Origin of the sequence: Pseudomonas sp. TH49 (assembly GCF_016650625.1) — a bacterium.
GTDB lineage: Bacteria > Pseudomonadota > Gammaproteobacteria > Pseudomonadales > Pseudomonadaceae > Aquipseudomonas > Aquipseudomonas fluorescens_H.
Genome location: NZ_JAEKFL010000001.1, coordinates 3,138,949 through 3,193,646 on the forward strand (window position 1 = coordinate 3,138,949; position 54,698 = coordinate 3,193,646).

The following is a 54,698-nucleotide window of genomic DNA, read 5'->3' on the forward strand; positions in this document are numbered from 1 at the left end:
AAACACGTCAATGCCCGGTTGATCTGCCAAGTGTCAGCTGCGGCGGCATTGGTGCTGGCCGGCAATGCAATGGCTGACGATGCATTCAGCTCCGATTCGAAATGGATGACCGGCGACTGGGGTGGCGAGCGTACCAAGCTGATCGAGCAGGGTATCGACATCAAGATGGACTATGTCGGTGAAGTTGGCGGCAACCTGCACGGAGGCTACAACGACGACAAGACTGCACGCTACAGCGATCAGTTTGGTCTCGGCGCGGCGCTGGATCTGCAGAAACTGCTCGGCTGGGACAACACCCAGGCCAAGATCCAGCTGACCAATCGTAATGGCGAAAACATCTCCAACGACCGTGTTGGCGATCCGCGTGCCGGCACCTTGTCGTCCTCGCAGGAAGTCTACGGTCGTGGCCACATGGTGCGTCTGACCCAGTTGTGGATTCAGCACCAGTTCTTCGACAACAAGCTCGACGTCAAGGCCGGTTACTTCGGCGAAGGCGAAGACTTCAACACCTTCCCGTGCGACTTCCAGAACCTGGCGTTCTGCGGTTCGCAAGTGGGTAACTGGGCGACCAACATCTGGTACAACTGGCCAGTCAGCCAGGCCGCGATCCGCGTCAAGTACAACATCAACGACGAGCTCTACGCGCAGATCGGTGCGTACAACCAGAACCCGTCGCAGCTGGAACACGGCAACGGTTTCAAACTCAGCGGCAGTGGCACCAAGGGCACCGTTCTGCCAGTCGAACTGGTCTGGTCGCCGAAGGTCAACAGCCTGCCCGGCGAATACCGCGTCGGTTACTACAAGAGCACGGCTGACGCCAATGACGTCCGTGAAGACGTCAACGGCTTCGACGCTGCAACCACTGGCGACGCGTACAAGACCCACAGCAGCAAACACGGCTACTGGTTCGTCGCGCAACAGCAACTCACCAGCCATAACGGTGATGCCTCGCGCGGTCTGAACATTGCGGCCAACGCCACGTTCCACGACAAGGACACCAACTTCATCGACAACTACCAGTCGGTGATGTTTGTCTACAAAGGCCCGTTCGACGCGCGTCCGAAGGATGACGTCGGCATCGGCGCGGCACGTATCCACGTCAACGATGACGTGAAGAAAAACGCCGAACTGCTGAACGCTTCCAACGGTGTTTCGGACTACGACAATCCGGTGTTCTCGCCGATTCGTGATACCGAATACAACTACGAGATCAACTACGGCTTCCACGTCACCAACTGGCTGACTGTACGTCCTAACCTGCAGTACATCACTCACCCGGGTGGTGTCGATGCAGTGGACAACGCTTTGGTCGCTGGCCTGAAAATTCAGTCTACGTTCTGACGCGTCTGCGATAAGCTCCTCTCTATGTGCGCATATTTGCGGACAGCCAAGGCTGTCCGCTTTTTTTTGCGACACTCGTATACAAGGTTTGTGGCGTACCCATTTGTGGCGAGGGAGCTTGCTCCCGCTCGGCTGCGCAGCAGTCGTAAATCCTGATGATGAGGTTTAAATGACACACCGCAGTGAAAGGTTTCGGGGCCGCTTCGCAGCCCAGCGGGAGCAAGCTCCCTCGCCACAAGAGCAATGTGGATTGTTGAGTACCCCCATGATTTTCAGGACCGTGGCCAATGCATGAGCATCCGCTGCAACGCTTCTTCAAATCCCTGCGCGAACGACCGGTGTTTGCCTGGGAGCGCTATCAGATGCGCGATGTGCTGGTGATCGACCATCCGCTGTGTCAGGCGGTGTTCAGTCGGCAGGGCGCGCAGTTGCTGCACTTTCAGCCACGCGGGCAGAAACCGTGGTTGTGGTGTGCGGCGAAGTGGCCGCACGTTGGCGCCATTCGTGGCGGCGTGCCGGTGTGCTGGCCGTGGTATGGCCGCCATCCGAGCGAAAACGCCTGGCCATCCCATGGCTGGGCACGACTGCTCGACTGGAAGCTGCTCGACAGCAGCAGCGCCGAAGATGGCGTGCGCCTGCACTGGCAATTGCAGTTGTGCGACTGGCAGGTCGACCTGCACGCGCACCTCGGTGAACGCATGGAATTACGCCTGAGCACCGAGCATCAGGACGACATGCCGTGCCAGTTGAGCCAGGCTTTGCACGCTTACTGGCGTATTGGCGATGTCGGTGAGATAGCGCTGTCTGGCCTCGAAGGCGCGCAAGGTTACGACCAGTTGAGCCGCCAGTCCTGCCAGCAGGAAGGCGAGTTGCGCGTCGATGGTGGTTGTCAGCGGGTGTTCCAGCACGACGGCGAATTACAGCTCAAGGATCACGCCTGGCAGCGCGAGTTGTGCATCGATACCGGTGACAGCGGCGACACCGTGGTCTGGCATCCGGGCTCGCGACCGCTGTTGGGCGTGAGTTGGGATGAAGTGACGGAGTTTGTCTGTGTCGAAGCGGCGGCGGGGGGTACCGACAGCCTGCATCTGGCGCCGGGAGAGAAGGCGCATTTGAGTTTGCAGGCGTGGGCTGCGGCCTAGATTTTTGGTGTGTCTGCTGGCCTCATCGCGAGCAGGCTCACTCCTACAGGGGAACGCATTTCAAATGTAGGAGTGAGCCTGCTCGCGATGACGGTTGATCATTCAGCCGAAATTCTGGATCAGTTGAACTCGTCACCCACCGGATACCGGCTCGCATTCAAGCTCTCTTTGATCTTGCGCAGATGCGGCTGGAAATCCACCCCACGGCGCAAGGTCATGCCGGTCGCCAGCACATCCAGCACGGTCAGCTGAATGATCCGCGAGGTCATCGGCATATAGATGTCGGTGTCTTCCGGCAGCGGAATGTTCAGACTCAGGGTGCTGGCCTTGGCCAGCGGCGAATTCTCGGCGGTCAGGCCCAACACCGAAGCGCCGTTCTCCCGGGCGATGCGCGCCACTTCCACCAGCTCGCGGGTGCGGCCGGTGTAGGAAATGATCACGAACAGTTCACCGGTGTGCGCCACCGAAGCAATCATCCGCTGCATCAGCACATCCGCATGGGCGGTGACGGCGAGGTTGAAACGGAAGAACTTGTGCTGCGCATCCAGCGCCACCGGCGCCGAAGCGCCGAGGCCGAAGAAGTGGATCTGCCGGGCCTGAATCAACAGGTCGACGGCGCGGCTGATCAGGTTCGGATCGAGCGCCTGACAAGCACTGTCCAGCGAAGCGATGGCGCTGCCGAAAATCTTCTGCGTGTAGGCCTCGGGATTGTCATCGGCCTCCACCGCACGGCTGACATACGCCGCGCCGCTGGCCAGGCTCTGCGCCAGTTGCAGCTTGAGTTCGGGGTAGCCGCTGACACCGAACGAACGGCAGAAACGGTTGACCGTCGGCTCGCTCACCTTTGCTGCCTGGGCGAGGGCGGCGATGCTGAAGCGGGTGGCCTGCTGCGGGTTGAGCAGGATCACCTCGGCGACTTTGCGTTCGGCCTTGTTCAGCTCTTCAAGGCGACTCTGGATCTGTTCCAGTAAATTTCGCACGCGGTCCATATGGAATTCCTAATTCACCTGCGCAAAGGTGCGCCGGGCTATGCAAATTGGGCCTTTGATATGGCCCGTAACGGTGGCCTATCCTACTGATGGCTCCGACCGACCACCACTCGGAATCTGTATTTTGCGAAAATGTTGTGGTTATTACTACATTTTCCCTTGAGTGATGCCTTGAAAAAAGGTATTTGTAGCTTAACTTGATAAAAGAACAAACATCATGCCTTCGATTACGGTTGAACCGTGCACCTTTGCCTTGTTCGGCGCTCTGGGCGATCTGGCCCTGCGCAAGCTGTTTCCTGCCCTTTATCACCTCGATGGCGCCGACCTGTTGCACGAAGACACGCGCATCATCGCGCTGGCCCGTGAACCCGGTTCCGAGCAGCAGCACATGGCGTTCATCGCCGCCGAATTGCGCCGTTACGTCGGCAAAGAGCTGGACGAGGCCGTGGCCGAGCGCTTTCTGGCGCGCCTGAGCTACCTGCACGTCGACTTCCTCAAGGCTGAAGACTATGTGGCGCTGGCCGAAGCCGCCGGCACCACGCAACGCATGATTGCCTACTTCGCCACACCGGCAGCGGTGTACGGCGCGATCTGCGAGAACCTGGCGAAAGTCGGTCTGGCAGAAAACACCCGTGTGGTGCTGGAAAAACCAATCGGCTCCGATCTGGAATCCTCGCGCAAAGTGAACGACGCCGTGGCGCAGTTCTTCCCGGAGAACCGCACTTACCGCATCGACCACTACCTGGGCAAAGAGACCGTCCAGAACCTGATCGCCCTGCGTTTCGCCAACAGCCTGTTCGAAACCCAGTGGAACCAGAATTACATCTCCCACGTGGAAATCACCGTGGCCGAGAAGGTCGGCATCGAAGGCCGTTGGGGCTATTTCGACAAGGCCGGCCAACTGCGCGACATGATCCAGAATCACCTGTTGCAGCTGCTGTGCCTGATCGCCATGGACCCGCCGGCCGACCTGTCCGCCGACAGCATCCGTGACGAAAAGGTCAAAGTGCTCAAGGCGCTGGCACCGATCAGCCCGGAGGGCCTGACCACTCAGGTGGTGCGCGGCCAGTACATCGCCGGCCACAGCGAAGGCCAGTCCGTTCCGGGTTACCTCGAAGAACCGAATTCCAACACCCAGAGCGACACCGAAACCTTCGTCGCCCTGCGTGCCGACATCCGCAACTGGCGCTGGGCCGGCGTGCCGTTCTACCTGCGTACCGGCAAGCGCATGCCTCAGAAACTGTCGCAGATCGTCATCCACTTCAAGGAACCGTCGCACTACATCTTTGCGCCGGAACAGCGCCTGCAGATCAGCAACAAACTGATCATCCGTCTGCAACCGGACGAAGGCATTTCCCTGCGTGTGATGACCAAAGAGCAGGGCCTGGACAAGGGCATGCAACTGCGCAGCGGGCCGCTGCAACTGAATTTCTCCGACACCTGGCGCAGCGCACGGATCCCCGATGCCTACGAGCGGTTGTTGCTGGAAGTGATGAACGGCAATCAGAACCTGTTTGTCCGTAAAGATGAAATCGAAGCCGCGTGGAAGTGGTGTGACCAGTTGATCGCCGGCTGGAAAAAATCCGGTGACGCGCCCAAGCCGTATGCGGCCGGGTCGTGGGGGCCGATGAGCTCGATTGCACTGATCACGCGGGACGGGAGGTCGTGGTATGGCGATATCTGATGTGAAACTGCCTGCGGGCGTGCACGCTCACCCATTCAAGAGCCCGGTGCTGTTGGCTGAAGGTCTGGCGCTGAATGTCGCCAAGCAGCTGAGCGATGCCATCGCTGCACGCGGCAACGCGGTGCTGGTGGTCTCTGGCGGTCGCAGTCCGGTGGCGTTTTTCCAGCACCTGGCCAAGCAGGAGCTGGACTGGTCGAAGGTCGTCGTGACCCTTGCCGACGAGCGCTGGGTGCCGGTGGAGCATGCCGACAGCAATGCCGGCCTGCTCAAGCAGTATCTGCTCAAAGGGCCGGCGGCCAAGGCAACGTTCTTAAGCCTTTATAGCGCGGCGGCCAACGTCGAGCAGGCTGCGGAGCACGCCGATCGTCTGCTGGCCGAGTTGCCGCCGATCGACGTGCTGGTGCTGGGCATGGGTGATGACGGTCACACCGCGTCGCTGTTCCCCGACAGCCCGAACCTGACCGAAGCCTTGCAGATCGACGGCACTCGTCGCTGCTGGCCGATGCTGGCGCCGAGCGTGCCGCGTCAACGCCTGACCATGAGCCGCGCGCTGCTGGCTTCGGCAAAGCACAAGATTCTGTCGATTTCCGGTCAGTCGAAACTGACCACCCTGAATGCCGCGCTGGCATCCGACGACGTCGCGGCCATGCCGGTACGCGCGTTTCTGCAACCTACGTTAGAGATTTACTGGTGCCCATGAGCCAAGGATCAGCCGCTATGAAAAATCCATCCCCGACCGTTTCCATGGCGGACAAAGTTGCCCTGATCGACAGCCTCTGCGCCAAGGCGCGGATCCTGCCAGTGATCACCATCGCCCGTGAACAGGACGTGCTGCCATTGGCCGACGCGCTGGCCGCCGGTGGCCTGACCGCGCTGGAAGTGACCCTGCGTTCGCAGTTCGGGCTCAAGGCGATTCAGATCCTGCGTGAACAGCGTCCGGAGCTGGTGACCGGTGCCGGCACCGTACTGGATCGCAACATGCTCGCGGCGGCAGAAGCGGCGGGTTCGCAGTTCATCGTCACCCCGGGCATCACCCGTGACCTGCTCGAAGCCAGCGTCGACAGCCCGATTCCGCTGTTGCCCGGCATCAGCAACGCCTCCGGCATCATGGAAGGCTATGGCCTGGGTTATCGCCGCTTCAAGCTGTTCCCGGCGGAAGTCAGCGGCGGCGTGGCAGCCATCAAGGCCCTCGGCGGCCCGTTCGGCGAAGTGAAATTCTGCCCGACCGGTGGCGTCGGCCCGGCCAACATCAAGAGTTACATGGCGCTGAAAAACGTCATGTGCGTGGGCGGCAGCTGGATGCTCGATCCCGAGTGGATCAAGAACGGCGATTGGGCGCGCATTCAGGAATGCACCGCCGAGGCCCTGGCGCTGCTGGACTAAACGTTTTACCTGACACTTCGTTGTGTGTTCTACGGCTTTACGGTGCGCTTGGTCGGTGCACCGTTTTTTTTTGCCCCGAGAAATGGCGCGATACATAGTTACCGCACTGCGGCGCTCGTGCGCCGTTAATCTGCGTTCTCTTATGGAAGAGAGAACGCGTCATGGAACGAGATACTTCAACCGCACCGTCATCATCGATCTATCAGTTGGCCCCCGAACAGATCGCCGGGCCGTATTTCCGCAATCCAGAACTGCTGCGTCGCAACATCAGCGAAGGCGCTGAAGGGCTGCCCTTGCTGTTGCGCCTGAGCATCGTCGACGCGATGACCGGCGAGCCGGTGAGCGGGGCGCTGGTGGACATCTGGCACTGCAATGCACGGGGCGCCTATTCGGGTTGGAGCCGGATCAATCCGGATCAGGAGGTCGATTCCGATGCCATCGGCTCAGTGCCGCGTACCGACAATGACACCTACCTGCGCGGCAGCCAGTTCTGCGATCAACAGGGACGGGCACGATTCACCACGATCTATCCGGGGTTCTATGCCGGGCGAGCGCTGCACATTCATGTGGCAGTGCGCATTGTCGCCGGCACTGAATATCTGGCGGAGCGCAACGTGGCCTGGGTCGGCCAGCTGTATTTCCCCGAAGTGGTGTCACGCGCGGTGCTCAATGCCCGGGACTATCGCGGGCGTGCCTCGGCACCCTTGAACAACGCCGATGACAGCTACTACAGCAACATGGGCGGCGAAGATTCGACCCTGACCGTGTGGCCGATCGGCCGTGACTCTCACGAGGACGGTTTCTTCGGCCATCTGACTATCGGCATCGACACCTTTGCCGCCTCGTCGCAGATCAAACCCGAGGACTTCGACAAGTACACCGTGTGAGCGATCAGCGCAGTTCGTTGAGCGCGCGGGTCAGCAACTGCATGTCATCGGCGGTGGTGGTCAGCCCCGGGGTGATACGGATGCTCGGCCCGCTCGCTGCGCCGTTGCGTACCACGGTGAACAGGTTGTACTCGTCGAGCAGGCGCTCGACCATTGCCTGTTGATCGGCGTGGCGAGTGAAACGCATCGAGGTGATCCCGCAATACAGGCGCGGATCGTCCGGGGTCATGACCTCGATCCCTGGCAAGTGCCGCACCGCGCTGACCCACAGGTTGCGCAGGTAATTGAGGCGTGCGCCTTTGGCTGCGGCGCCCCCGAGTGAACGGTGCTCCTCGAATACCAGCGGCAGGGTCATCAGTGCCGGAATGTTCGGCGTGCTGTAAGGCGTGCGCGCGCGGATATCGCTGGCGGGGAAGTGCATTTCGCCCATGTCCGGGTCGATGTCGGCCAGCCGCTGTGGCGCGATATACAGAAAGCCCAGGGTCAGCGGTGCGCCGATCCACTTGTGCAGGTTGAAGCCGGCGAAGGCGATGCCCATTGCTTCGAGATTGAAGTCGATCTGGCCGAGGGCGTGAGCGCCGTCGAGGATGATGTCCACGCCATGTTGTTTCGCCAGCGCGGCGATGGCCTGCACCGGCATCACCAGCCCGGTGCGGTGGGTGACATGGGTCAGGGCCATCAGTTTGAGTTTCGGATAGCGGATGAAGGCTTCGCGGTAACTGTCCAGCAGGCTGTCGAAACTGGCCGGATGCGCATGGTTGATCTCGATCACATCGACGCCGCGATGCCGCGCCAGCCAGCGCATGGCGCCTTTGACGGTGTCGTATTCCAGGTCGCTGATCAGCACCTGATCGCCGGGTATCAGGCGATTGTAATTACGGATCAGCGACTGCAGCGCATCGCTGGCGTTGCGGGTGAAGGCCACGCTCTGCGCGCGCACGCCGATCAACTCGGCCAGTTGCGCACGGATGTCGAGGCTGTCGTACTGTTCAAAACGTTGGCGCACATACACCGAGTTGCTGGTGTTGATCATTTCGATGTTGCGCTGGTAGTCCTCGATCACCGTGCGCGACATGCGTCCGAAGTAACCGTTCTCCAGGTTCAGCGGGCCGGTTTGCGCTTCGTAGCGATCGGCGAAGGTTTGCCAGAAAGCTTCGTCACGGGCGCGGCGGGTGTTGTCAGGCATGGTCGAGGCTCTAGGGGAGGAGGGCGCTTCAGTGGCGCGGGGCAGGTTTGCCGTGTTTGGCGCGTAGCGGTTCGAGCAGGTCCGACAGGCCGTTATGGTCGATTTCCTGCATCAGCGCCAGCAGTCCGCCGAGTTCGCCGTGAGGAAAGCCTTCGCGGGCAAACCAGTTCAGGTAAGGCCCTGGCAGGTCGGCAATGATCCGGCCCTTGTACTTGCCGAAGGGCATTTCACGGGTGATCAGTAGTTCAAGCTTTTCAGGATTCATCAGTGGCAATCATCTGGGGTCGAAACAGTCTGGAAAATACAGGCATTCTGCATGCAGGCCAAATGACAGTTCATGCAAATAACCGTGATACAGATAGTTCAACTATCTTTAAGTTATTGATTTTTAAGTGATATTTATTTTTGAAAAAGCTGGCACGCACACTGCAATAACCCTTGCATCTTCAACCAACCGCAAGGAATTGAAAAATGACTGACATGAATAAAGAAGCCATCTCTGTACTGAACGACCTGATCGAAACCTGCAAAGACGGTCAGGAAGGGTTCAAGACTTGCGCTGAAGACATCAAGTATCCAGAACTGAAAACCCTGTTCGTGACCCGTTCTGCCGATTGCGCGACTGCCGCCGCTGAACTGCAGGCTGAAGTACGTAAACTGGGCGGTGATCCGGAAACTTCCACCAGCGTCAGCGGTGACCTGCACCGTCGCTGGGTCGACGTAAAAGCCATGTTCACCGGCAAAGACGAAGAAGCGGTGCTCAACGAAGCCGAGCGCGGTGAAGACCATGCGCTGAAGGCTTATCGTGAAGCCATCGAGAAAATCAACAAGCACAGCCTCGTGGGTATTCGTGACCTGGTCGAGCGTCAGTACCACGGCGTACAACGCAATCACGACCAAGTGAAAGCCCTGCGTAACCAGGCTCGCGCTCGTTCGTAAGCCACGCTGGGAAAACTGTGGGAGCGGGCTTGCTCGCGAAAGCGCTGTGTCATGCAACGATGATGTTGCTGACATAACCGCTTCGCGAGCAAGCCCGCTCCCACTTTTGTTTTTTGTGTACCTGATGATCAGCCGATGCTGATCGCCGGCAAAGTCGGCAGGGTCACGGTCTGTTGTTTACGCGGCGCCAGAATTTCGGCCTCGCCATCCACTACCAGTTCATCACGCTGGTTGAACACGCGAGTGGCGATGCGTACGCGAAACTTCGGCAGCTTCTCGAGGATTTCCAGGCGCACGGTCAGGGTGTCGCCAATTTTCACTGGCTTCTGAAAGCTCATCTGCTGACCGATGTAGATGGTGCCCGGCCCAGGCAGTTCGCACGCCACTGCCGCGCTGATCAACGCACCGCTGAACATACCGTGGGCGATACGCTCCTTGAACATGCTGGCCGCGGCGAACTCGGCATCCAGGTGCACCGGGTTGTGGTCGCCCGACATCGCGGCGAACAGCTGAATGTCGCGCTCTTCGACGGTCTTGCTATAGCTGGCGGTCTGGCCGACTTCGAGGGCTTCGTAAGGGATGTTGGTAACCTGGGTCATCGGTCTTGATTCCTGTGACGGATTAAAGTGAATCCACAAAAAATTATTCGCTGCGTTGAGGGCGACGATGGCTCAGCGCCTGGTCGATCCAGGCCAGCACATCGGCAATCACTTCGTCGCGATTGGTTTCATTGAACAATTCGTGCCGCGCCTGCGGGTAGATCTGCAGTTGCAGGTTCTGGCTGCCGGCCGAGCGCAACGCCTCGGCCAGATCTGTCAGACGCTTGCCTTCGCTCACCGGATCACATTCACCGCCGATTACCAGCAGCGGCAGGCCCGGGTCGATCTGGGCGAGATTGGACGCTTTGCTGATCTGCTGCAAGCCACCGAGCAAATCGATCCATAACTGATTGGTGCAGCGAAAGCCGCACAGCGGATCGGCGACGTACTTGTCGACCTCGACCGGGTCGCGGCTCAGCCAGTCGAACGGCGTGCGCGCCGGTTTGAATTTCTTGTTGAACGAACCGAACGACAACCACTCGATCAGCGCACTGCGGCCCTTGCCGCCCTGGCGCAGTTTCTCGAAACGGGCGATCTGCCGCGCCGCACCGTACAACGCCACTGGCTGGAAATTCGAACCGCTGAGAATCGCCCCGTCCAGGCTGGCGCTGTGATGCAGCAGGTAACCCTGAGCGAGGTAGCTGCCCATGCTGTGCCCGAGCAGGATGATCGGTACCTCGGGATGCTGCTGGCCGATGTGCTGATTGAGGCTGGCCAGGTCGCCGATCACCTTGCACCAGCCGTCGTCATCGGCGAAATGCCCGAGCGTCCCGTGTTCGGCGGTTTTGCCATGGCCACGCAAGTCCGGGGCGTATACCCCGTAGCCTTGCTCGCAGAACGCATTCGCCAGTCGCTCGTAGCGAGCACTGTGTTCGGCCATGCCGTGGGCCAGCAGGATCACCGCTTTCAATGGTGCGGATGGCAGCCACTGGTTGACGTACAGGCGGCTGCGGTCACTCGCGTCCAGCCAGAAGGCGTGGTGGATCATGGCAATTCCTTTTTATCGAGCGGTAACGGCCCGCAGTCGTAGCATTGTATAGCGCGTCCGATCAGCTCACGCCACGGCAGGAAGATTCATACGATCAATGACGACTACGCCCATATTTGCCTCACTGGCCATAGCTGCTAGTGTCCGTGAAGCTCCGCTTTTTGCTTTCTGCCCTTTAGGGGGCGGCGCGAAACCACAGAAAAGCGGCTCCCGGAACGATTCAGGTAAAGAGGACAAGAACAATGCAACCTGATTTCTGGAATGACAAACGCCCCGCCGGCGTACCACTGGACATCGACATGGGCGAGTTCAAGTCGGTGATCGAGGTGTTTGAGCGTTCCTGCAAGAAATTCGCGGACCGTCCGGCCTTCAGCAACATGGGCGTGACCCTGACCTACGCGGAACTCGAGCGCCACAGCGCAGCGTTCGCCGGTTACCTGCAAGCCCACACCGATCTGGTGCCGGGGGATCGCATCGCGGTGCAGATGCCCAATGTGCTGCAATATCCGATTGCCGTGTTTGGCGCCTTGCGCGCCGGGCTGATCGTAGTCAATACCAACCCGCTGTACACCGCGCGTGAGATGCGCCACCAGTTCAAGGACTCCGGTGCCCGGGCGCTGGTGTACCTGAACATGTTCGGGCAGAAGGTCCAGGAAGTGCTGCCGGACACCGAGATTCAATACCTGATCGAAGCGAAGATGGGCGACCTGATGCCCACCGCCAAGGGCTGGCTGGTCAACACCGTGGTCAGCAAAGTGAAGAAAATGGTCCCGGCCTATTCGCTGCCCCAGGCCATCTCGTTCAAGAGTGCGCTGCGCCTGGGCCGTGGTCTGGGGATCAAGCCGCTGAAAGTCGGTCTCGACGACATCGCCGTGTTGCAATACACCGGCGGCACCACCGGCCTGGCCAAGGGCGCGATGCTGACCCACGGCAACCTCGTGGCCAACATGCAGCAAGTGCGCGCGTGTCTTGCGCAACTGGGGCCTGACGGTCAGCCACTGCTGCGCGAAGGGCAGGAGGTGATGGTGGCGCCGCTGCCGCTGTACCACATCTATGCCTTCACCGCGAATTGCATGTGCATGATGGTGTCCGGCAACCACAACGTGCTGATCACCAATCCGCGAGACATCGCAGGCTTCATCAAGGAACTGAAGAACTGGCGTTTCTCGGCGTTGCTCGGCCTGAATACGTTGTTCGTCGCGCTGATGGATCACCCGGACTTCAAGACCCTGGACTTCTCCAGCCTCAAGCTGACCAACTCCGGCGGTACTGCGCTGGTCAAGGCCACCGCCGAGCGCTGGGAGCAGATCACTGGTTGCCGCATCACCGAAGGTTACGGCCTGACCGAAACCTCGCCGGTGGCCTGCACCAACCCGTATGGCGACCAGTCGCGCCTGGGCACGGTCGGTCTGCCGGTGCCGGGTACGCTGCTGAAGGTCATCGATGACGAGGGTGTCGAGCAGCCGATGGGTGAGCGCGGCGAGTTGTGCATCAAAGGCCCGCAGATCATGAAAGGCTACTGGCACAAACCCGAAGCCACTGCCGAAGTGCTGGATGCCGAGGGCTGGTTCAAGTCCGGTGATATCGCGGTGATCGACCCGGACGGTTTCGTGCGCATCGTCGACCGCAAGAAGGACATGATCATCGTCTCCGGTTTCAACGTGTACCCCAACGAGATCGAAGATGTGGTCATGGCCCACCCGAAAGTCGCCAACTGCGCGGTGATCGGCGTGCCGGACGAGCGTTCGGGCGAGGCGGTGAAACTGTTTGTGGTGGCGCGGGAAACCGGGATCAGCCTCGAGGAACTGAAGGCGTACTGCAAAGAGAATTTCACTGCTTACAAAGTGCCGAAACACATCGTACTGCGTGAGTCGTTGCCGATGACGCCGGTCGGCAAGATTCTGCGGCGGGAGTTGCGCGATATCGCCTGATCGGTGAATGGCCGCGCGTTGCGCGGATCGCGGGCAAGCTACGCTTCCACAGGGAACCCCATCAACCTTGTGGGAGCGGGCTTGCCCGCGATGCTTTTTGGGCGGTGAAGGCCCGGAAAACCGGGGCTTTCAGGGTGGTATAGGATTTTTGCTCTAAAATGACTGTTAGAAAGTCTTGAGTCATTAAAGTGACCATGAAGGCCGCTTTTGGCTCTAGTCGGCCCTCGGCAAAGCTGCTACTCTCGGCGCGCTTTGTGACTTCTCGGCCTGTATGAAAGCCAGATTCACCAATACAAAACACACACCAATAATAATCGCATCAAATGCGGTGAAGAATTCGCGTTGCTGAGGAGTGGGCTTCCATGATCGAAGACTTTTGGAAGGATAAATACCCGGCTGGAATTGCTGCCGACATCAATCCAGACGAGTACCCGAATATTCAGGCAGTGTTGAAGCAATCCTGCCAACGCTTCGCCAACAAACCGGCTTTCAGCAACCTGGGCAAGACAATCACCTACGGTGAACTGTACGAATTGTCCGGTGCATTTGCCGCGTATCTGCAACAGCATACCGACTTGCAGCCCGGTGATCGAATCGCCGTGCAACTGCCCAACGTTCTGCAGTACCCGGTCGCCGTCTTCGGTGCGATCCGCGCCGGGCTGATCGTGGTCAACACCAACCCGCTGTACACCGCGCGGGAAATGGAACACCAATTCAACGACTCCGGCGCCAAAGCCCTGGTGTGCCTGGCCAACATGGCGCACCTGGCGGAAGCCGTGGTGCCGAAAACCGGGGTCAAGCACGTCATCGTCACCGAAGTGGCCGACCTGCTGCCGCCGGTCAAGCGCCTGCTGATCAACAGCGTGATCAAGTACGTGAAGAAGATGGTGCCGGCTTATCACCTGCCCAAAGCCGTCAAGTTCAACGACGTGCTGAGCAAGGGCCAGGGTCAGCCTGTGGCCGAAGCCAATCCGCACAGCAGTGATGTCGCGGTGCTGCAATACACCGGCGGCACCACCGGCGTGGCCAAGGGCGCGATGCTCACCCATCGCAACCTCGTCGCCAACATGCTGCAGTGCAAGGCGCTGATGGGCTCCAACCTCAATGAAGGCTGCGAGATCCTGATCACCCCGCTGCCGCTGTACCACATCTATGCGTTCACCTTTCATTGCATGGCGATGATGCTGATCGGCAACCACAACATCCTGATCAGCAACCCGCGCGACCTGCCGGCGATGGTCAAGGAACTGTCGAAGTGGAAGTTCAGCGGTTTCGTCGGCCTCAACACGCTGTTCGTCGCGCTGTGCAACAACGAAGGTTTCCGCAAGCTGGATTTCTCCAATCTGAAAGTCACCCTGTCCGGCGGCATGGCCCTGCAACTGGCCGCGGCCGAGCGCTGGAAAGCGGTGACCGGTTGCTCGATCTGCGAAGGTTACGGCATGACCGAAACCAGCCCGGTGGCCACGGTCAACCCGATCCAGAACATCCAGATCGGCACCATCGGCATTCCGGTGCCGTCGACCCTGTGCAAAGTCATCGACGATGCCGGTGTCGAGCAGCCAATGGGCGAAATCGGCGAGCTGTGCGTCAAGGGCCCGCAAGTGATGAAGGGCTACTGGCAGCGTCAGGAAGCCACCGATGAGATCCTCGACAGCGAAGGCTGGTTGAAGACCGGTGACATCGCACTGATCCAGCCCGATGGCTACATGCGCATTGTCGATCGCAAGAAAGACATGATCCTGGTCTCCGGTTTCAACGTTTACCCGAACGAGCTGGAAGACGTGCTGGCAACCCTGCCGGGCGTGTTGCAGTGCGCGGCCATCGGCGTGCCCGACGAGAAGTCGGGCGAGGCGATCAAGATCTTCATCGTGGCCAAACCGGGTGTGACCCTGACCAAGGAAACCGTGATGGAGCACATGCGCGCCAACGTCACCGGTTACAAGGTGCCGCGCTCGGTGGAATTCCGCGATGCGCTGCCGACCACCAACGTCGGCAAGATCCTGCGCCGCGAGTTGCGTGACGAAGAGCTGAAGAAGATCAAGGCCAAGTCCGCCGCATAAAACAAAAAGCCCCGCCGATGCGGTAATGCTGTTCACTTAAGCATTTGAGTCTCAGCAGGGCTTACTTGAAAATCCGATGCCAGACCTCTGGCATCGGATTTTTTATGTCTGTTCAGCAAGACCTGCTCGACCTTGGCGATCTTTTTAACTTCTGCGATCTGAGTACCTTTACCCAACATATTCCGGTTGAGTGGGTAGCGTCTGCACTGGATCTCTCCAGTCAGGCGACCATTCGCCGACGTCGCTTGCCCGCCGATCAAGTGCTTTGGCTGGTACTCGGCATGGCGCTGTTTCGTGACGAGCCGGTCCACGAAGTGGCCAGGCGTTTGAACATTTGTGCCCAAGGGCTGGCCTCTGACCAGCTATTAGCACGAAGCGGTGTAACCGAAGCGCGTAAGCGGCTCGGTGCCGATCCTGTTGAATGGTTATTTCGCAAGACAGGTCATCAATGGGGCGCGGAGCGTTATACCGATGATGCTTGGCAGGGCCTGCAAGTGTTTGCAGTGGACGGTGCGCTTTTGCGTACTCCGGATACGCCCGAACTTCGAGATCATTTCGGGTCGGGAAACACCCGGACCGAGCGCCAGACTCCGTTCCCCATGCTGCGCTTGGTGGCGTTGATGAATGTGCGTTCGCACGTAATCCTGGATGCCCAATTGAGCCCTTACCGACGCAGTGAAATGCGCTTGGCCGACGAGTTTTTGCAGCAGGTTCCCGATCACTCGGTGACGTTATTCGATAAAGGGTTCTGGGGTGCCGAACTACTGTCGAATCTGAATAAAGCCGGTACACATCGGCACTGGTTGATTCCAGCCAAAAAAGGCACGGTTTGTGAGGAAGTGGCTCGTTACAACCCGCATGATCGCCTGGTGCGCATGAAGGTCTCACCGCAAGCCAGAGCCCGAAATCCGGCCCTCTCAACACATTGGGAGGCCCGCGAAGTCAGCTATGAAATTCAAGGCAAACTCAAGACAGTCATGACGTCACTGCCGGCGAGCACCTACAGCACCGAAGCCGTTGCCCGGCTTTATCAGGAACGCTGGGAAATCGAGTTAGGCTTCAGAGACATCAAAAGCTCAATGCAGCAGAACGCAGTGACCTTGCGTAGCAAAAAAGTCGACTTGATCTATCAGGAAGTCTGGGGACTGTTGCTGGCTTACAACGTGGTTCGTCGGGAAGCCAGTCAAGCGGCAGTTGCATTGGGTCGCCTCCCTTCGGACATCCGCTTCAAACCAGCCTGTCAGTACATCGCGGTCCAACTGATCGTAATGGCAGCAGCCAATCCGATTTCAGCGACAGGGAGGCGGCTATCAGAGTTGAGGGCAGGTATTGGAGGATTGTTTCTGGATCACCGCCCAAGGCCTTCAAGACCTAGGACGGTGAAAATTTCAAAGACCCGGTTTCCTGTGGATCGTAAGGCTGCTCCACTTAAGTGAACAGCATTACGCCGATGCGGGGCTTTTTATTGGAATAGGTGGTGGACTTGCAGTGACTGTGATGCCGCTTTCGCGAGCAAGCCCGCTCCCACATTCAACCGCGTTCCTCCAGTTGGAATACAGTCAAATGTGGGAGCGGGCTTGCTCGCGAAGCTTTTCGGTTACTGGCGGAACGGCGCGAAGTTTACGTTGGTCCCCGTCGGACGCATGTCCTGCAGATACGAATCCTTGTCCGCACTCAATTCCAGGCTCAACGCGGCCTTGCGCTTGCCTTCGTTGCGAATCACCAGACCTTCGAGCTTTTCCCGCAGGAACACCGTCGGCACTTTCAGGTGCAGCAGTTCGTCGGTGGCCGGGGTGTGCATCAGCAGGTGAATCCACTCGTATTGACCGACGGCCAGGCGCGAGACCGGCAGGTCGAACCACCAGATGTTGCGGTTGCGGTTCAGTTCGGCGAAGTGACAGTTGTTGGTGCCGAGCACAGCGCCGCCCAGTTCCTGGTTGCGACGGGCAATGGCCTGCTTTTTATCGAGTTTCATAACATTCCTGCGGGATCTGATCGTTGGCGCGCGGCGCCCATAGGTGCGCATTCTCGGGGCTTGAAGGGCAAACATAAAGCCCAACCTGCATTGCACGACGAAATGAACAGCAAAAATAAATGAAACTCGTGGCAAACCTGCCCGGTCAATCATTACGTACTGACTTTTCCCCCTAATTGCACCAAGGAGAAACACCATGAGTAGCACAGGCGATAAAGTGAAAGGCATGGCCAACGAAGCTGTCGGCAACGTCAAGCAAGGCGTCGGTAAAGCCACCGACAACACCAAGCTGCAAGCCGAAGGCAAGGTTCAAGAGAAAAAAGGCGAAGCCCAGCAAGCAGTCGGCAAAGCCAAAGACGCCATCAAAAAAGGTGTCGACAAGGCGTAATCCAGCCTTGAACGCAACATATGAGCGGCCATCCAGGGATGGCCGTTCTTATGTCAAAAGCTTGCGCGAGCCACCAAGGGTCGCCAAGTGAGCTACCTTGATGTAAAAAACCGCCCCTGAGTCGCCACGACTTCAACCTGTAATGCGGCGAAAGGAGACGCGAATGATTTTTCCGGACATGAAAGGTCTGCCACTGCACCGGGTGATGGTGCGCACAGTGACTGAATTCATCGATGACGAGATGTCGACCTACGCCTCGGCACTGGCCTACCAGATGCTGTTCTCGCTGTTCCCGTTCATTCTGTTCCTGATTGCCCTGATCGGTTTCCTGCACCTGCCGGACTTCTTCACCTGGCTGCGTCTGCAATCGGAACTGGTGCTGCCACCGCAGGCGCTGGAACAGGTCAACCCGGTCATCGATCAACTGCAGCAGTCTAAGGGCGGCTTGCTCTCGATCGGTATCGTCATCGCCCTGTACACGGCATCTGCCGGCGTGCGGCTGATGATGAGCGCGATGAACGCCGCTTACGACGTGGTCGAGGGCCGGCCGATCTGGAAGCGTTTTCCGCTGTCGGTGTTCTACACCGTCGGCATTGCCGGCATGTTGCTGGTGGCGGCCGCACTGATGGTGCTCGGGCCGCAAGTGATGGGCTGGATTGCCGCGCAGGTGGGCCTTGAAGATTTCATTGTCACCGTGTGGACGATTGCCCGCTGGCCAGTGATCGTGATTCTGATGATGGTCGCCGTGGCCCTGATCTACTACGTGATGCCCGACGTCAAACAGGAATTCCGCTTCATCACCCCAGGCTCGGTGCTGGCGGTGGTGGTGTGGATCGTGGCCTCGTTGGGGTTCGCGTTCTACGTCAAAACCTTCGCCAACTACAACGCGATGTATGGCAGCATCGGGGCGATCATCGTGCTGTTGCTGTATTTCTATATTTCCGCCGCCGTGCTGCTGCTTGGGGCGGAGATGAACGCGGTGATCGAACACATGTCCAGCGAGGGCAAGAACGAGGGCGAGAAAGTCCCCGGCGAACTCGATGAACATCCCAAACAACACGTTTCAGGGCTTGGGCGCGACCAGTCGCTGAAACCGAATACCGACGAAGTCTGATCATGATCCGTGAAATCCTGAAAATGGGCGATGAACGCCTGCTGCGCATCGCTCCGCCGGTGCCCCCGGAAATGTTCGACAGCCCCGAGCTGTGGCAACTGATCGATGACATGTTCCAGACCATGGAAAGTGTCGGTGGCGTCGGCCTGGCCGCGCCGCAGATCGGCGTCGACCTGCAACTGGTGATCTTCGGTTTCGAGCACAGCGAACGCTACCCGGACGCCGAAGCAGTGCCGCAGACGATTCTGATCAATCCGCTGATCACACCATTGAGTCCGCTGACGGAAGAGGGCTTCGAAGGCTGCCTGTCGGTACCCGGCCTGCGTGGCGCGGTGGATCGTTATCAGCAGATTCGCTACGAAGGGTTCGATCCCAAGGGCGAACCGATCGTGCGCGTGGCGTCAGGCTTTCATGCGCGGGTGGTGCAGCACGAGTGCGATCATCTGATCGGCCGCTTGTATCCGTCGCGGATTACCGATTTCAGCAAGTTCGGGTTTACCGAAGTGATGTTCCCGGATCTCGATCCCGCAGCCGACGACTGATCCTGAGAACATCTCTATCCCAATGTGGGAGCGGGCTTGCTCGCGAAGGCGTCGTATCAGTCAATTGATGCAGCGACTGACACGACGCCTTCGCGAGCAAGCCCGCTCCCACAATTGATTTTTATGGTTCCAGCCCCATCGCAATCATCGGCTTGCTCCGCGCATACCGGCTCAACCGTTCGACCAGTGCGTAGGGCAGGGCGGGATCGAAGCTGAAACCGCGCCGCTCGTAAAACCCGCGCAAGTCCGGATGACAGAACAGCCACACCGGCTCCTGCAAATCCTTCACCGCCGCCGCGATCAACTGCCCGGCAATCCCTTGCTCGCGGCAACCCGGATCAACAAACAACCCGGTCAACCAGTGTCCGCCCGCCACCGGCCGCAAGCACAATGCGGCGACGATGTCCTCGCGACGGGCCACCCACAACTGCGCGTCGCGCACCGCCTTCATCGACGATTGGTGGCTGCGGTAAAACTTGTTCATCAACGGCCACAAAGGCTCGTCGAGCAGGACGTATCGGGTATCGGGCATGGGATCGGACTGGCGGCGGGCAAAGCGCCGATTATAAAAGAACGCGCGCCGCGCGATAGGTGTATACCTGAGCCTACATCCCTGTGAGTGGAGTACGCATCATGTCCAAAGGTATGGATTCAAAGAAAGCCGCGAAGAAGAAACCGGTGAAGACGGCGATTGAAAAGCGTGCAGAGAAGAAAGCCAAGAAGGTCGATATTTTCGGTCATTGATCACGTCCTTCGGGAGCCCGTCCCCCGGGCTTCCGTTTCAGCGCAAAAATAATCTGCAAGATTGCTCGGCCTTGTTGCACAGAAGGGGAAGATTCCCGTTCCGAGCCACGCCATGCCGAATTACTTCGACGCCGACCATCGCCAGCAGATCGAAACCCTGCGCCAGCGCTTCACCGCCCGCACCGAGTGGCCAACGTGGCTGCTGTTGATCGGCGTGTATGGCGGCTGGTTCACCATCATCCTCAATAGCGCCTGGCTGGGTCACGGCTTGAGCACCTTGTTGCTGATTCCGTTGCTGGTGCTGTGGCTGTCGGTGCAGCATGAATTGCTGCATGGACATCCGACCCGCTCGGTGCGGTTCAACAAAGTCCTCGGTTATGCGCCGTTTGCGGTGTGGTATCCGTACACGCTCTACCGCGACAGCCACCTGCTGCATCACCGCGATGAAGACCTGACCGTGCCCGGCATTGATCCGGAAAGTCGCTACCTCACGGCAGCACGCTGGCAGGGCAGTTCGCTGTTTGAACGCAGCCTGCACTGGCTGAATAAAACCGTAATCGGCCGCTTCATCATTGGTGCTCCGCTGGGATTGATCGCGCTGGCCGCCGAAGAACTGCAACGGCTGAAAAACCGCGAGCGTCAGGCCTGGCTCATGTGGCTGACCCACGGGGCCATGACTGTACTGATGTTGTGGTTCGTCGCCCGCTACAGCGTGCTGCCGGTCTGGCATTACCTGCTGCTGATCAGCGTACCGGCACTGTCGATCGCGATGATCCGCTCCTACTATGAACACCGTCCGCATGCACAACCGGAACAGCGCACGGTGCTCAACGAGGCTGGCTGGCCGTGGCGCTGGCTGTTTCTGAATCTGAATTTTCATCTGGTGCATCACGACCTGCCGGGGCTGGCGTGGTACGACTTGCCCCAGGCCTATCGCATGCGCCGCGAGCAATGGGTGGCGCGCAGTGGCGGGTTTCTGGTGCAGGGTTATGGGCAGTTGTGGCGGCAGCACGGGTTCAGACCGATCGACAGTCCGCAGCATCCTTTCCACTAATCTCAAGAACACCACAAAACCCCTGTGGGAGCGGGCTTGCTCGCGAATGCGGTAGAACAGTGACATGTCTGGTGTCTGACACACCGCTTTCGCGAGCAAGTCGAATCGTCGCACCGCCGCTCCCACAGGGGTAAGTATTTGCAGGGAAATAACGTGTATGACCCAACACCATCTCGAACTGCTGATGTACACCGCCCCCGAGCCCATCCGCTTGGCCAACGAACGCTGGATTTCCCGCATCCTCGAACACCTTGGCCACTCCCGCTTGAACGCCGCCAGACTGTCGCTCCCCGAACTCTGGTTATCCCCGGATCTGCTGCTGACCCAAACCTGCGGCTATCCACTGATGACCTTGCTGCGCGGTCAGGCGCGCATCGTCGGTCGCCCGCGCTACGAACTGCCCGACGCCACTGCCGGCAATCATTGCAGCCTGATTCTCAGCCGTGCTGACGATTCGCGCGAAACCCTGATGGATTTTCGTGGCAGTCGCGGGGTGATCAACAGTGACGACTCCAACAGCGGCATGAACCTGTTGCGCCATTGTCTGGCGCCGCTGCACCGCGACGGGCAGTTCTTCGGCGCGGTCGGCATCAGTGGCGCGCACCGCGAGAGCTTGCGCTGGTTGCGGGACGGTCAAGCCGATCTGGCGGCTATCGACAGCGTGACCTACGCCTATCTCGCTCAGCATGCGCCGGAAGAAGTCAGCGGTTTGCGGGTTGTGGCGCGCAGTGCGTTGAGCCCGACGTTGCCGTTTATCACGGTCGCTACCGCTACTGATGAGCAGATCGAACAGTTGCGCCGGGTTATGAATCAGGCGTTGCGTGAGTTGCCGGATGTGGCGCAGACGTTGGGATTGCCTGAGGTGCTGCCGGCCAGTGAAAGCGATTATCGGGTTGTGCTCGACTATCTGCGTGAGGCTGAAGAATTGGGCTATGGCCGCTTGCGCTAAAGATCGCAGCCTTCGGCAGCTCCTACAGGTTGAACGCTTTCCAATTGTAGGAGCTGCCGAAGGCTGCGATCTGTTGCTCTTATATCTCCAAAAAGAATATAAAAATGAAATATAAATATTATTAATGCATAAAGCGCCTTGCTAGGATCGCGCCACCGGATCACCGGACATTCAGCGACCCTTACCCAGGAGCCCTTATGTCCGGCGCCGACACCGCTCATCGCAATCATCTTGATGCTCTGTTCCGCGCCCATTACCGCTGGCTGTGCACGTACCTGCGCCGACAGCTGCACGACGCCGCAGGCGCGGAAGACATCGCTGCCGAAACCTTCGCGCAATTGCTTCAGGCGCCCAGTGTCACGGCGATCCGTGAACCCCGCGCCATGCTCACCACAATTGCCCAACGCTTGCTTTATCAGCGCTGGCGCCGGGCGGATCTGGAGCGCCGGCATGCGCAGCAGATCGACGTCGAGGTCGCTATCTCGCCTGAAGAAATCGCCCAACTGAGCCAGACCCTCAAACGCCTCGATCACAGCCTGCAACGCCTGCCGGGCAAAGTCCGCTCGACCTTTCTGCTGGCGCGGATCGATGGCCTGACTTACCCGCAAATCGCCGCCGAACTGGGCATCTCGCAACGTTCGGTCAGTGTTTACATGACCCGCTCCCAGGCCCTGTGCGACCGCCACAGCGCCAACCAAATCCTGACAGACAAGAGGTCCGCATGAGATCGATCAAAACCCTGCTCGGCCGTTCGTTGCTGGCGCTGAGCCTGAGCGTCGGCGCCGTTTCGGCGGCGGAGAAAACCGCGCCGATCCACTTCGGTGACATCACTTGGGAAAGCGGCAGTTTCATCACCGAAGTGCTGCGCCTGATCGTCGAAAAAGGCTACGGCTATCCGACCGATACGCTGCCGGGCAGCACCGTCAGCCTGGAAGCGGCGTTGGCGAAAAACGATATTCAGGTGATCGGCGAGGAATGGGCCGGGCGCAGTCCGGCGTGGGTCAAGGCGGCCAATGAAGGCAAGGTCTTCGGCCTCGGCGATACCGTCAAAGGCGCGACCGAGGGCTGGTGGGTGCCGGAATACGTGATCAAGGGCGATCCCGAACGCGGAATCAAACCGTTGGCCCCGGAGCTGAAATCGGTGGCCGATCTGCCGCGCTACAAGGACGTGTTCCGCGACCCTGAAGACCCGAGCCGCGGACGTTTCCTCAACAGCCCGACCGGCTGGACTTCGGAGATCGTCAACAGCCAGAAACTCAAGGCCTATGCGCTGACCGACAGCTACGTCAACTTCCGCACCGGCTCCGGCGCGGCGCTGGATGCCGAGGTGGCATCGTCGATCAAACGCGGCAAACCGGTGCTGTTCTACTACTGGTCGCCGACGCCGCTGCTCGGGCGATTCAAACTGGTGAAGCTCGAAGAGCCGCCGTTCGATGCCGAAGCCTGGAAGACCCTGGCCGATGCCAACAATCCGAATCCCAAGGGCACGCGCTCGATGGCCGCAAGCCTGGCGATTGGCGTGTCGGCACCGTTCAAGGCGCAGTATCCGGAACTGGTGTCGTTCTTCGAGAAAGTCGATTTGCCGATCGATCTGCTGAACCAGACCCTGGCCGGCATGAGCGAAAAGCGCCAGCCACCGCGGCAGGTCGCCGAAGCGTTTTTGCGCGATCAGCCGCAGGTGTGGAAGGCGTGGGTGCCGGGGGAGGTGGCGAGCAAGGTGACGGCGGGGCTTTGAGTTTCAACTGTTTGATCTGTGGCGTTTGAGCCATCGCCTTCGCGAGCAAGCCCGCTCCCACAGGGGGGGGCGGGCGCGCCACAAATCCAGTGTGGGAGCGGGCTTGCTCGCGAATGATCTAAAGGCCTACACCGCTTCCGCCGCCAGCGCCGCCACCACGGTCGGCCGCCGCTCAATCCGCGCCTGAAACCGCGCCAGCGCCGGCCACTGCGCCAGCTCGATCCCGAACAACCCGGCCCAGCGCAACACCACAAACAACAACGCATCCGCGACGCTGAAGCCGCTCGGCAGCAGATACTCCTGCTGCTCCAGCACCGCGACCAACACGGCAAAACGCTTGAACAACTTCTCCTTGATCGGTTCGGCCGGCAGTCGCTCATCGAACAGTGCGCCGAAGCCGCCGTGGATCTCGCTCGAAATGAAATTCAACCACTCCTGCAAACGCAGCCGTTCGAAACTGCCGGGCGCCGGGGCCAGCCCTGATTGCGGTTGCAGATCCGCCAGATACTGCAGGATCACCGCCCCCTCGGTCAGTACCGCGCCGTTGTCCAGTTGCAGTGCCGCGACGTAACCCTTGGGGTTGATCGCAAGAAAGTCTTCGCCGCTGGCCGTGCGCTTGCTGCGGTTGTCGACGCGGATCAGCACGAAGGGCAGCTTCAGTTCGCGCAACACAATGTGCGGCGCCAGCGAACAGGCTTGCGGGGCGTAATACAGCTTCATCGGCAGTTCTCTGGTAGGGATTTGGCGCCAGTGTCATAGTGCGCCGCACCCTCGGTAAAATTAATCTTTCAGAAACCTTCCATAAGGACAGCTACTGGCATGATGAACCTGATGCATTGGCGGCTGGTGGTCGCCGTCGCCGATCACGGCAACATCACCCGCGCTGCCGAGCGGATCGGCATGACCCAGTCCGGCGCCAGCCAGGCTTTGGCGCTGATGGAGGAAACCCTCGGCGTGCAGCTGTTCAGCCGCGAAAGTCGCCAGACCTTGCCGACCGCCATTGGCTTGCCGGTGATCGAACAGGCGCGGCTGATGCTCGGTGCACTGGAGACCATTCGCCAGACTGTCGACAGCGTGCGCCCGATGCTGCGCGGGACGATCCGCCTGGCGAGTTTCCCCATGGTGCTGGCGAGTTTTCTGCCGCCGCTGCTGCGCCAGTTCAATCGGCTGTATCCGGGGATCGAAGTGGTGGCGCTGGAGGTCAGCGACGATGAGGTCGAAACCCTGCTCGCGGCCGGTCTGGTGGATGTTGGCGTGGTGCTCAACCCGGCACCCGAGCGCAATGCCGGGCCATTGGGTCGGGATGAATGGGTAGCGGTGGTGCCGGCAGGGAATCCGCTGGCGCTGCGAGGAACCGAGCAGGGCGTCAGCCTGCAAGAACTGACGGCGCTGCCTTTTGTACTGGCCACCGGCGGTTGCTCGACCAACGCCCGCAGCCTCGCCGCCGAAGCCGGGTTGCAGCTGCAGGACGTGCGGGTCGAGGTGCGCGAATGGAGCAGCGCCTTCACGTTGGTGCGGGAAAACCTCGGTGTGACCCTGGTGCCGGAAATGACCTTGCCGGCCGATCGTCAGGGCTTGCGCGTGATTGCCCTGCAACCACGTATCGAACGGGTATTTTCACTGGTATTACCCCCGGGACAGGCCGCATCGGCGGCGGTGCAGGCATTGCTGGATCTGGTTGCCAATCCGCTGATGACGTCCGGGCGCTGAACCGATTCTTGTGCAAAAAGTGCCAGATACTGGCCGACTAATGGCCTTGCGCGCGGTATTGCGCTGTCTATGCTCTCCTGTAACTAACTGTGTCGGCCAACCCCGGCCGCCGCTGATTAGCCTGTCAGAGTGCGCAATCAAGGCACCGATCTGTAACAACAAGGAGCAATCATTAAATGGAAGTTCTTCGACACGTTAGGGCTGGCCCGCTCGCGGGCTATCAAGAGAAGGATGTCTTGATTAGAGCGTCGCGGCATGGACACTCCGATTGAACGTCATTTATCACCTGACAACTTCCTCCCGTGGAGGAATGCGTGTGCCTGTTCTGTGGAACGTAGTGGTGGATTCTGAAAGACCTGAACTTTCATCAAATCAAAAGACCGCGCGGAAGGTGATACAACCATGTTCAACCTACATCACAAGGCTGACCTGCAGGAAATCGAGCGTTTCAGCTGCGCCTTGACCGAAGCCAACGCCAAGCTCGAAGCGATCAGCCGTTCGATGGCGATGATCGAATTTACCCCCGAAGGCATTGTTCTGGATGCCAACGAAAACTTCTGCAAGACCATGGGTTACAGCGCCGAGGAAGTGCGCGGCAAACATCATCGGATCTTTTGTGAAGAAGCGTTTTACCGCAGCGAGGAATACGCAAAGTTGTGGCGCGACCTGGCCCGGGGTGAACCGATCAGCGGCACGTTCCTGCGCTTGAACAAGAGCGGCAGGGAAATCTGGCTCGAAGCCAGTTACATGCCTGTTTATGGTCCCGACAAACAGGTTCGAAGTGTGATCAAGGTGGCCTCGGACATCACCGCCCGGGTCAACAAAGAGCACGAAGAAGAAAGCATGCTGGCGGCGATCAGCCGTTCGATGGCGGTGATCGAGTTCACCCCGGAAGGCAACGTGATTACCGCCAATGACAACTTTCTGAAAACCATGCAGTACTCGCTCAACGAAATCGTTGGCCACCACCACAGTATGTTCTGCCACCGTGCCGAATCCGAGTCGGCGCAATACAAGGCATTCTGGGCATCGCTCAATCGCGGCGAATATCACTCGCACCGTTTCGAGCGCAAGAACAAGTCCGGGCAGATGGTTTATCTCGAAGCCTCGTACAACCCGCTGTTCGACACCAAGGGCCGTTTGTACAAAGTGGTGAAGTTCGCCAGCGACATCACCCAGCAGATGACTACCTTGCAGAACGCCGCGGAATCGGCCCACAGCACTTCGGTACAAAACGACGCCTGCGCGCAAAAAGGCTCACAGGTGGTGCAGCAAACCGTGCAGATCATTCAGGACATTTCCCGCGACCTCAACGAAGCGGCGCTGAGCATCGATGCGGTGAGCAAACAGTCGGACATCATCGGCAGCATCGTCCAGACCATTCGCGGGATCGCCGATCAGACCAACCTGCTGGCGCTCAACGCTGCGATCGAAGCGGCCCGGGCCGGTGAGCACGGGCGCGGGTTTGCGGTGGTGGCGGACGAGGTGCGCAGTCTCGCGGCGCGGACCAGTCAGGCGACCCTGGAGATTGTCGAAGTGGTGCGCAAAAACCATGACCTGTCGCTGAGTGCGGTGTCGAGCATGCAGTCGAGCCTGAGCCGCACCGGGCTGGGTGTGGAACTGGCGAATGAGGCGGGGGAGGTGATTCTGGAGATCCAGCAGGGATCACGGCATGTGGTGGATGCGATCAGCCAGTTCAACGATACGTTGCAACTGAACTGACACCCATCAACAACTGTAGGAGTGAGCCTGCTCGCGATTGCGGTACATCAGTTACTGATCCAGTGACTGACACACCGCATTCGCGAGCAGGCTCACTCCTACATTGGTTTCTAAGCGACCTTCAGGTCACAGCGAAGCGAGAAACTTGTTCGCCAGTTTGTCGCTGTCCTTGACGTCATTGCTGTTTTCTTTGTCCGACTGCGCCAGTTTCATCTTGTCCTGCAGGCGCTCGGCGATCTCCTTGCCGATGGCCTGCTGCTTCTCCGGCGGCATGGCTTTGATGTCGTCTTCGGTGAGGCCCATGCTCTGAAGGACACTGTCACGCAGACGCTGTTCCGGCGACTTGCTCATGTAGTCCTTGAACGCGTCGGTGGCCGAGGTGCCGGTAGTGCTGCCGGCAGCCGTGGCGTCGGTGGTTTGCAGGCCGACGCGGGTCTTGGCGAAGGCTTCGTCGACGTTATCGCTGATGCGCGTGGCGGCGGCCACTTGCTGAGAGGCGATCTGCGTGGCCGAATCCTGGACCGTTGAAGTCGCATCGGTGGCTTGCGACTGGGTCTGATTCTGCAGCGATTGCAGCATGGCGCCGTGCAGGCCGCTTTGCAGACCGGCAGCGGCGGTCGTGGTCGCGTCTTCCGCCAGCCGCTTGGGCAGGTGGATGAGCTGCTGCTGTTTGGCACTGACCAACATCATGATGGAGACCTTTGGATAATTGCTGACGGGCGTATCCGAGCAATTACCGTGCCTTTGCAGCAAGTTCCGCTATTTCAAGGAGTTGCTGCTCTGGCATGCGCAACAAAGCGGTCATCCCTTGCCGTCAGGCGGCAGAGGATGACCGTGCGGCCGTCAGCGATGGGCAATGTTTTCCAGCGCCAGATTGCGCGTGCGCGGGCCGAACCAGCCGATGGTCAGCATCACGATCAGCATGCTGCTGACGATGAACGCGAGTACCCCGGGCGTGCCGAAGTGGTCGAGGAACAGCCCGATCAACAGGCTGCTGAACACCGTCGACAAGCGACTGAACGAATAACAGAAACCCACCGCCCGGGCGCGGATGTTGGTCGGGAACAGTTCGCTCTGGTACGAGTGATAACTGAAACTCAGCCACGCATTGCAAAAGGTGATCATCACCCCGCAGAAGATCAGGCCGAAGGCGCTGGTCTGCAACGCGAACAAAGTGCCGAAGGTCATCGCGCCGAGGGCCGAGCCGACGATCTGCCATTTGTTCTCGAAACGGTTGGCAAACTTCACGAACAGCAACGGCCCGAGCGGGTAGGCGAGGGTGATGATGAACGCGTACATCAGGCTGTGGGTGACGCTGACGCCCTGGCCGGAAAGCAGCGCCGGCAACCAGTTGCCGAAACCGAAGAAACCGATCGCCTGGAACACGTGAAACACGATCAGCATCAGTGCCCGACGGCGATACGGTGGTTGCCATATGTCGGCGAAACGACCCTTGCCTTCGACATCCACCGGGACGGCTTCGGGGGCATCCAGCGGTTGGCGGTGATCCTTCTCGCAGCGTGTTTCGATGTTGTCGAGAATTCTGTTCGCTTCATCGAACCGCCCATGCTGCGCCAGCCAGCGCGGCGACTCCGGCAGACGCTTGCGCAGCCACCAGATGAACAGCGCAAACACCGCACTCGCCAACACCACCCAACGCCAGCCGGACACACCGAACGGCGCCTGCGGCACCAGCCACCAGGACATGAGTGCCACCGCCGGCACCGAGAGAAACTGCACGAAAAACGCGAAGGCAAACGCCGAACTGCGCATGCGTTTGGGCACCAGCTCCGAGAGGTAGGCGTCGATGGTCACCAGCTCGATCCCGAGGCCGATGCCCACCAGAAAACGCATGCAGATAATGCCCAGCGCCGAGCTTTGAACGCCCATCAGCACCGTGGCCACCGTGTACCAGACCAGCGCAAAAGTGAAGATTGCGCGGCGGCCGAAACGGTCAGCCAACGGACTGAGCAGGCTCGCGCCGAGGAACAGGCCGAGGAAGGTCGCGGAAGCGAAGGCCGCCTGATCGGAGAAACCGAACACGCCCTGATTGCCGGTGGCAAAGATCCCGTCGCGGATCAGCCCTGGGCTGATGTAGGCGGTCTGGAACAGGTCGTAGAGTTCGAAGAAGCCGCCGATCGACAACAGCGCCACCAGACGCCAGATCGTGGCGACGGCAGGGAGGCGGTCGATGCGGGCGGAAATCTCGGCGGCGCGTATCGGGTCGATGCCGTCGCGTTGCGCGGCGGCGGGGGCATGAGCAGTCATCGGCTGATCCATTTTTTATTGATGGAAAAGCTTAGCCTGCTACCGGAGTGGATGGGTTGTGAATATCGGCGGTTTTCCCGGGAATACCGCCGATTTTTTGCAATAACTGCTTACGAATTAACGATTTATGCCGCAGCGGCCGAATCGGGCAGCGCTGAGGCCGGCAAGCCGAAGAGGCGATCGAACAGCCAGTTGAAGGCAAACGTGTAGCACGGGATGAAGATGATCAATGCCAGATCCAGCAGGAATGCCTGCACCAGACTGATGTTCATCCACCAGGCGATCAGCGGAATCAGGAACACGATCAGCGTCAGTTGAAAACCCACGGCGTGGGCGATGCGCCGTTTGACCGTGCGGGTGCGCGACTTCTGGCGGCTTTCCCAGTGCTCGAACAGCGAGGTGTAGATGAAATTCCAGGTCACCGCGATGGTGGTGATGATCACCGCCAGCGGGCCTGTGCTGCCGGGCGAAGTGCCGGACAACAGCGCCAGACCGAGGGCCGAGAAGGTCATGCCGATCACTTCGTAGAGCGACACGTAGACCAGTTTGCGTTTGACGCCTTGCATGGGGATTTGCCTCTTTCTTGCAACGTGTTGGCCAGCGGGGCTGGCGAAGACGGCGAAAGATAGCTTCAATAGACGTGACAGAAAAAGTCAGCAGCTTTCAGTTTTGGTGATAGGTAGGCGAAGTGAATTTCAACAGCGACAGCATCGAACTGTTTCTGGCGGTGATCGAGCGTGGCTCGTTCTCCGCTGCTGCCCGCGCTTTGGGCCGGGTGCCTTCGGCAGTCAGCATGGGCATCGGCAATCTTGAGGCGGAGCTTGGCTATCCGCTGTTCGACCGCAGCCACCGCGAACCCCAACCGACCGCGATGGCACTGTCACTGGTGCCGCATGCGCGGCTGATCGCCGAGCAGCTCAAGCAACTGCAGGTGCACGCGGTGGAGCTGTCACTGGGGCTGGAGAGCAAGTTGTCGATTGGCGTGGTGGCGGACATTGACCGGCGCCGTTTGCTCGCCGCGATCAAGGTGATTGCCGAGCGCCATCCGCTGCTCGACATCGAAGTGCTGACCGCACCGCAGGACGACGTGCTGGCGCTGCTGCACAGTGGTCGTGTCAGCGTCTGTCTGGCGTTTGCCGGGTTGAGCATGAACGTACTGGAGCGTTTTCAGTTTGTCGGCAGCGAACGAATGATCGCCACGCTGGCGGCGGACAGTCCGTTGTTGCAGGGGCAGGATCTGTTTCTCGAAGACCTGGTGCACGTGCGGCAGATCGTCGTCGCCAGCCGCGATTTGCCGATCAGCGAGACCCGGCCATTGGTGGCCGAGTCGCACTGGCGCACCGACACCCTGGAGGCGGCGCTGGAGATGGTCGAGGCAGGGCTGGGCTGGGGCAATTTTCCGTTGTCGATGGTGCAGCCGTGGCTGGACAGCGGGCGCTTGAAGCGGCTGAATTTCCGCAACATCGAGAATGGCCTGGTGCTGCCGGTGCACGCGGTGTGGCTCAAGAGCCAGCCGCTGCAGAAGGGCGCGTTGGCCCTCGTCGAATTGCTCGGTCACTGAGCCCAACACAAACCCCCTGTAGGAGCGGGCTTGCTCGCGAAGGCGTCGTGTCAGCTGGCATTTGCTTATCTGGCACACCGCCTTCGCGAGCAAGCCCGCTCCCACAGGGAGATTGGGTTTCACCTTGGCATTTGTGACCATCCGAGAGATTTCAGAGGTCAGGTACTCTCGCGAATCTTCAACTCGAAGCCCATATCCTCAACCGGTCGCGCCACGCTGTTGCCGGCCATCAACGTCAACATCTGCTCCGCCGCGCGCCGGCCGATTGCCTCGCGCGGGGTGTTGATGCTGCTCAGGCGCGGCACCATGTGTTCGGACATCGGCAAGTCGTTGAAGCCGAGGATCGCCACCTGCTCGGGGATCCTGATCCCATTGCGCAACGCTTCCAGCAGCGCACCCTGCGCGAGGTCGTCGTTACCAAAGAAGATCGCATCAACGTCCGGATGCGCCGCCAGCAGTTGCAGGAACAGCTCGCCGCCCAGGCCAACAGACGAGGAACGTGGGGTCAGCACTTCCAGATCCGGGTCGTAGCGACCGGCCTTTTGCAGGGCTTTGCGGAAACCTTCGCCGCGCAACAAAGTGCGCTGATCGAGTTGTGCGCCGATGTAGGCCAGACGCTTGCGCCCACGAGAGAGCAAATGTTCGGCAGCGGTTTCGCCGGCATTGAGCTGGGAGAAACCCACGCAATTCACCCCGGCGGCGCTGTCCAGTTCCATCATGTACACGCAGGGAATGTTGCTGGCCTCGATCATCCGCCGCGAACTTTCAGTGCGGTCGAAGCCGGTCAGCAGCAAACCGCGCGGCTGGTAGGCCATGTAGTTGCGCAACAGGTTTTCTTCTTCATCGCGTGAGTAGTGGAAGTTGCCGATCAGCACTTCGAAGCCCTTGGGCGTGAGTACCCGATGAATGGCTTCCAGCGTATCGATGAACAACAGGTTGGACAGCGATGGCACCAGGACCACCACCGAATGGCTCTGCGCCGAGGCCAATGCGCGGGCGGCAGGGTTGACCACGTAGTTGAGTTCGAGCGCGGCTTTCTGCACTTTTTCCACCAGTTCGGTGGCCACGGTGCTGACCCCGCGCAGGGCACGGGAGGCGGTAATCGGGCTCACGCCGGCGAGGCGGGCAACTTCATTAAGGGTGGGACGGCCGGTGGTGCGAGTGTTTTTATCGTTTTTAGGGGTGGTCATCGGGCGGCTTGCCAAACAAAAATCAAGGCACTAAGGTAGCGCTGTCCTGATGCAGCTGCAAATGCGTAAGCGAGGTCCTGCCTGATCTCGCTTTTTGGCGTTGGGCCGCAAACCTGCTGCAACCCAAAAAAACGACAAGAAGGCGTCGGCAACTTCTGCCTGTGCACTAGAGTCATAGCTAGCAAAGGTAGCGCTGTCTGCGCGCTGAGGTGTTATATGAGTCATCCCATCACCGCCCTGGTCATCATGGGCGTTGCCGGTTGCGGCAAGACGTGCGTCAGCGAGGCCCTGTGCCAATTGAGCGGCGCCACTGCCATTGAAGGCGATACTTTTCATCCGGCCGCCAACATCGAAAAGATGAGCGCGGGGATCCCCCTGAACGACGACGACCGTGCCGGCTGGCTCGACAGCCTGTGCGATGAACTGCGCCGTGTCGACGCCCTTGGCGAGCGTCCGGTGCTGACCTGTTCGGCCCTCAAACACAGTTATCGCGAAGTGCTGCGCAGTGCCTTGCCGGGCCTGGGCTTCGTGTTCCTGGAGCTGACCCCGGAAGTGGCCGCCGACCGCGTATCGCATCGCCCGGGCCACTTCATGCCGGCGACGCTGATCGAAAGCCAGTTCGCCACCCTCGAATCGCCGGTCGGCGAGCCGCTGACCCTGGCGCTGAATGCTTCGATCCACAGTGTTGAAGAGCTTGCCGCGCAAGCCCACGTCTGGTGGCAGGCCCATGGTCTGAAACAGGCGGTATGAGTGTGTTCATGCAGATAGCGCAGTCCTCACGATTTCTGTTCAACCCGCTTTAATAACAACAACAAGCCAGGAGACACCCCCAATGTTTGGCATGTCCCACGACACGTTTCTGCTGCTTGATGCAGTGGTCACGGTAATCGGGCTGATTGTCCTGATTACCAAGTTCAAGATTCACCCCTTCATCTCCCTGACCATTGCCGCTGCCTTTCTCGGGCTGACGTCCGGCATGCCGATCGGCACCATCATCAAGGCGTTCCAGGACGGCTTTGGTGGCGTGCTCGGTTTCGTCGGGATCATCCTTGCGCTGGGCACCATGCTCGGCAAAATGATGGCCGAATCCGGTGGTGCCGATCAGATCGCTCAGACCCTGATCCGCGCCTTCGGCAAGGAAAGGGTCCAGTGGGCGATGATGTTCGCCGCGTTCCTGGTGGGTATTCCGCTGTTCTTCGAAATCGGCTTCGTGTTGCTGATTCCGTTGGTGTTCATCGTCGCCCGGCGGACCGGTGTGTCGATCATCAAGATCGGTATCCCGCTGCTCGCTGGCCTGTCTGCGGTACACGGTCTGGTGCCACCGCACCCGGGCCCGCTGCTGGCGATCGGGGTATTTGGCGCCGACATCGGCAAGACCATTCTCTACGGTCTGATCGTCGCACTGCCGACTGCAATCATTGCCGGTCCGATCTTCGGTACGTTCATTGCCAAGCACATTCCCGGCACGCCGAATCAGGACCTGGTCGATCAACTGGCCCGTGAGAACGACGAATCGGCCAAGCTGCCAAGCTTCAGCATCACCCTGATCACCGTGCTGCTGCCGGTGTTCCTGATGCTGCTGAAAACCTTCGCTGACGTGGCGCTGCCGGACGGTCACTTCTTCCGCACCTGGATGGACATGATCGGTCACCCGATCTCCGCATTGCTGCTGGCGTTGCTGCTGTCGCTGTACACCTTTGGCCACAAGCAGGGCATCGGTTCGCAGCAGATCCTCAAGTGGCTGGACGCGAGCCTGGCGCCGACCGCCGCGATCATCCTGATCATCGGTGCCGGTGGCGGCTTCAAGCAGATGCTGGTGACCAGCGGCGTGGGCGACGTGATCGGCCACATGGCGGTCAGCGCGCAGATCTCGCCGATCCTGCTGGCGTGGCTGGTGGCGGCGGTGATTCGTATCGCCACCGGTTCGGCCACCGTGGCGACCATCACTGGCGCGGGCATCGTGGTGCCGGTGGTGGGGATGATCCCGGGCGTCAACCGTGAACTGCTGGTGCTGGCCACCGGCGCCGGCTCGCTGATCCTGTCCCATGTGAACGACGCCGGTTTCTGGCTGGTGAAGCAGTACTTCAACATGACCGTGGCCGAAACCTTCAAGACCTGGACCGCGATGGAAACCATCCTGTCGGTGGTTGCGTTGGGCTTTATCCTGCTGTTGTCGCTGTTCGTCTAAGCAGCTTCTTGCAGACACAAAAAAACCGCAGCGATGCGGTTTTTTTGTGGGTGACGGTATCAGGCTCAATACATTACCCCTGTGGGAGCGGGCTTGCCCGCGAAGGCGTCGTGTCAGTCGACATCAATGTTGTCTGAACCACCGCATTCGCGGGCAAGCCCGCTCCCACAGTGTGACGTGTTGTCAGACGGCTTTCGGTGCTAATCCATCCGCCCGGAACATCCCGCGAATCCCGCGCACTGCCTGACGAATCCGGTCCTGGTTTTCGATCAGCGCGAAGCGCACGTGATCATCACCATACTCACCAAAGCCCACCCCCGGCGAGACACAGACCTTGGCCTCGGCCAGCAGCTTCTTGGCGAACTCCAGCGAACCGAGGTGCGCATAAGCTTCGGGAATCTTCGCCCAGACATACATCGAAGCCTTCGGATTCTCGACCATCCAGCCCAGCTCATGCAGGCCTTTGACCAGCACGTTGCGACGCTGGCGATACTGCTCGGCGATGTCGCGCACGCATTGCTGATCGCCTTCCAGCGCGGCAATCGCCGCCACTTGCAGCGGGGTGAAGGTGCCGTAGTCGTGGTAGCTCTTGATCCGCGCCAGGGCGTTGACCAGCTCCGGGTTGCCGACCATGAAGCCGATGCGCCAGCCGGCCATGTTGTAGCTCTTGGACAGGGTGAAAAACTCCACCGCGATGTCCTTGGCGCCGGGCACCTGCATGATCGACGGGGCTTTCCAGCCGTCGTAGACGATGTCGGCGTAGGCCAGGTCGTGCACCACCAGTACGTCGTACTGCTTGGCGAGGGCGATCACCCGTTCGAAGAAATCCAGCTCCACGCACTGCGCGGTGGGGTTGGACGGGAAACCGAGGATCATCATCTTCGGTTTCGGGATCGAGCCACGGATGGCCCGTTCCAGCTCAGCGAAAAAGTCTACGCCGGGCACCAGCGGCACCGAACGCACCTGGGCGCCGGCAATCACTGCGCCGTAGATGTGAATCGGGTAACTCGGGTTCGGCACCAGTACCGTGTCGCCCTGATCCAGGGTCGCCAGCATCAAGTGCGCCAGGCCTTCCTTGGAACCGATGGTGACAATGGCTTCGCTTTCCGGGTCGATATCGACCGCGTAGCGTTCCTTGTACCAGTTGGAAATCGCCCGACGCAGACGCGGAATGCCCTTGGACGTGGAATAACCGTGGGTGTCTTCGCGCTGTGCAACCTGCACCAGTTTTTCGACGATGTGCGGCGGTGTGGCCCCGTCGGGGTTGCCCATGCTCAAGTCGATGATGTCTTCACCACGACGCCGCGCGGCCATCTTCAGCTCGGCGGTGATGTTGAAAACGTAAGGGGGGAGTCGATCAATGCGCGCAAAGCGGCGCGGCGAACCTTGTTCAGCCATTGTTGCCTCGGATAACGTAAGCGCCCGGAACCGTCCGAGCGACGCTGGTCACTGCGGTGACCTGTGGCGGAAGATAAGGGCAGCGATGGCGGACTGTCCAGCGTGCACGACAATAATTTTTCCAAGGAAATGCTTAATGGAATTCACCAGCGGCTTCTTGCTGAGCCTCTCGCTGTGCCTGGATATCGGCGTGGCCAACATCGCAATGATCACGTTGGCGATGCAGCGCGGATACTTTCAGGGCTTCGCGCTGGGCCTCGGCACCTGCGTCGGCGACCTGATCTACGCGGTGCTGGCGCTGGCCGGGATGACCGTGCTGTTGCAGTACGAGACCGTGCGCTGGGTGCTGTGGATCGGCGGGTCGGCGCTGCTGATCTACTTTGCGGCGAAGATGATCTATTCGGCGATTCACCACGAGGCGCAGTTGGCAGCGACGGCGGAAGTGGGGCAGAACTCGCATCGCAAGGAGTTTTTTCGCGGGATCTTCCTCGCCATGTCCTCGCCAAGCGCGATTCTGTGGTTCGCCGCGGTTGGCGGTACCCTGATCGCCCGCTCCGGTGGCGGCGGCCCGCTGAGCTCGGCGTTGTTCCTCGGCGGTTTCCTCTGCGCCGGGCTGCTGTGGTCGGCCGGTCTGTGCTTCGCCGCGAGCCACGGCGGCAAGCTGCTGGGTGACAAGCTGTTGCGCTATTCCTACATGGCATCGGCGGCGATCTTCTGCTATTTCGCGGTTTACGTGATCGTATCCGGTTATAACGAGTTCGTTGGCTCCGGGGCCGCCGACCAGTTGCATGCCCTGTAACATTGCGAATCGGGTTTGGCTTCTATACTCAGCAGCCGAACCCCTTCTTTTGTTCCAGGAGTCGAGTCATGGATGAGCAAAAACGCGTCGAAGTGGCTGAACCTCGCTTCGAACATGGACACTTCCTGCTGATCGCAGGATTTCGTGGTCGATTTACCCAGGACACCGCCAAGGACATCCCTGCGCTGTGGGAAAAGTTCTTGCCGCACCTGGGAAAGATACAGGGACAAAAAAACGAAGTGACCTACGGCGTCTGCAGCAATTTCGACGGCAAGGGCGGTTTTGATTACATCGCCGGGGTGGAAATCAGCAAGCTCGATGAACTCGACCAGAAGATCTACCAGTGGGTTGAAGTGCTGCCCCGGCAGTACGCGGTGTTTGAGCACAAGGGTCCGCTCGATCAGTTGCCGCAGACCCTGCAATACATCTACAAGACCTGGCTGCCGACCTCCCACTACGTGGAACTGAATGCCCCGGAGCTGGAACGCTACAGCGCCGATTTCAATCCGCGACTGCACACCGGCAAACTGGAAATCTGCGTGCCGGTCGATACCAAGGTCTGAGCCATAAAACATGAGGCGGATCACTGATCCGCCTCATGTTTTCAACCGCGTTTACCCTTGCCTACCCGTCGCGCCCGCAACAGGTCAATGCCCAAGGTGATAAAGCCGAACGTACTGATGCCCAACACCATCAACAGGCCGATTTCAACGCTGCTCATAAGCGGTTCCCCTCAAGGGTGATCAGAGACACACTCCAGAAATAGCCCGCCGCCCGCACGAAGAAAAGCGCTTATACGCAGGCTTTACGCCCCCCGTGCGGATCGATATGAACACCTTATTCCTTTATGCTTTGCGCACTTTTCTCCGCTGATTTTCGAGCTGCCATGAACACCGTCATCCGCAACGTCACCGCCGCCGACCTGGATCGCTGCTACGCGATCGAAACCGTTGCCTACGAAGGCGATGAAGCCGCCACCCGCGAAAAGATCGCCACGCGCATTGCCACTTGGCCAGAGGGTTTCATCGTCGCCGAAGTGGACGGCGTGGTCGCCGGTTTCATCAACTCGGGCGCGGCGTTTGAGGTGCAGATGTCGGACGAGGCGTTCAAGGAACTGATCGGCCATGATCCGAAGGGCCCGAACGTGGTGATCATGTCGGTGGTGGTGCACCCGGACTATCAGGGGCAGGGCCTGGCCAAGCGGCTGATGGCCGAGTTCATCGAGCGTATGCGCGGGATGGACAAAGCGACGATTCACCTGATGTGCAAAGAGAAGCACATTCCGCTGTATGCCGGGTTTGGCTTTGCCTACATCAAGCCGTCGGAGTCAGACCATGGCGGGATGGCGTGGCACGAGATGATCCTGACCCTCTGACCCAACACCGATCAAAAAAACGGTAGGAGTGAGCCTGCTCGCGATAGCGGAGTGTCAGACAACATCGATTCAACTGACACACCGCGATCGCGAGCAGGCTCACTCCTACAGGGGACCGTGTCGGGTCTGCAGAGGGCCGGCCGATGTTCCGCACGACTCAGAAAAACAAACCCATGCGCCGCTCGTACCCGATCCGGCCCTTGTACGCTTCGCCGCTGTCGACGAAACCGTATCTGGCGTACAGCGCAATCGCCGCGTCGTTATCGGCGTCCACCGACAGTTCCAGCCCCTTGATCTCTGACCATGCTTCACGCGCCACGTCGGCCAGCGCTTGCAGGCAGGCCTTGCCGTAACCCTTGCCTTGCGCGCGGTGATCGACCTGCAAGGCGTGCAGGGTGGCGCTGTGTTCATTGGCCCAGGCCGGCAGCACGGGCGGGCGCTTGAGCAGCAGGAACGCCACCGGCACCTGATCGGCCAGCAGCGCGAAACCCTTTACGCCAGGACCGGGTTTGGACAGCAGCGTGTGCAACGCGCCGTGAATGTCGCCGGAGAATTTGATCTGCTCGGGATGAATTTCAATCGCTTCGACTTGCTGACGCTGCAAGGCGTTCAGGCTGTCGTACGGCACGAGTTGGGCTGACACGGGAATTTCCTTTTTCCTACAAAAGATGAGCCTCGGATTCTAGCGACTTTGTGTCCGGCGCAATTTATTTGTTTGGCCTGTCGATCAGCACGTCGACCGAACGACTAAGGATGTGCCCACGAACATGGACGGCGCTGTTCGATCCGATGAGCGGCGCCACGCTGTTCGATGTGCAGCCCTGATCTTCAGCCATAGTTGATTCGTTCGATTCAGGAGAAAGCCATGAAGTATCTATGCCTGGTCTACAGCGATGAGCGCCTGCTGCACACCTCGCCCGACAGCCCGGAAGACGCCGAATGCTGGGCCTACGCCGAGTCGATTCAGGGCAGCGGGCGGATGGTCGCGGCCGAAGCGCTGGAGTCGGTGCAGACCGCGACCACGGTGCGTATGCGCAACGGCAAGCTGTCGATCACCGATGGCCCGTTCGCTGAAACCAAGGAGCAACTGGCCGGGTTTTACCTGATTGACGCCAAGGATCTGAACGAAGCGATTCAGGTCGCCGGGCATATTCCGGCGGCCCGGATCGGCAGCGTCGAAGTGCGCCCGGTCCGGCAGTTGAATGTCTGACGTTCGGGCGCGGGTCGAGCAGGTCTATCGCGAAGACTCGCGGCGGATTCTGGCGACGCTGATTCGTCTGCTCGGCGATTTCGACCTCGCCGAAGAAGCCTTGCACGAGGCGTTCTTCGTCGCGGTCGAGCGCTGGCAGCGCGACGGCGTGCCGGACAATCCGCGTACCTGGCTGGTGTCCACCGGGCGCTTCAAGGCCATCGATGTATTGCGCCGCCGCGCCCGCTTCAAGGCCTCGCAGCCGCTGTTGCTGGCGCAGCTCGAAGAACTGGAGCAGGCCGACTGGAGTGGCGAAGACGTGGAAGACGACCGCCTGCGGCTGATCTTCACCTGCTGTCACCCGGCGCTGGCGGCAGATGCGCAAGTGCCGCTGACCCTGCGTGAAGTCTGCGACCTGACCACCGAGGAAATCGCCCGCGCGTTTCTCTCGGCACCGGCGGCGATTGCCCAGCGCATCGTGCGGGCCAAGGCCAAGATTCGTGATGCGAAAATCCCTTATCAAGTCCCCAGCCTGAGCGAATTGCCCGAGCGCCTCGACAGCGTGCTACGGGTGATTTATCTGGTGTTCAACGAAGGCTATTCGGCGTCGATGGGGGCGGAGGTGACGCGTGAAGAGCTGACCCGCGAGGCGATCCGGCTCGGGCGGTTGCTGATGGAGCTGCTGCCGGAACCGGAGGTCATGGGCTTGCTCGCGCTGATGCTGTTGCACGAATCACGTCGGCCGGCGCGCACTTCGCCCAGTGGTGAACTGGTGCTGCTGGATGACCAGGATCGTTCGCACTGGGATGCCGGGTTGATTGCCGAAGGCTGCGCGCTGGTGGAGCGGGCGCTGACCACCCGACGCTTCGGGCCGTATTGTCTGCAAGCGGCAATAGCGGCGGTGCACGCCGAAGCGCCGTCAGCGGCGGAAACGGATTGGCAGCAGATCGTGGGTCTGTATGACGTGTTGTTGCGGGCGTCGCCGTCGCCGGTGATCGAGTTGAACCGTGCGGTGGCGGTGGCCAAGCGCGATGGGGCGTTGGCAGGGCTGGCGCTGATCGAGGGGATCCTGGATCGTGGCGAGTTGCAGGATTACCACCTGGCGCATTCGGCGCGGGCGGAGTTTTGTCGGCAGTTGGGTCGGGTCGAGCAGGCGCGGGCGGCTTATTTGCGAGTCCTGGAGCTGACCCGGCAGGAGCCGGAGCGGCGGTTTATCGAGGGGCGGCTTCGCGAACTGGATTGATCCGAGATGTTCATTCGCAATGCCGGCCCTTTCGCGAGCAAGCCCGCTCCCACAGTTGGAACGCGGCCAACTGTGGGAGCGGGCTTGCTCGCGAAGGGGCCAGTGCAGCCGACCTCAAACCATCAGGCCTGCTGCCGGGTCGCAGCCAGCACGATCTCGCGAATGCACACGCCCTGCGGCTGCTCATACGCATAGGCAATCGCCGTCGCCACATCCTCGGCGCTCAATACCGTGCCGCCCATCTCCTGCTTCCACGCCTGATAGCCGGTCTTGATCGCCTCATCGGTGGTGTGGCTGAGCAATTCGGTCTCCACCGCACCCGGTGCAATGGTGGTCACGCGCACGTTGTGCGGCGCCAGTTCTTCGCGCAGGTTTTCCGACAAACCATGCACCGCGAACTTGGTGCCGACATACGCGACGTGATTCGGGAAAGTCTTGCGCCCGGCCACCGAGCTGACATTGATGATCGTGCCGTGCTTGCGTTCGACCATCCCGGCGACGACGGCATGCACGCCGTTGAGCAGACCCTTCACATTGACGTCGAGCATCTGCTCCCACTGCGCCGGATCCTGCTCGCTCATCGCCCCCAGCAGCATCACGCCGGCGTTGTTGATCAGCGCGTCGGCCGGGCCGAATTTTGCTTCTGCTTCGGCGACTGCCGCGAGCAGGGCGGTGCGATCAGTGATGTCGACCTGACGGCTGAGGCTGTTCGGCAACTCCAGCGCATCCAGGCGTTCGATCCGGCGCGCCAGCAGCAACAACGGATGCCCGGCAGCGCTGAAACGGCGAGCGGCGGCTGCGCCAATGCCCGAACTGGCGCCGGTGATGATGATCAAGGGCTTGCTCATACGTGAACTCCTGAAATAAGAAAATCAAATGACTGAATACTGGGCGCAGTATATTTAGCGCGTTCTCGGCTGAAAAATGCCTTATTCCTCTGTCTGTCATCGGAATCATCTATGGATATCCGTCACCTCAAAGCTTTCCTCGCGGTGTTCGAAGAACGCAACATCACCGCAGCGGCGCAACGCTTGTTCATCAGTCAGCCGACCCTGTCGGTGACCATCAGGCAGCTTGAAGAAGAACTCGGCGCGACGCTGTTCGTGCGTCAACCGCGTGGGGTCGAGGTCAGCGCGGAGGCGCGGTTGCTGTACCCGCAGGCGCGGCGCATGGTCGCTGAGGCCGAAGCCTTGAGCCGGATGTTTCGCGGCGGCGAGAATCGCGCGCCGCTGACGCTCGGCATCGAAGGCGACATCGCCGCCAGCCACATCGAAGCCTTCGTGCGCATGGCCCATCAGGCCTTGCCCAATCTGCTGCTGACGCTGGAGGAGGGTTGTCACGGTGACGGGCGGCTGGCGGTGGAGGAGATGTGCTGCGAGGACGAACTGTTCCTGCCGCTGTGGGAAGAACCCTATGTGATGGCGCTGCCGCTGGAGCATCCGATGGCGGTGGCGCAGGCCGGATGGGCGCCGATTGAAGACTGGATCACCTGCCCGCAGCATCCGTCGCATCAGCGCTTGATGGCGTTGTACGGGCGTTCGCCGGAGGCGGTGGCGGGGCATGCGGGCTCGTTGCAGCAGGCGCTGCACATGGTCGCGGCGGGTGTCGGCGTGGCGATGTTGCCGCAGTCGCTCGTCAGCGGGCATGCGCGGGTGGTGGTACGTGCGCTGCACTTGCCGGCGCCGACTCGCCGGGTCGGCTTGTGCTATGCGGCGCAGGCGCTGGAGTTGCCGGCGATGCGTGGGTTGCAGGCGTATTTCCAGGAGAATCGGCCGGTGGAAATTGCAGCGGCCTGACCGATCGCTTTCGCGAGCAGGCTCGCTCCCACATTGGATCTGTGGTGTTCAAAAAATCCTTGTGGGAGCGAGCCTGCTCGCGAAGGGGCGCACCACCTATTCCAGCATCTTGCTCAGTAGCCAACTTCCCGCCGGCCCCGGCGGATAAGTCCGCGACCACAATGCATCGACATACACCGGCCGCGGCCAGCCACGCACCGTCAACTCCACCAGCGTGTCGTTGCCGAAGCGCGCCACCAGCCAGCGCGGCAACGCCGCCCAGCCGAAACCCATTTCCGCCATTTCCATGAGCATCAGGTAACTCGGCGCCGACCATACCCGACCCTTCGCCCGGCTGTTATAGGGATTGACGATGGTCGCCAGGCGCAACTCGCGATGCTGCTCCAGCACTTGCTGGTCGACACATTCGATGCCGGTCAACACATGATCACGTTTGACGAACAGCGCCAGGTCCGTGCGCTCGGCGACGGTCGAGGTCACCAGATCCGGCGGATAGGTGTCCTGCATTTCGGCAAACGCCAGGTGCGCGCGGCCACGCTGGACCAACTCGATCAGGTCGTCGCACTCGGCGATCAGGCATTCCAGTTCCAGGTCCGGATAACGCTGTTCGAAGCCGACCAGCGCCGCCTCGAAACGCGCCGATTGATAGGTGTCGGAAATCGCCACGGTCAGCTTCGGCTCGACGCCTTCGGCCAGTTGGCGGGCAGTCATTTGCAGACGACTGGTGGCCGCCAGAATCGCCTCGGCCCGTTGCAGCATCACATGGCCAGCCGGGGTCAGGGTCGGTTTGCGGCTGCTGCGGTCGAACAGCACCAGATCCAGATCGATCTCCAGGCTCGCCACTGCCGCACTGATGGTCGACTGACTGCGCCCCAGTTTGCGCGCCGCCGCCGAAAACGAACCTTGAGTGGCCGCTTGGACAAACGCCAGCAGCACTTCTTGCGAAGCCATGAACTATCGCCTTGATCGATGGTTATTGGTTATGAAGTATCGGTGTGAGGGCCGATCATGGCAACTCTCTTCACTCAAGGAGTCAGGCCATGACGGCTAACAAATCCATTGTTGAACGTATCTTTCAGGCCATCGGTTTCGAGTTTCTGGCGATCCTGATCTGTACGCCGTTGCTGGCGTGGATCATGGACAAGCCGCTGTTGGACATGGGCGCCGTAACCGTGCTGATTGCTCTGCTGGCGCTGGCGTGGAACGTGCTGTTCAACGGTTTTTTCGACCGCATGCTCAAGCGCCTGAACGTCGCGCACAACGCCTGGACGCGGGTGGTCCATGCGCTGTTGTTTGAAGGCGGGTTGATCGTGATGGGCGTGCCGCTGATTGCCTGGTGGCTGTCGGTCAGCCTGTGGCAGGCGTTCTTGCTGGACATCGGCGTGCTGCTGTTTTTCCTGCCGTACACCTATGTGTATCACTGGGGGTATGACGTGGTGCGCGAGCGGTTATTGATGGCCCGTGCTGCTTAAGTCTGGAACACAACCTGTGGCGAGGGAGCTTGCTCCCGCTCGGCTGCGCAGCAGTCGTAAACCCGATAAACGCGGTCTGTCTGTCAGACCGCATTGGCCGGTTTTGGGGGGCGCTTCGCACCCCAGCGGGAGCAAGCTCCCTCGCCACAATGTTTGGGTTTAGAGGAACATCCCGCCCGATGCCTCGACCCGCTGCCCGTTGATCCACTGCGCGCCCGGCGCCAGCAACATCGACAACGCACCACCAATATCATCCGGTTGCCCGGCGCGACCCAGTGCGGTGTTGCTCGCGACCATCGCGTTCAACGCCGCGTTGTCGCGCACCGCACCGCCACCAAAGTCGGTCTCGATAGCGCCCGGCGCCAGGATGTTCACGCCGATCTGCCGCGCGCCCAGCTCCTTGGCCTGATAGCGGGTCAGCACTTCCATCGCGCCTTTCATCGCCGCGTAGGCGGCGTAGCCCGGCAGGCTGAAGCGGGTCAGGCCGCTGGAAATGTTGATGATCCGGCCGCCGTCATTGATCAGCGGCAGCAGTTGCTGAGTCAGGAAGAACGGCCCTTTGAGCTGGATGTTCATCAGCAGGTCGAACTGTTCCGGGGTGGTCTCGGCGAACAGCGCGTGGACACCGATCCCGGCGTTGTTGATCAGGAAGTCGAAGCGCGGACGCTCCAGTTGCTGCAGCGCTTGCGCAACCCGCGAGGCGAAATCGGCAAAGGTTTCGCTGCGGCCGACGTCCAGTTGCAGCATCACGGCTTTGGCGCCGCGTTGTTCCAGTTCTGCAACCAGTGCCTGGGCTTCATCGGCGCGGCTGTTGTAGGTGCCGATGATGTCCACGCCCTGCGCGGCGAGGTGCAGTGCGGCGTTCTTGCCCAGGCCCCGGCTGGCGCCGGTGATCAATGCGATTTTGCGGCTCATGTGAAATCCTCGATTGCGGTGAGTGGTGATGAGCAAAGTTTATTTATCCGGCATTGGGTGATAAACAGACTGAAACCGGAATCACTGATCGACTCCGCCGAACAATCAACGGGTGTCCTGATGAACAAACTGGAACTACTGCGCACCTTCGTCCGGGTCAGCGAACTGTCGAGTTTCACCCTCGCCGGGGAGAGTCTCGGGCTGCCACGCTCGACCGTGTCCGAGCACGTTCAGGCCCTGGAAACCCTACTCGGCACACGCTTGCTGCAACGCACCACCCGCAAGGTGCAGGCGACTCAGGACGGCCTGGTGCTGTACGAACGCAGCAAGGATCTGCTGTCGCACATGGACGAGATCGAAGGTCTGTTTCGTCAGGATCCGGCGTCGCTGAGCGGGCGGATTCGTGTCGATATGCCGAACATCCTCGCGCGTCGCTTGATCATGCCGCTGCTGCCCGAGTTCATGGCGCGCCACCCGAATCTGGAATTGGAGATCAGCAGCACCGACCGCCGCGTCGATCTGCTCAGCGAGGGCTTCGATTGCGTGGTGCGCATTGGCGCGCAGCCGGATCAATCGGTGGTGGCGCGGCATCTGGGCGACTTTCCGATGATCAACTGCGCCAGCCCCGCTTACCTCGAACGCCATGGCGTACCGCAGACGCTGGAGGATCTGGCGCAGCATCGGCTGGTGCATTACGTCGGCGTGCTGGGTTCGCGTTCCGAAGGCTTTGTGTATGAACAGGACGGACAGGTGCGGCGCCTGCCGATGGCTGGCAGTGTCACGGTCAACAGCACCGATGCCTATGAGTCGGCGTGCCTCGGCGGCTTCGGCCTGATCCAGGTGCCGCGCACCGGCATGCAGCCGCATCTGGACAATGGTGAACTGCTGACTGTGCTGCCACAGTTCACGGCGCCGGCGATGGGCATTTCTATCCTGTATGCGCGGCAACGGCACTTGCCGCTGCGGGTGCGGGTGTTCATGGATTGGTTGGGGGAGGTGATTCGTTCGACGCTCTGACTGATACCGCAGATCAACTGTAGGAGTGAGCCTGCTCGCGATGGCGTGCTGTCAGTCGATGCAGATGTGACTGAAGCACCGCTATCGCGAGCAGGCTCACTCCTACAGGGGGGCCGGGTTGTTCAGAAAATCTGGGTGAACAGCCAGTACAGGCTGCCCGACAGCAGAATCGCCGCCGGCAAGGTCAGCACCCACGCCATCAGCAGGTTGCGGATGGTCTTCATCTGCAGCCCGCCGCCATTGGCAACCATGGTCCCGGCCACACCCGATGACAACACGTGGGTGGTCGACACCGGTAAACCGAACATGTCCGCCGCGCCGATGGTCAGCATCGCCACGGTTTCCGCCGAGGCGCCCTGGGCGTAAGTCAGGTGGGTCTTGCCGATCTTCTCGCCGACCGTCACCACAATGCGTTTCCAGCCGACCATGGTGCCGAGGCCCAGGGCGATGGCCACGGCGATCTTCACCCACAACGGAATGAAGCGCGTGGCGTTGTCGATCTGCTGCTTGAACAGCTGCAGTTTGTCAGTGGTGTCGGCGTCGAAGTTGCCGACCTTGTTCTTGTCCATCAGGCGGATGCTTTCGCTGGCCAGGTACATGTCGTTACGCACGTTGCCCATGGCTTCGGCCGGGACTTTCGACAGCGAGCCATAGCCTTTGACCTCTTCGCCAATGTGCCCGGTGAGGGCGGCGAGGGCGGGGATCAGTTGCGGGGTGGCTTGCTTGCTGCGCACGTAATCGGACAGCACCGGGCGCGGATCCACCGGGGCTGGCAGCGGGGTATTTTTCACCAGCGCTTGCTGGGTGACTTCGGCGACGGCAGCGAACTGCAACGCCTGATCGGCCGGCATGGTGCGGTTCAAGGCGTAGGCCATCGGCAAGGTGCCGACCAGAATCAGCATGATCAGGCCCATGCCTTTCTGCCCGTCGTTGGAGCCGTGGGCGAACGACACGCCGGTGCAGGTGGCGATCAGCAAACCGCGAATCCACCACGGTGGCGGGTTGTTGCCTTCCGGCGCCTTGTACAGCGCGCGATTCTTGATGAAGGCGCGCATGGCCAGCAGCAACAGCGCCGCGCAGCCGAAGCCCACCAGTGGCGACAACAACAGCGCATAACCAATCTTGGTCGCCTGCGCCCAGTCCACGCCACTGGTGCCATCGCGCCCGTGCATCAAGGCATTGGCGACGCCGACGCCGATGATCGAACCGATCAGCGTGTGGGAAGAGGAGGCCGGCAGGCCCAGCCACCAGGTGCCGAGGTTCCACAGGATCGCCGCGATCAACAGGGCGAAGATCATCGCGAAACCGGCGGACGAACCGACCTGCAGAATCAGCTCCACCGGCAGCAGGGCGATGATGCCGAACGCCACGGCGCCGCTGGACAACAGCACCCCGAGGAAATTGAAGAACCCCGACCAGACCACCGCCACGTTCGGCGGCAGCGAGTGGGTGTAAATCACTGTCGCGACCGCGTTGGCGGTGTCGTGGAAACCGTTGACGAACTCAAAGCCCAGCGCAATCAGCAGCGCCACGCCGAGCAGCAGAAACGGGGTCCAGGTGGTGACGGTGGTGCCCAGCTCATGCATGTCGTGCATCAGGCTGTAAGCGGTGAACAGCATCCCCATCGCGAGCACCGCGAAAAAAATCACGTAGGTGAACGGGCCGGTTTTCTTGTCGAGGGCTGGCCTGCCACTGGGGGCAGAGGCCTGGCGGGCGGTCAGGGAGGGAGTAGCCATGAGCGGACAATCCTGAGCGAGGGAAGGAATGTCGGTCATGATCGTTGCTAAATATTACAGAGAGACTGCGACAGGTCAGTGTTTGCTTTATTAGCCCTACCGCTGATCTAAAGCCGAGAGATACCCCCTGTGGCGAGGGAGCTTGCTCCCGCTGGGGTGCGAAGCGCCCCCGAAACCCATTCACATGAATGTATCAGTGAGCCCGCGTTGACTGATTTACGACTGCTGCGCAGCCGAGCGGGAGCAAGCTCCCTCGCCACAGGGGACGGTGTCACCCCGCCGAAGGCTGCGATCTTTTGCTCTTAATAATCCCCACGCTTGCGAAATGCCCAACGCCCGGCAATCGCGGTAAACGTCACCACCAGCGCCACCAGAATCCAGAACCCCTCCGGATCACCTGCCAGCGGCACGCCCCCCACGTTCATGCCGAAGAAACCGGCGATGATGTTGATCGGCAGCGCCAGCACCGTGACCACGGTCAGGGTGAACAGGGTGCGGTTGCTCTGTTCGTTGAGGTTGGCGGCGATTTCTTCCTGGAGCAATTTGATCCGCTCGCCGAGGGCGGTGAGGTCGTTGATGATCAGCGCAAACTCCTCGGTGGATTTGCGCAGCTCCTTGACGTCTTCCTTCTGCAGCCACGGCGGCGGACGGTTGAGCAGGCGCAGCAGCGAACCCGGCTCCAGCGCCAACAGGCGTTGCAGGCGCACCAGCACCCGGCGATTGGCGCCGAGTTCGGCGCGGTTGGTCGACAGGCGTGAGGAGAGCAATTCGTCCTCGACCTGATCGACGCTCATGCTGGTCTTGCGCACGATCTGCGTCAGCACTTCGCCCTGATCGCGCAGCAAGTGCACCAGCAGTTCCGACGGCGAGCGAAAGCATTCGCCGGCCTTCACCGACGAACGCAATTTGTCCACCGAGTGCAGCGGTTGCAGGCGTGCGCTGACGATCAGTTTGCTGCGCACGCAAACCCACAGCGTCGACACGTCCGAGGAAACCATGCTGCTGAGGTTGAACACCACGTCGTTGACCACTGCCAATAACGCCGAGTCAACGTGCTCGATACGCGTCGAACGCGAACCTTCGTGCAGCGCTTCGAAAAACTCTTCGGGCAATTGCAGATGACTTTTCATCCAGCGCTCGCACGCGGCATGCGCCAGGTTCAAGTGCAGCCAGAGGAATTCATCACTGTCGCTGTCGTCTTGCAGACAACGCAGGGCGGTCGCCGAGTCGACTTCGCGGCCACGTTCACCGGGACGAAAACGGAAGCCGTAAAGCAAACCGAACAAATCAGGATCGCGATGACTGATATCGAGGCTGTGATTCATGGAGGCTCGCTGCGAGGAGGGGTGTCGGTCGCGGAATGGCAGGTTCACTGAGCCGCATCATCGCAATCACACATGACACTTGTGTGACTGCAAAATGACAGTGATCGTGATCATTACCGGCAATCCTGTGGGAGGGGGCTTGCTCCCGAATGCGGATGATCATTGAGTGATGATGTGGATGACACGCCGCTTTCGCGAGCAAGCCCGCTCCCACCCTGTGCCATGGTCGATCACAGTCTCTTAATTCACCTACCAATGGTCGGATTTTCTTCAAGAAGCGCTCTGGTACGCCGATCACGCTTAGGTTACGTTGCGCGCGCTTGGCCATGAGCCAAGGCTCGCCGACACGGATGTCCGGCAAAATTCCACGCCTTACCGGGCGTGCCTCATCCCTGTCCTGAGTATCTCGCGATGCTGCAAAAATCCCTGAGAGCACAAATTCTCGCCCTGCTGAGCGGCAGCCTGCTGGCGATGCTGTTGATCGCACTGGCCTGCTTTCACTTCCTGTCCAACGGCGTGCAGAACTACAGCCAGTTGATCGCCGGCCCGTTGCACACCTCGCAACTGATCGACGAGGCCAACCTGCAATTCAAGGTGCAGGTGCAGGAATGGAAAAACGTCTTGCTGCGTGGCAAGCAACCGGCGGACCTGGCCAAGTACTGGGGCCAGTTCGAAGATCGTCAGCGCGATGTGCAAAGCATTCTCGGTGAACTGGCCGGCCAGAAAGGCCTTGAGCCGGCGCTGAAAACCCGCATCGAACGTCTGCGTGAAGAGCACCGCCAACTCGGCAGCGCCTACCAGAAAGGTCGCGATGCCTACGTCGCTGCCGGTGCCGATCCAACGGCCGGCGACAGCGCCGTCAAAGGCGTGGACCGCGCCACCAGCGATCAGATGAGCGAACTGGTGGCCGAGCTGCGCAAACAGGGTGATGTGTTGTCGGCCAGCATCAGCGAAAGCGCCGACCGTACGGTGTTGCTGGGGATTCTGGTGATGCTCGGTTCCGGTCTGCTGATCGGTTTGCTGAGCCTGTGGCTGGTCAACCGCAACCTGATCGACCCGATCCGCAAGCTGATCGATTACGTCACCCAATTGAGCCGTGGGCGCCTCGCCGAACGCGTCGCCAACGACCGTCAGGACGAGTTGGGCAACCTTGCCGCCGCGGCGAATACCCTGCGTGATTTTCTCGCCGAAACCTTCACCCAACTGCAACGCAGCGCCAGTGATCTGGACAGCGCCAGCGGCGAGCTGAACGCCATCGCTACAACCATGGCCGGCGGTACCAACGAGCAGTTCAACCGCACCGATCAGGTGGCCACGGCAATGAACGAAATGTCCGCCACCGCCCAGGAAGTGGCCCGGCATGCCGCCGATGCGGCGCGGGCTGCCGACGATGCCGACCAGTCCGCCCAGCAGGGTGAAAAGGTCATGCAGAGCACCATCCACAGCATCACCCGGATGCGTGGCGAAATCGCCAACACCGCAGAGGTGATCCGTCGTCTGGAAGCCGACAGCGGGCGCATCGGCAAGGTGCTGGAAGTGATCCGCGGCATCGCCGAACAGACCAACCTGCTGGCGCTCAACGCGGCGATTGAAGCGGCACGGGCCGGCGAGGCCGGGCGTGGTTTTGCGGTGGTCGCCGACGAGGTGCGCAACCTGGCGCAGCGTACGGCGGAGTCGATCATCGAGATCAACCAGATTATTCAGAACGTGCAGACCGGTGCCGTGGACGCGGCGCAAGCGATCGAAAGCGGTCAGACGCGCAGCGACGAAAGTGTCGAGCAAGTGACCCAGGCCGGCGCCATGCTGGAGCGCATCACCCACGCCGTGGAAGCGATCCGCGACATGAACCGCCAGATCGCCACTGCTGCCGAAGAGCAAACCTCGGTGGCCGAAGACATCTCGCGCAACCTGACCGAGATCACTTCGATCGCCAGCACCAACCTCAACAGCGTGCAGCGCACCGAAAGCGCCAGCCAGAACCTGCATGGCCTGTCCGGGCAGCTCAATGAAGTCACCGCGCGCCTGAGCGCCTGACGTCAGCCGACGTGTACCGGTTCGGTTACCGAGTCGGTACACAGTCGATCTCAAATCCGTGCGACTGCCGCCGATGGCCGGTTATCTATAACCGGCATTGGAGCCATCCCATGGTCAGCATCACCTCTGTTTCAATCAATCAGACCGTCACCACCGCCACCAGCAAAACCAAGATCAGCGACGCCAGTGACGACACCTCAACCAGTGCAACCAGCAGCGCGGGCGTCAGTGCCGATACCAGCAAAGTGGCGGCCGGCGGTGGCGCGGCTCCGGCGGGCGACAGCAGTTCCGACAGCAGCGGTGAGTCGGATTCGGTGAAAGAACTGCGCAAGCAGATCGCCGAGCTGCAAAAGCAATTGCAGGAACAGCAGCAGGCGCTGCAAGCGGCTCAGGCCAAGCAGGAAGACGCTGATGCCAAGGCTGCCGACGTGGCCTCCGCCGAGTCGCAAATCTCCAGCACCTCGGCTTCGTTGCAGACCGCGACGGCGGCGTTGTTGCAGGCGTTGCAGGATTCCGGGTCGAGCAGCTCGGGTTCGCTGGTCAGCACTTCGGCCTGATTCCCAAAGGCACTGAAAATCCAATGTGGGAGCGGGCTTGCTCGCGAATGCGGTGTATCAGTCACTGAAAATATTGACTGACACGACGCCTTCGCGAGCAAGCCCGCTCCCACAGGGATCTTTGGTGTGTTTCAGGTGGTGGGCAGGCTGAAGGTGAACAGCGTGCCGCTTTGGGCGGTGGACGCCACATGCAAATGCCCGCCGTGGGACTGCGCGATCTGGCTGGCGATGTACAGACCCAGCCCGAGGCCGGCCTGGGGCGCGCTGCCGGCAGGGCGCGAGTAGGGGTGGAACAGGTGCGGCAGGACCGCATCGGGAATATGCCCTTGATTTTTCACCGCCAGCATCAACGCACCTTGCTTGACCTGAGCGATGACTTCGATATCCCCGGTCGGGTCGCCATGGGCCACGGCATTGGCCAGCAGGTTCGACAGCAGCTGGGCAATCCGTCCACGGTCGCAGTGCACACCCTGCAAGTCGCCAATGGACGCACTGATCGTACGTCCGGGATGCACGTTGCGGATCTCCGTCACCACCTGCTGCACCGCTTCGGTCAGGTCCGTGCAGGGCTGGATATCCACCGGAATGCCTTTGCCCAAGCGCCCGCGAGCAAAGTCGAGTACGTCATCCACCAGCCGCGTCGCCCGTTGCGCACTGCCAAGGATATTACGCACCCGCACCTCGATGGCCGGATCCGGGTGCTTGCGCAGGAGCATTTCGGCGCCGGCGCTGATGGCGAACAACGGGTTGCGCAAGTCATGGCCGAGCACGGCGATGAACTGTTCTCGCAGCTCGGCGGTTTCGCGCTCCTGCAACAGCGCTGTTTCGGTGCGTTGCGCGTTTTCTTCTGCTTCGATCTGCAACGCGAGCATCCGCGCGAAAGACTCCATGGTGCTCTGGATGGTACTGGACCTGAGCTGCGCCGGGATCGGATCGAGGGCGCAGATGGTGCCGAAGAACCGTCCGTCAGTGCGGAACACCGGCACCGAAATATAGCTCTCGAATTTGTACAGGCGCGGGGTGTGGTGATCACGGTAGAGCGGGTCTTCGCTGGCTTTGTCGATCACCACCGAGACATGTGACTGGCGGATCTCGTGGCACAGAGTGGTGACCACATCCAGTTCGCCGCCGACTTGCAGGCCGAATTCCAGTTGATCGAGCACCGCACACGTGGTCCACGAGTCCTCGGTGACTCGAGCCACGGCGGCAAAACGCATCCCGGTCAGTTCGCGGATCACCTGAAGGATGGCCGGCACCGCGCTAATGCGTCCGATGGTGGCGATGTCTGCTGCTTTGCTCTGCCCCATGCCATCGTTCCCGGCTGCGTTCGTCGATTAATGGGGGCCATACTAGCGGTCTGATGGCGGTTTTGGCATCCCTTCAGGCTGCATCCGCGTGATTTGCCGGCAAACGGACGCAAAAAAGCCGCACGATCGGTGATCGTGCGGCTTTCGGGTGACGGTGTATCAGGTGTCTAGCTTGTTGCTCAGCACCTTGCCGGTGGTGGCGTCGAAGTCGACGTCAAACTCTTTGCCATCGGCGGTTTTCAGCTCGACTTCGTACTCGTAACCGTTGAAGTGGTTATCCAGGTCGGTGTCGGTGATGGTCGCACCCGGGTGCAGTTTCAGCGCTTCGGCGTTCATCGACTCCAGCGACTTGATCTTGCCTTCCTTCACCAGTTGCGGGATCTGGTCGACGCGGACGTCAGCCTGGGCCAGGCCAGCGGTCAGGGTCAGAGCAGCGGCGGCGAACAGGGCAGTCAAAGTTTTCATCGTTTCGTTCCTTGGGTATCGAATGGGGTTGATCTGTTTCAGTGGGGCCAGACTAACCAGCGCAACTTAATTCACCCTTAATTGGCCTTGTTCGATTGCGTCGTTTGTTCAATTGCCGTTCGCCGCGCGCTCGCATGCTGTGCCTTCGATCAACGGAGGTGCACATGAAACGCAGGGTTGCCGGGTTGTACGCGCCAGTGTTCTGGGGCGGATTCATCGGGTTCGGAGTTTGGGTGTCGGAAGTGTCGACGTTGTGCTTGTTGCCGCTGTTTGTCAGCGCGCTGCTCGTTTCGTTTGTTGCCGAATGGTCGCTGCCCTATGAGCCGGGCTGGAACCATCCGGCCGGTGACCGGCGCCGCGACATCCTGCACGCATTAGTCAACGAAGCACTGAATGCACTGGGCCTGCTGGCATTGCCGGGCCTGGTAACGCTTTTTGCGATTGACGGCGCATGGCCGCGAGAGTGGCCGTTATGGCTGCAGCTGGCGCTGGCGATATTCATTGCCGACGCCGGGATCAGCCTGATGCATTACGCCAGCCACCGCGTGGCGTGGCTATGGCGGCTGCACGCGGTGCATCACAGTGTCGAGCGACTGTATGGTTTCAACGGTTTGATGAAACATCCGCTGCATCAACTACTGGAAGCGACGTCGGGGCTGCTACCGTTGCTGGTGCTGGGCATTCCCTCGCAGATCGCGGCGTTACTGGCGTTTGCCATTGCCATTCAACTGCTCTTGCAGCACTCGAATGTCGATATCCGCATGGGGCCACTGCGCTGGATTTTCGCCTGGGCGCCGCTGCACCGCTTTCATCACATGAAGTACGGGCGGGCCGGGGACGTCAATTTCGGGCTGTTTTTTACGCTGTGGGACTGGCTGTTGGGCACCGGTTTCTACACCCCGGACTATCAGATCCGCCAGGGTGATCTGGGAATCGGCAGCCGCCCGGATTTTCCCCGTGACTACGCCGCGCAATTGCTTGATCCGTTCGCGACGGTCACGTTGAGTCGCGAGCCAGTGGTGCCACCAGCGTTGCGCCGTTGAGTCAGTCCAGCAGCTGTAAATCGATACGCCGCAACGCTTGACACGCGGTGACGCCGAAGAGTTTTTTCACGCTGCGCGAGAAGTGCGCCGAATCGGCAAACCCCGCCGAATGTGCCGCAGCGGTCACTGGGCTGCCCAGCAGAATCGCCGCCATCGCCAGGCGCAAGCGGCGCCACAGCACCAGTCGGCGCACCGGCAGACCGACCTGACTGACGAACAGCCGCTGCAACTGACTCAGCGACACATGTGCGGCGTCAGCCACGGCGCGCGCCGCGACTTTGTCGATCAGCGAAGCATCGATGGCAGCCAGTGCGCGTTCGATGCGTGGATCGCTCAACGAGCGGCGCGGACATTGGCGTATCGCGCGATCAAGTGCGGGCAGCGACAGTTCGGCGGCAGACAGTCGATCGACAAGCGTCTGCGCATCAAACAGCAGCGGTTCGGCGTAAACGGTAAACAGCGGATCCGGCGCGTCGACAATCGCGTGGCGCACATTGGAAGCAATCAGCAGCGGGGAGGCGGTGACAGGCGTGCCGTCCAGCAGCACGGTGGCCGGACGCTCGGGAGCGAGGATGATCTGGTGGGCGTAGTGGGAATGGGGCGCGGTGCGCCCCGACACTCCGTGGATCAGGCCATAGTCGTGCCCCAGCCAGAGGCGGCCTGTCCACTCGGTGTGCGTGTTCACTCAGAACCCGTTGTTCTTCAACACCTGATCAACACTGGCCGCCGCCGGGCGCTTGTAGAACTTCAACAGTTCG

General features: G+C 60.5%; 55 protein-coding genes and 3 pseudogenes (2 of these 58 only partly in view). 34 read left to right on the top strand and 24 right to left on the bottom strand.

Annotated elements, in window-relative coordinates:
- A protein-coding gene (locus tag JFU48_RS14205; RefSeq protein ID WP_201136767.1) for a carbohydrate porin crosses the window boundary here: on the top strand, window positions 1-1,341 show its 3' portion. It extends 9 nt beyond the left edge of the window; 1,341 of the gene's 1,350 nt are visible here — the last part of the coding sequence; its start codon lies beyond the left edge, outside the window; its stop codon occupies window positions 1,339-1,341.
- Window positions 1,342-1,628: 287 nt separating this feature from the next.
- Window positions 1,629-2,483, top strand: a complete 855-nt coding sequence (locus JFU48_RS14210) for a D-hexose-6-phosphate mutarotase (protein WP_007969321.1) — start codon at window positions 1,629-1,631, stop codon at window positions 2,481-2,483.
- A gap of 119 nt (window positions 2,484-2,602) precedes the next feature.
- Here JFU48_RS14210 and JFU48_RS14215 read toward each other — a convergent pair whose 3' ends face one another.
- Window positions 2,603-3,463: a MurR/RpiR family transcriptional regulator gene (locus tag JFU48_RS14215; protein ID WP_169432688.1), complete on the bottom strand. Its 861-nt coding sequence runs from the start codon at window positions 3,461-3,463 to the stop codon at window positions 2,603-2,605.
- 226 nt (window positions 3,464-3,689) lie between these two features.
- On the opposite strand from JFU48_RS14215, the gene zwf reads away from it, so the two are divergent.
- From zwf to JFU48_RS14235, 4 genes are all read left to right on the top strand, one after another.
- Window positions 3,690-5,156, top strand: a complete 1,467-nt coding sequence (zwf, locus tag JFU48_RS14220) for a glucose-6-phosphate dehydrogenase (RefSeq protein ID WP_201136768.1) — start codon at window positions 3,690-3,692, stop codon at window positions 5,154-5,156.
- Complete coding sequence (pgl, locus tag JFU48_RS14225) at window positions 5,143-5,856, top strand: 6-phosphogluconolactonase (protein ID WP_003227435.1); 714 nt, start codon at window positions 5,143-5,145, stop codon at window positions 5,854-5,856. Before zwf ends, pgl begins: the two co-directional genes overlap by 14 nt.
- A gap of 17 nt (window positions 5,857-5,873) precedes the next feature.
- Window positions 5,874-6,539 (top strand): bifunctional 4-hydroxy-2-oxoglutarate aldolase/2-dehydro-3-deoxy-phosphogluconate aldolase, encoded by a 666-nt coding sequence (locus JFU48_RS14230; protein WP_003227433.1) that lies wholly within the window; start codon window positions 5,874-5,876, stop codon window positions 6,537-6,539.
- A 161-nt stretch (window positions 6,540-6,700) separates the two neighbouring features.
- The gene (locus JFU48_RS14235; RefSeq protein WP_201136769.1) at window positions 6,701-7,426 is read left to right on the top strand and encodes an intradiol ring-cleavage dioxygenase; all 726 of its coding nucleotides are present in this window, start codon (window positions 6,701-6,703) and stop codon (window positions 7,424-7,426) included.
- A gap of 4 nt (window positions 7,427-7,430) precedes the next feature.
- Here JFU48_RS14235 and JFU48_RS14240 read toward each other — a convergent pair whose 3' ends face one another.
- Entirely contained in the window at window positions 7,431-8,612 is a 1,182-nt protein-coding gene (locus tag JFU48_RS14240) for an aminotransferase class V-fold PLP-dependent enzyme (RefSeq protein ID WP_201136770.1), read from the bottom strand.
- Between the two features lie 28 nt (window positions 8,613-8,640).
- Window positions 8,641-8,877: a DUF3820 family protein gene (locus JFU48_RS14245; protein WP_003227425.1), complete on the bottom strand. Its 237-nt coding sequence runs from the start codon at window positions 8,875-8,877 to the stop codon at window positions 8,641-8,643.
- 206 nt (window positions 8,878-9,083) lie between these two features.
- Between JFU48_RS14245 and JFU48_RS14250 the strand changes: the two genes are divergently transcribed.
- Window positions 9,084-9,551 (top strand): ferritin-like domain-containing protein, encoded by a 468-nt coding sequence (locus JFU48_RS14250; protein ID WP_201136771.1) that lies wholly within the window; start codon window positions 9,084-9,086, stop codon window positions 9,549-9,551.
- A gap of 128 nt (window positions 9,552-9,679) precedes the next feature.
- On the opposite strand, the gene JFU48_RS14255 is transcribed toward JFU48_RS14250, so the two are convergent.
- Together JFU48_RS14255 and JFU48_RS14260 are read right to left on the bottom strand one after the other, a co-directional pair.
- The gene (locus JFU48_RS14255; protein WP_003227420.1) at window positions 9,680-10,150 is read right to left on the bottom strand and encodes a MaoC family dehydratase; all 471 of its coding nucleotides are present in this window, start codon (window positions 10,148-10,150) and stop codon (window positions 9,680-9,682) included.
- Between the two features lie 43 nt (window positions 10,151-10,193).
- Window positions 10,194-11,138, bottom strand: a complete 945-nt coding sequence (locus tag JFU48_RS14260) for an alpha/beta hydrolase (RefSeq protein ID WP_201136772.1) — start codon at window positions 11,136-11,138, stop codon at window positions 10,194-10,196.
- A gap of 242 nt (window positions 11,139-11,380) precedes the next feature.
- Here JFU48_RS14260 and fadD2 point away from each other — a divergent pair, with 242 nt between their 5' ends.
- From fadD2 to JFU48_RS14275, 3 genes are all read left to right on the top strand, one after another.
- On the top strand, window positions 11,381-13,069 hold the full coding sequence (gene fadD2 / locus JFU48_RS14265; protein WP_003227416.1) for a long-chain-fatty-acid--CoA ligase FadD2: 1,689 nt from the start codon (window positions 11,381-11,383) through the stop codon (window positions 13,067-13,069).
- 362 nt (window positions 13,070-13,431) lie between these two features.
- Window positions 13,432-15,129: a long-chain-fatty-acid--CoA ligase FadD1 gene (fadD1, locus tag JFU48_RS14270; RefSeq protein WP_003227414.1), complete on the top strand. Its 1,698-nt coding sequence runs from the start codon at window positions 13,432-13,434 to the stop codon at window positions 15,127-15,129.
- A gap of 104 nt (window positions 15,130-15,233) precedes the next feature.
- The gene (locus JFU48_RS14275; protein ID WP_201136773.1) at window positions 15,234-16,565 is read left to right on the top strand and encodes an IS4 family transposase; all 1,332 of its coding nucleotides are present in this window, start codon (window positions 15,234-15,236) and stop codon (window positions 16,563-16,565) included.
- Window positions 16,566-16,726: 161 nt separating this feature from the next.
- Here the strand turns inward: JFU48_RS14275 and JFU48_RS14280 are convergent, their stop codons facing one another.
- Window positions 16,727-17,104, bottom strand: a complete 378-nt coding sequence (locus tag JFU48_RS14280; protein ID WP_003227412.1) for a hypothetical protein — start codon at window positions 17,102-17,104, stop codon at window positions 16,727-16,729.
- Window positions 17,105-17,300: 196 nt separating this feature from the next.
- Here JFU48_RS14280 and JFU48_RS14285 point away from each other — a divergent pair, with 196 nt between their 5' ends.
- The 3 genes from JFU48_RS14285 to def all read left to right on the top strand — a co-directional run bounded on the left by JFU48_RS14285 (window position 17,301) and on the right by def (window position 19,148).
- Window positions 17,301-17,492: a CsbD family protein gene (locus tag JFU48_RS14285; RefSeq protein WP_003227408.1), complete on the top strand. Its 192-nt coding sequence runs from the start codon at window positions 17,301-17,303 to the stop codon at window positions 17,490-17,492.
- Between the two features lie 163 nt (window positions 17,493-17,655).
- The gene (locus JFU48_RS14290; protein ID WP_003227406.1) at window positions 17,656-18,606 is read left to right on the top strand and encodes a YihY/virulence factor BrkB family protein; all 951 of its coding nucleotides are present in this window, start codon (window positions 17,656-17,658) and stop codon (window positions 18,604-18,606) included.
- A 2-nt stretch (window positions 18,607-18,608) separates the two neighbouring features.
- Window positions 18,609-19,148, top strand: a complete 540-nt coding sequence (def, locus tag JFU48_RS14295) for a peptide deformylase (RefSeq protein WP_103522058.1) — start codon at window positions 18,609-18,611, stop codon at window positions 19,146-19,148.
- Window positions 19,149-19,269: 121 nt separating this feature from the next.
- On the opposite strand, the gene JFU48_RS14300 is transcribed toward def, so the two are convergent.
- Window positions 19,270-19,680, bottom strand: coding sequence for a GNAT family N-acetyltransferase (locus JFU48_RS14300; RefSeq protein WP_201136774.1), 411 nt, complete (start codon window positions 19,678-19,680; stop codon window positions 19,270-19,272).
- Between the two features lie 324 nt (window positions 19,681-20,004).
- On the opposite strand from JFU48_RS14300, the gene JFU48_RS14305 reads away from it, so the two are divergent.
- The 4 genes from JFU48_RS14305 to JFU48_RS14320 all read left to right on the top strand — a co-directional run bounded on the left by JFU48_RS14305 (window position 20,005) and on the right by JFU48_RS14320 (window position 23,630).
- The gene (locus JFU48_RS14305; RefSeq protein WP_201136775.1) at window positions 20,005-20,946 is read left to right on the top strand and encodes a fatty acid desaturase; all 942 of its coding nucleotides are present in this window, start codon (window positions 20,005-20,007) and stop codon (window positions 20,944-20,946) included.
- 157 nt (window positions 20,947-21,103) lie between these two features.
- Complete coding sequence (locus JFU48_RS14310; RefSeq protein ID WP_201136776.1) at window positions 21,104-21,895, top strand: phosphate/phosphite/phosphonate ABC transporter substrate-binding protein; 792 nt, start codon at window positions 21,104-21,106, stop codon at window positions 21,893-21,895.
- 197 nt (window positions 21,896-22,092) lie between these two features.
- Complete coding sequence (locus JFU48_RS14315) at window positions 22,093-22,620, top strand: sigma-70 family RNA polymerase sigma factor (RefSeq protein WP_201136777.1); 528 nt, start codon at window positions 22,093-22,095, stop codon at window positions 22,618-22,620.
- Window positions 22,617-23,630, top strand: coding sequence for an ABC transporter substrate-binding protein (locus tag JFU48_RS14320; RefSeq protein ID WP_201136778.1), 1,014 nt, complete (start codon window positions 22,617-22,619; stop codon window positions 23,628-23,630). Before JFU48_RS14315 ends, JFU48_RS14320 begins: the two co-directional genes overlap by 4 nt.
- A gap of 126 nt (window positions 23,631-23,756) precedes the next feature.
- Here JFU48_RS14320 and gstA read toward each other — a convergent pair whose 3' ends face one another.
- Entirely contained in the window at window positions 23,757-24,350 is a 594-nt protein-coding gene (gstA, locus tag JFU48_RS14325) for a glutathione transferase GstA (RefSeq protein WP_201136779.1), read from the bottom strand.
- Window positions 24,351-24,449: 99 nt separating this feature from the next.
- On the opposite strand from gstA, the gene JFU48_RS14330 reads away from it, so the two are divergent.
- From JFU48_RS14330 to JFU48_RS30575, 3 genes and pseudogenes are all read left to right on the top strand, one after another.
- A complete protein-coding gene (locus tag JFU48_RS14330; protein ID WP_201136780.1) occupies window positions 24,450-25,340 on the top strand; it encodes a LysR family transcriptional regulator in 891 nt (296 codons plus the stop codon).
- Between the two features lie 402 nt (window positions 25,341-25,742).
- A pseudogene (locus tag JFU48_RS30570) lies at window positions 25,743-26,519 on the top strand (PAS domain-containing protein); the annotation flags it as partial.
- 111 nt (window positions 26,520-26,630) lie between these two features.
- Window positions 26,631-27,062: pseudogene (locus JFU48_RS30575) on the top strand (methyl-accepting chemotaxis protein); the annotation flags it as partial.
- Window positions 27,063-27,188: 126 nt separating this feature from the next.
- Here JFU48_RS30575 and JFU48_RS14340 read toward each other — a convergent pair.
- From JFU48_RS14340 to JFU48_RS14350, 3 genes are all read right to left on the bottom strand, one after another.
- Window positions 27,189-27,749, bottom strand: coding sequence for a hypothetical protein (locus JFU48_RS14340; RefSeq protein WP_201137088.1), 561 nt, complete (start codon window positions 27,747-27,749; stop codon window positions 27,189-27,191).
- A 156-nt stretch (window positions 27,750-27,905) separates the two neighbouring features.
- Window positions 27,906-29,330 carry an MFS transporter gene (locus JFU48_RS14345; protein ID WP_103486039.1) on the bottom strand — a complete coding sequence of 475 codons (1,425 nt, stop codon included), beginning with the start codon at window positions 29,328-29,330 and terminating at the stop codon, window positions 27,906-27,908.
- A 125-nt stretch (window positions 29,331-29,455) separates the two neighbouring features.
- Complete coding sequence (locus JFU48_RS14350; RefSeq protein WP_003227382.1) at window positions 29,456-29,896, bottom strand: PACE efflux transporter; 441 nt, start codon at window positions 29,894-29,896, stop codon at window positions 29,456-29,458.
- Between the two features lie 122 nt (window positions 29,897-30,018).
- Here JFU48_RS14350 and JFU48_RS14355 point away from each other — a divergent pair, with 122 nt between their 5' ends.
- Window positions 30,019-30,891: a LysR substrate-binding domain-containing protein gene (locus JFU48_RS14355; protein ID WP_201136782.1), complete on the top strand. Its 873-nt coding sequence runs from the start codon at window positions 30,019-30,021 to the stop codon at window positions 30,889-30,891.
- Between the two features lie 158 nt (window positions 30,892-31,049).
- Here the strand turns inward: JFU48_RS14355 and JFU48_RS14360 are convergent, their stop codons facing one another.
- A complete protein-coding gene (locus tag JFU48_RS14360) occupies window positions 31,050-32,081 on the bottom strand; it encodes a LacI family DNA-binding transcriptional regulator (RefSeq protein ID WP_045122601.1) in 1,032 nt (343 codons plus the stop codon).
- 216 nt (window positions 32,082-32,297) lie between these two features.
- Between JFU48_RS14360 and JFU48_RS14365 the strand changes: the two genes are divergently transcribed.
- The gene (locus JFU48_RS14365; protein ID WP_003227379.1) at window positions 32,298-32,831 is read left to right on the top strand and encodes a gluconokinase; all 534 of its coding nucleotides are present in this window, start codon (window positions 32,298-32,300) and stop codon (window positions 32,829-32,831) included.
- A gap of 82 nt (window positions 32,832-32,913) precedes the next feature.
- Complete coding sequence (locus tag JFU48_RS14370; protein WP_201136783.1) at window positions 32,914-34,269, top strand: GntP family permease; 1,356 nt, start codon at window positions 32,914-32,916, stop codon at window positions 34,267-34,269.
- Window positions 34,270-34,452: 183 nt separating this feature from the next.
- Here JFU48_RS14370 and alaC read toward each other — a convergent pair whose 3' ends face one another.
- Window positions 34,453-35,667: an alanine transaminase gene (gene alaC, locus JFU48_RS14375; RefSeq protein WP_003227374.1), complete on the bottom strand. Its 1,215-nt coding sequence runs from the start codon at window positions 35,665-35,667 to the stop codon at window positions 34,453-34,455.
- A gap of 136 nt (window positions 35,668-35,803) precedes the next feature.
- Between alaC and JFU48_RS14380 the strand changes: the two genes are divergently transcribed.
- The 3 genes from JFU48_RS14380 (at window position 35,804) to JFU48_RS14390 (ending at window position 37,841) form a co-directional block, all read left to right on the top strand.
- Window positions 35,804-36,466 carry a LysE family translocator gene (locus tag JFU48_RS14380; protein ID WP_201136784.1) on the top strand — a complete coding sequence of 221 codons (663 nt, stop codon included), beginning with the start codon at window positions 35,804-35,806 and terminating at the stop codon, window positions 36,464-36,466.
- A gap of 68 nt (window positions 36,467-36,534) precedes the next feature.
- Window positions 36,535-37,029, top strand: coding sequence for a GyrI-like domain-containing protein (locus JFU48_RS14385; protein WP_201136785.1), 495 nt, complete (start codon window positions 36,535-36,537; stop codon window positions 37,027-37,029).
- 323 nt (window positions 37,030-37,352) lie between these two features.
- The gene (locus JFU48_RS14390) at window positions 37,353-37,841 is read left to right on the top strand and encodes a GNAT family N-acetyltransferase (RefSeq protein WP_201136786.1); all 489 of its coding nucleotides are present in this window, start codon (window positions 37,353-37,355) and stop codon (window positions 37,839-37,841) included.
- 157 nt (window positions 37,842-37,998) lie between these two features.
- Here JFU48_RS14390 and JFU48_RS14395 read toward each other — a convergent pair whose 3' ends face one another.
- Window positions 37,999-38,484, bottom strand: a complete 486-nt coding sequence (locus tag JFU48_RS14395) for a GNAT family N-acetyltransferase (RefSeq protein ID WP_201136787.1) — start codon at window positions 38,482-38,484, stop codon at window positions 37,999-38,001.
- A 222-nt stretch (window positions 38,485-38,706) separates the two neighbouring features.
- Here JFU48_RS14395 and JFU48_RS14400 point away from each other — a divergent pair, with 222 nt between their 5' ends.
- Both JFU48_RS14400 and JFU48_RS14405 read left to right on the top strand, forming a co-directional pair.
- Entirely contained in the window at window positions 38,707-39,051 is a 345-nt protein-coding gene (locus tag JFU48_RS14400; protein WP_201136788.1) for a YciI family protein, read from the top strand.
- Complete coding sequence (locus tag JFU48_RS14405) at window positions 39,044-40,273, top strand: RNA polymerase sigma factor (protein ID WP_201136789.1); 1,230 nt, start codon at window positions 39,044-39,046, stop codon at window positions 40,271-40,273. The genes JFU48_RS14400 and JFU48_RS14405 overlap by 8 nt, the downstream gene beginning before the upstream one ends.
- Before the next feature lie 122 nt (window positions 40,274-40,395).
- On the opposite strand, the gene JFU48_RS14410 is transcribed toward JFU48_RS14405, so the two are convergent.
- A complete protein-coding gene (locus JFU48_RS14410; protein ID WP_201136790.1) occupies window positions 40,396-41,121 on the bottom strand; it encodes an SDR family oxidoreductase in 726 nt (241 codons plus the stop codon).
- A 111-nt stretch (window positions 41,122-41,232) separates the two neighbouring features.
- On the opposite strand from JFU48_RS14410, the gene JFU48_RS14415 reads away from it, so the two are divergent.
- The gene (locus tag JFU48_RS14415; RefSeq protein WP_045122600.1) at window positions 41,233-42,069 is read left to right on the top strand and encodes a LysR family transcriptional regulator; all 837 of its coding nucleotides are present in this window, start codon (window positions 41,233-41,235) and stop codon (window positions 42,067-42,069) included.
- A 96-nt stretch (window positions 42,070-42,165) separates the two neighbouring features.
- Here JFU48_RS14415 and JFU48_RS14420 read toward each other — a convergent pair whose 3' ends face one another.
- On the bottom strand, window positions 42,166-43,020 hold the full coding sequence (locus tag JFU48_RS14420) for a LysR family transcriptional regulator (RefSeq protein WP_201136791.1): 855 nt from the start codon (window positions 43,018-43,020) through the stop codon (window positions 42,166-42,168).
- An 89-nt stretch (window positions 43,021-43,109) separates the two neighbouring features.
- On the opposite strand from JFU48_RS14420, the gene JFU48_RS14425 reads away from it, so the two are divergent.
- Complete coding sequence (locus tag JFU48_RS14425) at window positions 43,110-43,541, top strand: multidrug/biocide efflux PACE transporter (protein ID WP_201136792.1); 432 nt, start codon at window positions 43,110-43,112, stop codon at window positions 43,539-43,541.
- 159 nt (window positions 43,542-43,700) lie between these two features.
- On the opposite strand, the gene JFU48_RS14430 is transcribed toward JFU48_RS14425, so the two are convergent.
- Window positions 43,701-44,456, bottom strand: a complete 756-nt coding sequence (locus tag JFU48_RS14430; RefSeq protein WP_201136793.1) for an SDR family NAD(P)-dependent oxidoreductase — start codon at window positions 44,454-44,456, stop codon at window positions 43,701-43,703.
- Window positions 44,457-44,576: 120 nt separating this feature from the next.
- On the opposite strand from JFU48_RS14430, the gene JFU48_RS14435 reads away from it, so the two are divergent.
- Entirely contained in the window at window positions 44,577-45,473 is an 897-nt protein-coding gene (locus JFU48_RS14435; RefSeq protein WP_201136794.1) for a LysR family transcriptional regulator, read from the top strand.
- Between the two features lie 122 nt (window positions 45,474-45,595).
- On the opposite strand, the gene JFU48_RS14440 is transcribed toward JFU48_RS14435, so the two are convergent.
- Both JFU48_RS14440 and JFU48_RS14445 read right to left on the bottom strand, forming a co-directional pair.
- Complete coding sequence (locus JFU48_RS14440; protein ID WP_003227350.1) at window positions 45,596-47,209, bottom strand: inorganic phosphate transporter; 1,614 nt, start codon at window positions 47,207-47,209, stop codon at window positions 45,596-45,598.
- 302 nt (window positions 47,210-47,511) lie between these two features.
- Window positions 47,512-48,534, bottom strand: a complete 1,023-nt coding sequence (locus JFU48_RS14445) for a transporter (protein WP_103486050.1) — start codon at window positions 48,532-48,534, stop codon at window positions 47,512-47,514.
- 411 nt (window positions 48,535-48,945) lie between these two features.
- Here JFU48_RS14445 and JFU48_RS14450 point away from each other — a divergent pair, with 411 nt between their 5' ends.
- Window positions 48,946-50,568 (top strand): methyl-accepting chemotaxis protein, encoded by a 1,623-nt coding sequence (locus JFU48_RS14450; protein ID WP_201136795.1) that lies wholly within the window; start codon window positions 48,946-48,948, stop codon window positions 50,566-50,568.
- Between the two features lie 110 nt (window positions 50,569-50,678).
- Window positions 50,679-51,125, top strand: coding sequence for a hypothetical protein (locus JFU48_RS14455; protein WP_003227342.1), 447 nt, complete (start codon window positions 50,679-50,681; stop codon window positions 51,123-51,125).
- A gap of 26 nt (window positions 51,126-51,151) precedes the next feature.
- Here JFU48_RS14455 and JFU48_RS30580 read toward each other — a convergent pair.
- From JFU48_RS30580 to JFU48_RS14465, 3 genes and pseudogenes are all read right to left on the bottom strand, one after another.
- Window positions 51,152-51,244 (bottom strand): annotated as a pseudogene (locus JFU48_RS30580) (metal ABC transporter ATP-binding protein); the annotation flags it as partial.
- 12 nt (window positions 51,245-51,256) lie between these two features.
- On the bottom strand, window positions 51,257-52,432 hold the full coding sequence (locus tag JFU48_RS14460) for a GAF domain-containing sensor histidine kinase (RefSeq protein ID WP_201136796.1): 1,176 nt from the start codon (window positions 52,430-52,432) through the stop codon (window positions 51,257-51,259).
- A gap of 159 nt (window positions 52,433-52,591) precedes the next feature.
- A complete protein-coding gene (locus JFU48_RS14465) occupies window positions 52,592-52,897 on the bottom strand; it encodes a PepSY domain-containing protein (protein ID WP_201136797.1) in 306 nt (101 codons plus the stop codon).
- Window positions 52,898-53,061: 164 nt separating this feature from the next.
- Here JFU48_RS14465 and JFU48_RS14470 point away from each other — a divergent pair, with 164 nt between their 5' ends.
- Window positions 53,062-53,940 (top strand): sterol desaturase family protein, encoded by an 879-nt coding sequence (locus tag JFU48_RS14470; RefSeq protein WP_103486054.1) that lies wholly within the window; start codon window positions 53,062-53,064, stop codon window positions 53,938-53,940.
- A 1-nt stretch (window position 53,941) separates the two neighbouring features.
- Here the strand turns inward: JFU48_RS14470 and JFU48_RS14475 are convergent, their stop codons facing one another.
- Window positions 53,942-54,625 carry a helix-turn-helix domain-containing protein gene (locus tag JFU48_RS14475; RefSeq protein ID WP_003227335.1) on the bottom strand — a complete coding sequence of 228 codons (684 nt, stop codon included), beginning with the start codon at window positions 54,623-54,625 and terminating at the stop codon, window positions 53,942-53,944.
- Window positions 54,626-54,698: the final stretch of a glycerophosphodiester phosphodiesterase gene (locus JFU48_RS14480; protein WP_201136798.1), read on the bottom strand. Its footprint extends 1,055 nt past the window's final position; the window shows 73 of its 1,128 coding nt (coding positions 1,056-1,128); the start codon falls outside the window, past its right edge — the gene reads right to left on this strand; its stop codon occupies window positions 54,626-54,628.

What these genes read in the sequence shown, in the direction of transcription:
- JFU48_RS14210 (WP_007969321.1), top strand. Translation starts at nt 1,629, where the DNA reads ATGCATGAGCATCCGCTGCAACGCTTCTTCAAATCCCTGCGCGAACGA.
- zwf (WP_201136768.1), top strand. Translation starts at nt 3,690, where the DNA reads ATGCCTTCGATTACGGTTGAACCGTGCACCTTTGCCTTGTTCGGCGCT.
- pgl (WP_003227435.1), top strand. Translation starts at nt 5,143, where the DNA reads ATGGCGATATCTGATGTGAAACTGCCTGCGGGCGTGCACGCTCACCCA.
- JFU48_RS14230 (WP_003227433.1), top strand. Translation starts at nt 5,874, where the DNA reads ATGAAAAATCCATCCCCGACCGTTTCCATGGCGGACAAAGTTGCCCTG.
- JFU48_RS14235 (WP_201136769.1), top strand. Translation starts at nt 6,701, where the DNA reads ATGGAACGAGATACTTCAACCGCACCGTCATCATCGATCTATCAGTTG.
- JFU48_RS14240 (WP_201136770.1), bottom strand. Translation starts at nt 8,612, where the DNA reads ATGCCTGACAACACCCGCCGCGCCCGTGACGAAGCTTTCTGGCAAACC.
- JFU48_RS14245 (WP_003227425.1), bottom strand. Translation starts at nt 8,877, where the DNA reads ATGAATCCTGAAAAGCTTGAACTACTGATCACCCGTGAAATGCCCTTC.
- JFU48_RS14250 (WP_201136771.1), top strand. Translation starts at nt 9,084, where the DNA reads ATGACTGACATGAATAAAGAAGCCATCTCTGTACTGAACGACCTGATC.
- JFU48_RS14255 (WP_003227420.1), bottom strand. Translation starts at nt 10,150, where the DNA reads ATGACCCAGGTTACCAACATCCCTTACGAAGCCCTCGAAGTCGGCCAG.
- JFU48_RS14260 (WP_201136772.1), bottom strand. Translation starts at nt 11,138, where the DNA reads ATGATCCACCACGCCTTCTGGCTGGACGCGAGTGACCGCAGCCGCCTG.
- fadD2 (WP_003227416.1), top strand. Translation starts at nt 11,381, where the DNA reads ATGCAACCTGATTTCTGGAATGACAAACGCCCCGCCGGCGTACCACTG.
- fadD1 (WP_003227414.1), top strand. Translation starts at nt 13,432, where the DNA reads ATGATCGAAGACTTTTGGAAGGATAAATACCCGGCTGGAATTGCTGCC.
- JFU48_RS14275 (WP_201136773.1), top strand. Translation starts at nt 15,234, where the DNA reads ATGTCTGTTCAGCAAGACCTGCTCGACCTTGGCGATCTTTTTAACTTC.
- JFU48_RS14280 (WP_003227412.1), bottom strand. Translation starts at nt 17,104, where the DNA reads ATGAAACTCGATAAAAAGCAGGCCATTGCCCGTCGCAACCAGGAACTG.
- JFU48_RS14285 (WP_003227408.1), top strand. Translation starts at nt 17,301, where the DNA reads ATGAGTAGCACAGGCGATAAAGTGAAAGGCATGGCCAACGAAGCTGTC.
- JFU48_RS14290 (WP_003227406.1), top strand. Translation starts at nt 17,656, where the DNA reads ATGATTTTTCCGGACATGAAAGGTCTGCCACTGCACCGGGTGATGGTG.
- def (WP_103522058.1), top strand. Translation starts at nt 18,609, where the DNA reads ATGATCCGTGAAATCCTGAAAATGGGCGATGAACGCCTGCTGCGCATC.
- JFU48_RS14300 (WP_201136774.1), bottom strand. Translation starts at nt 19,680, where the DNA reads ATGCCCGATACCCGATACGTCCTGCTCGACGAGCCTTTGTGGCCGTTG.
- JFU48_RS14305 (WP_201136775.1), top strand. Translation starts at nt 20,005, where the DNA reads ATGCCGAATTACTTCGACGCCGACCATCGCCAGCAGATCGAAACCCTG.
- JFU48_RS14310 (WP_201136776.1), top strand. Translation starts at nt 21,104, where the DNA reads ATGACCCAACACCATCTCGAACTGCTGATGTACACCGCCCCCGAGCCC.
- JFU48_RS14315 (WP_201136777.1), top strand. Translation starts at nt 22,093, where the DNA reads ATGTCCGGCGCCGACACCGCTCATCGCAATCATCTTGATGCTCTGTTC.
- JFU48_RS14320 (WP_201136778.1), top strand. Translation starts at nt 22,617, where the DNA reads ATGAGATCGATCAAAACCCTGCTCGGCCGTTCGTTGCTGGCGCTGAGC.
- gstA (WP_201136779.1), bottom strand. Translation starts at nt 24,350, where the DNA reads ATGAAGCTGTATTACGCCCCGCAAGCCTGTTCGCTGGCGCCGCACATT.
- JFU48_RS14330 (WP_201136780.1), top strand. Translation starts at nt 24,450, where the DNA reads ATGATGAACCTGATGCATTGGCGGCTGGTGGTCGCCGTCGCCGATCAC.
- JFU48_RS14340 (WP_201137088.1), bottom strand. Translation starts at nt 27,749, where the DNA reads ATGTTGGTCAGTGCCAAACAGCAGCAGCTCATCCACCTGCCCAAGCGG.
- JFU48_RS14345 (WP_103486039.1), bottom strand. Translation starts at nt 29,330, where the DNA reads ATGACTGCTCATGCCCCCGCCGCCGCGCAACGCGACGGCATCGACCCG.
- JFU48_RS14350 (WP_003227382.1), bottom strand. Translation starts at nt 29,896, where the DNA reads ATGCAAGGCGTCAAACGCAAACTGGTCTACGTGTCGCTCTACGAAGTG.
- JFU48_RS14360 (WP_045122601.1), bottom strand. Translation starts at nt 32,081, where the DNA reads ATGACCACCCCTAAAAACGATAAAAACACTCGCACCACCGGCCGTCCC.
- JFU48_RS14365 (WP_003227379.1), top strand. Translation starts at nt 32,298, where the DNA reads ATGAGTCATCCCATCACCGCCCTGGTCATCATGGGCGTTGCCGGTTGC.
- JFU48_RS14370 (WP_201136783.1), top strand. Translation starts at nt 32,914, where the DNA reads ATGTTTGGCATGTCCCACGACACGTTTCTGCTGCTTGATGCAGTGGTC.
- alaC (WP_003227374.1), bottom strand. Translation starts at nt 35,667, where the DNA reads ATGGCTGAACAAGGTTCGCCGCGCCGCTTTGCGCGCATTGATCGACTC.
- JFU48_RS14380 (WP_201136784.1), top strand. Translation starts at nt 35,804, where the DNA reads ATGGAATTCACCAGCGGCTTCTTGCTGAGCCTCTCGCTGTGCCTGGAT.
- JFU48_RS14385 (WP_201136785.1), top strand. Translation starts at nt 36,535, where the DNA reads ATGGATGAGCAAAAACGCGTCGAAGTGGCTGAACCTCGCTTCGAACAT.
- JFU48_RS14390 (WP_201136786.1), top strand. Translation starts at nt 37,353, where the DNA reads ATGAACACCGTCATCCGCAACGTCACCGCCGCCGACCTGGATCGCTGC.
- JFU48_RS14400 (WP_201136788.1), top strand. Translation starts at nt 38,707, where the DNA reads ATGAAGTATCTATGCCTGGTCTACAGCGATGAGCGCCTGCTGCACACC.
- JFU48_RS14405 (WP_201136789.1), top strand. Translation starts at nt 39,044, where the DNA reads ATGTCTGACGTTCGGGCGCGGGTCGAGCAGGTCTATCGCGAAGACTCG.
- JFU48_RS14410 (WP_201136790.1), bottom strand. Translation starts at nt 41,121, where the DNA reads ATGAGCAAGCCCTTGATCATCATCACCGGCGCCAGTTCGGGCATTGGC.
- JFU48_RS14415 (WP_045122600.1), top strand. Translation starts at nt 41,233, where the DNA reads ATGGATATCCGTCACCTCAAAGCTTTCCTCGCGGTGTTCGAAGAACGC.
- JFU48_RS14420 (WP_201136791.1), bottom strand. Translation starts at nt 43,020, where the DNA reads ATGGCTTCGCAAGAAGTGCTGCTGGCGTTTGTCCAAGCGGCCACTCAA.
- JFU48_RS14425 (WP_201136792.1), top strand. Translation starts at nt 43,110, where the DNA reads ATGACGGCTAACAAATCCATTGTTGAACGTATCTTTCAGGCCATCGGT.
- JFU48_RS14430 (WP_201136793.1), bottom strand. Translation starts at nt 44,456, where the DNA reads ATGAGCCGCAAAATCGCATTGATCACCGGCGCCAGCCGGGGCCTGGGC.
- JFU48_RS14435 (WP_201136794.1), top strand. Translation starts at nt 44,577, where the DNA reads ATGAACAAACTGGAACTACTGCGCACCTTCGTCCGGGTCAGCGAACTG.
- JFU48_RS14440 (WP_003227350.1), bottom strand. Translation starts at nt 47,209, where the DNA reads ATGGCTACTCCCTCCCTGACCGCCCGCCAGGCCTCTGCCCCCAGTGGC.
- JFU48_RS14445 (WP_103486050.1), bottom strand. Translation starts at nt 48,534, where the DNA reads ATGAATCACAGCCTCGATATCAGTCATCGCGATCCTGATTTGTTCGGT.
- JFU48_RS14450 (WP_201136795.1), top strand. Translation starts at nt 48,946, where the DNA reads ATGCTGCAAAAATCCCTGAGAGCACAAATTCTCGCCCTGCTGAGCGGC.
- JFU48_RS14455 (WP_003227342.1), top strand. Translation starts at nt 50,679, where the DNA reads ATGGTCAGCATCACCTCTGTTTCAATCAATCAGACCGTCACCACCGCC.
- JFU48_RS14460 (WP_201136796.1), bottom strand. Translation starts at nt 52,432, where the DNA reads ATGGGGCAGAGCAAAGCAGCAGACATCGCCACCATCGGACGCATTAGC.
- JFU48_RS14465 (WP_201136797.1), bottom strand. Translation starts at nt 52,897, where the DNA reads ATGAAAACTTTGACTGCCCTGTTCGCCGCCGCTGCTCTGACCCTGACC.
- JFU48_RS14470 (WP_103486054.1), top strand. Translation starts at nt 53,062, where the DNA reads ATGAAACGCAGGGTTGCCGGGTTGTACGCGCCAGTGTTCTGGGGCGGA.